General features: G+C 67.9%; 50 protein-coding genes (1 of these 50 only partly in view). 30 read left to right on the top strand and 20 right to left on the bottom strand.

Annotated features, from left to right (window positions below):
• The 5 genes from HWX36_RS32000 to HWX36_RS31980 form a co-directional block, all read left to right on the top strand.
• Positions 1 to 781 carry the 3' portion of a LysR family transcriptional regulator gene (locus HWX36_RS32000; protein WP_175957823.1) on the top strand. The gene continues 143 nt to the left of window position 1, outside the view, so the window shows 781 of its 924 coding nt (coding positions 144-924); the start codon falls outside the window, past its left edge; the stop codon is at positions 779 to 781.
• Between the two features lie 20 nt (positions 782 to 801).
• The gene (locus tag HWX36_RS31995) at positions 802 to 1,476 is read left to right on the top strand and encodes a response regulator transcription factor (RefSeq protein ID WP_175957822.1); all 675 of its coding nucleotides are present in this window, start codon (positions 802 to 804) and stop codon (positions 1,474 to 1,476) included.
• Positions 1,477 to 1,633: 157 nt separating this feature from the next.
• Positions 1,634 to 4,888 (top strand): efflux RND transporter permease subunit, encoded by a 3,255-nt coding sequence (locus HWX36_RS31990; protein ID WP_175957821.1) that lies wholly within the window; start codon positions 1,634 to 1,636, stop codon positions 4,886 to 4,888.
• Complete coding sequence (locus HWX36_RS31985) at positions 4,878 to 6,083, top strand: efflux RND transporter periplasmic adaptor subunit (RefSeq protein ID WP_175957820.1); 1,206 nt, start codon at positions 4,878 to 4,880, stop codon at positions 6,081 to 6,083. Before HWX36_RS31990 ends, HWX36_RS31985 begins: the two co-directional genes overlap by 11 nt.
• Complete coding sequence (locus HWX36_RS31980; protein ID WP_175957819.1) at positions 6,076 to 7,530, top strand: efflux transporter outer membrane subunit; 1,455 nt, start codon at positions 6,076 to 6,078, stop codon at positions 7,528 to 7,530. The genes HWX36_RS31985 and HWX36_RS31980 overlap by 8 nt, the downstream gene beginning before the upstream one ends.
• Before the next feature lie 85 nt (positions 7,531 to 7,615).
• On the opposite strand, the gene HWX36_RS31975 is transcribed toward HWX36_RS31980, so the two are convergent.
• Entirely contained in the window at positions 7,616 to 8,791 is a 1,176-nt protein-coding gene (locus HWX36_RS31975) for a porin (protein WP_175957818.1), read from the bottom strand.
• A 328-nt stretch (positions 8,792 to 9,119) separates the two neighbouring features.
• Here HWX36_RS31975 and HWX36_RS31970 point away from each other — a divergent pair, with 328 nt between their 5' ends.
• Both HWX36_RS31970 and HWX36_RS31965 read left to right on the top strand, forming a co-directional pair.
• Positions 9,120 to 9,392 (top strand): DUF4148 domain-containing protein, encoded by a 273-nt coding sequence (locus tag HWX36_RS31970; protein ID WP_175957817.1) that lies wholly within the window; start codon positions 9,120 to 9,122, stop codon positions 9,390 to 9,392.
• Between the two features lie 93 nt (positions 9,393 to 9,485).
• Entirely contained in the window at positions 9,486 to 9,641 is a 156-nt protein-coding gene (locus HWX36_RS31965; protein WP_175957816.1) for a hypothetical protein, read from the top strand.
• A 74-nt stretch (positions 9,642 to 9,715) separates the two neighbouring features.
• Here the strand turns inward: HWX36_RS31965 and HWX36_RS31960 are convergent, their stop codons facing one another.
• The 4 genes from HWX36_RS31960 to HWX36_RS31945 form a co-directional block, all read right to left on the bottom strand.
• Entirely contained in the window at positions 9,716 to 10,399 is a 684-nt protein-coding gene (locus HWX36_RS31960) for a response regulator transcription factor (protein WP_175957815.1), read from the bottom strand.
• Between the two features lie 58 nt (positions 10,400 to 10,457).
• The gene (locus tag HWX36_RS31955) at positions 10,458 to 11,789 is read right to left on the bottom strand and encodes a HAMP domain-containing sensor histidine kinase (protein ID WP_175957831.1); all 1,332 of its coding nucleotides are present in this window, start codon (positions 11,787 to 11,789) and stop codon (positions 10,458 to 10,460) included.
• 79 nt (positions 11,790 to 11,868) lie between these two features.
• Positions 11,869 to 12,546: a response regulator transcription factor gene (locus HWX36_RS31950; RefSeq protein ID WP_244136583.1), complete on the bottom strand. Its 678-nt coding sequence runs from the start codon at positions 12,544 to 12,546 to the stop codon at positions 11,869 to 11,871.
• 363 nt (positions 12,547 to 12,909) lie between these two features.
• A complete protein-coding gene (locus HWX36_RS31945) occupies positions 12,910 to 13,122 on the bottom strand; it encodes a hypothetical protein (RefSeq protein WP_175957813.1) in 213 nt (70 codons plus the stop codon).
• Positions 13,123 to 13,397: 275 nt separating this feature from the next.
• Here HWX36_RS31945 and HWX36_RS31940 point away from each other — a divergent pair, with 275 nt between their 5' ends.
• Positions 13,398 to 13,703, top strand: coding sequence for a DUF4148 domain-containing protein (locus HWX36_RS31940; RefSeq protein WP_175957812.1), 306 nt, complete (start codon positions 13,398 to 13,400; stop codon positions 13,701 to 13,703).
• A 307-nt stretch (positions 13,704 to 14,010) separates the two neighbouring features.
• Here the strand turns inward: HWX36_RS31940 and HWX36_RS31935 are convergent, their stop codons facing one another.
• Both HWX36_RS31935 and HWX36_RS31930 read right to left on the bottom strand, forming a co-directional pair.
• Positions 14,011 to 15,105, bottom strand: a complete 1,095-nt coding sequence (locus HWX36_RS31935) for a potassium channel protein (RefSeq protein WP_175957811.1) — start codon at positions 15,103 to 15,105, stop codon at positions 14,011 to 14,013.
• Between the two features lie 85 nt (positions 15,106 to 15,190).
• Positions 15,191 to 16,525 carry an FAD-binding oxidoreductase gene (locus HWX36_RS31930; protein WP_175957810.1) on the bottom strand — a complete coding sequence of 445 codons (1,335 nt, stop codon included), beginning with the start codon at positions 16,523 to 16,525 and terminating at the stop codon, positions 15,191 to 15,193.
• Positions 16,526 to 16,749: 224 nt separating this feature from the next.
• On the opposite strand from HWX36_RS31930, the gene HWX36_RS31925 reads away from it, so the two are divergent.
• Positions 16,750 to 17,604 carry a helix-turn-helix domain-containing protein gene (locus HWX36_RS31925; protein WP_175957809.1) on the top strand — a complete coding sequence of 285 codons (855 nt, stop codon included), beginning with the start codon at positions 16,750 to 16,752 and terminating at the stop codon, positions 17,602 to 17,604.
• Positions 17,605 to 17,730: 126 nt separating this feature from the next.
• A complete protein-coding gene (locus tag HWX36_RS31920; RefSeq protein ID WP_175957808.1) occupies positions 17,731 to 19,398 on the top strand; it encodes an ATP-dependent helicase in 1,668 nt (555 codons plus the stop codon).
• Between the two features lie 61 nt (positions 19,399 to 19,459).
• Here HWX36_RS31920 and HWX36_RS31915 read toward each other — a convergent pair whose 3' ends face one another.
• On the bottom strand, positions 19,460 to 21,019 hold the full coding sequence (locus tag HWX36_RS31915; RefSeq protein ID WP_175957807.1) for a methyl-accepting chemotaxis protein: 1,560 nt from the start codon (positions 21,017 to 21,019) through the stop codon (positions 19,460 to 19,462).
• Positions 21,020 to 21,250: 231 nt separating this feature from the next.
• Between HWX36_RS31915 and HWX36_RS31910 the strand changes: the two genes are divergently transcribed.
• A complete protein-coding gene (locus HWX36_RS31910; RefSeq protein WP_175957806.1) occupies positions 21,251 to 22,765 on the top strand; it encodes an MDR family MFS transporter in 1,515 nt (504 codons plus the stop codon).
• A gap of 97 nt (positions 22,766 to 22,862) precedes the next feature.
• On the opposite strand, the gene HWX36_RS31905 is transcribed toward HWX36_RS31910, so the two are convergent.
• The gene (locus HWX36_RS31905) at positions 22,863 to 23,861 is read right to left on the bottom strand and encodes a quinone oxidoreductase (protein WP_175957805.1); all 999 of its coding nucleotides are present in this window, start codon (positions 23,859 to 23,861) and stop codon (positions 22,863 to 22,865) included.
• A gap of 132 nt (positions 23,862 to 23,993) precedes the next feature.
• Here HWX36_RS31905 and HWX36_RS31900 point away from each other — a divergent pair, with 132 nt between their 5' ends.
• Complete coding sequence (locus HWX36_RS31900; protein WP_175957804.1) at positions 23,994 to 24,905, top strand: LysR family transcriptional regulator; 912 nt, start codon at positions 23,994 to 23,996, stop codon at positions 24,903 to 24,905.
• A 19-nt stretch (positions 24,906 to 24,924) separates the two neighbouring features.
• On the opposite strand, the gene HWX36_RS31895 is transcribed toward HWX36_RS31900, so the two are convergent.
• Together HWX36_RS31895 and HWX36_RS31890 are read right to left on the bottom strand one after the other, a co-directional pair.
• On the bottom strand, positions 24,925 to 26,040 hold the full coding sequence (locus tag HWX36_RS31895) for a porin (RefSeq protein WP_175957803.1): 1,116 nt from the start codon (positions 26,038 to 26,040) through the stop codon (positions 24,925 to 24,927).
• Positions 26,041 to 26,130: 90 nt separating this feature from the next.
• Positions 26,131 to 27,495 carry an MFS transporter gene (locus HWX36_RS31890; protein ID WP_175957802.1) on the bottom strand — a complete coding sequence of 455 codons (1,365 nt, stop codon included), beginning with the start codon at positions 27,493 to 27,495 and terminating at the stop codon, positions 26,131 to 26,133.
• Positions 27,496 to 27,917: 422 nt separating this feature from the next.
• On the opposite strand from HWX36_RS31890, the gene HWX36_RS31885 reads away from it, so the two are divergent.
• The 6 genes from HWX36_RS31885 to HWX36_RS31860 all read left to right on the top strand — a co-directional run bounded on the left by HWX36_RS31885 (position 27,918) and on the right by HWX36_RS31860 (position 32,783).
• The gene (locus HWX36_RS31885; protein ID WP_175957801.1) at positions 27,918 to 28,937 is read left to right on the top strand and encodes an AraC family transcriptional regulator; all 1,020 of its coding nucleotides are present in this window, start codon (positions 27,918 to 27,920) and stop codon (positions 28,935 to 28,937) included.
• Positions 28,938 to 29,034: 97 nt separating this feature from the next.
• Positions 29,035 to 29,598 (top strand): GNAT family N-acetyltransferase, encoded by a 564-nt coding sequence (locus tag HWX36_RS31880; RefSeq protein WP_175957800.1) that lies wholly within the window; start codon positions 29,035 to 29,037, stop codon positions 29,596 to 29,598.
• A 9-nt stretch (positions 29,599 to 29,607) separates the two neighbouring features.
• Positions 29,608 to 30,447, top strand: coding sequence for a MerR family transcriptional regulator (locus HWX36_RS31875; RefSeq protein WP_175957799.1), 840 nt, complete (start codon positions 29,608 to 29,610; stop codon positions 30,445 to 30,447).
• 123 nt (positions 30,448 to 30,570) lie between these two features.
• Positions 30,571 to 31,551, top strand: a complete 981-nt coding sequence (locus tag HWX36_RS31870; protein WP_175957798.1) for a sulfonate ABC transporter substrate-binding protein — start codon at positions 30,571 to 30,573, stop codon at positions 31,549 to 31,551.
• Between the two features lie 525 nt (positions 31,552 to 32,076).
• Entirely contained in the window at positions 32,077 to 32,280 is a 204-nt protein-coding gene (locus HWX36_RS31865; protein WP_034185637.1) for a cold-shock protein, read from the top strand.
• Positions 32,281 to 32,558: 278 nt separating this feature from the next.
• Positions 32,559 to 32,783 (top strand): hypothetical protein, encoded by a 225-nt coding sequence (locus HWX36_RS31860; RefSeq protein WP_175957830.1) that lies wholly within the window; start codon positions 32,559 to 32,561, stop codon positions 32,781 to 32,783.
• 360 nt (positions 32,784 to 33,143) lie between these two features.
• On the opposite strand, the gene HWX36_RS31855 is transcribed toward HWX36_RS31860, so the two are convergent.
• Positions 33,144 to 34,577 carry a CoA transferase gene (locus tag HWX36_RS31855; RefSeq protein WP_175957797.1) on the bottom strand — a complete coding sequence of 478 codons (1,434 nt, stop codon included), beginning with the start codon at positions 34,575 to 34,577 and terminating at the stop codon, positions 33,144 to 33,146.
• A 103-nt stretch (positions 34,578 to 34,680) separates the two neighbouring features.
• Here HWX36_RS31855 and HWX36_RS31850 point away from each other — a divergent pair, with 103 nt between their 5' ends.
• Entirely contained in the window at positions 34,681 to 35,970 is a 1,290-nt protein-coding gene (locus HWX36_RS31850; RefSeq protein ID WP_175957829.1) for a citrate synthase family protein, read from the top strand.
• Positions 35,971 to 36,204: 234 nt separating this feature from the next.
• On the opposite strand, the gene speB is transcribed toward HWX36_RS31850, so the two are convergent.
• Positions 36,205 to 37,173: an agmatinase gene (gene speB / locus HWX36_RS31845; protein WP_175957796.1), complete on the bottom strand. Its 969-nt coding sequence runs from the start codon at positions 37,171 to 37,173 to the stop codon at positions 36,205 to 36,207.
• Between the two features lie 365 nt (positions 37,174 to 37,538).
• Between speB and HWX36_RS31840 the strand changes: the two genes are divergently transcribed.
• From HWX36_RS31840 to HWX36_RS31820, 5 genes are all read left to right on the top strand, one after another.
• On the top strand, positions 37,539 to 38,210 hold the full coding sequence (locus HWX36_RS31840; protein ID WP_175957795.1) for a lysoplasmalogenase: 672 nt from the start codon (positions 37,539 to 37,541) through the stop codon (positions 38,208 to 38,210).
• A 246-nt stretch (positions 38,211 to 38,456) separates the two neighbouring features.
• On the top strand, positions 38,457 to 40,046 hold the full coding sequence (locus HWX36_RS31835; protein ID WP_175957794.1) for an NAD(P)/FAD-dependent oxidoreductase: 1,590 nt from the start codon (positions 38,457 to 38,459) through the stop codon (positions 40,044 to 40,046).
• Positions 40,047 to 40,067: 21 nt separating this feature from the next.
• Positions 40,068 to 41,000 carry an SDR family oxidoreductase gene (locus tag HWX36_RS31830; RefSeq protein WP_175957793.1) on the top strand — a complete coding sequence of 311 codons (933 nt, stop codon included), beginning with the start codon at positions 40,068 to 40,070 and terminating at the stop codon, positions 40,998 to 41,000.
• A complete protein-coding gene (locus HWX36_RS31825; RefSeq protein ID WP_175957792.1) occupies positions 40,997 to 41,902 on the top strand; it encodes a metal-dependent hydrolase in 906 nt (301 codons plus the stop codon). The genes HWX36_RS31830 and HWX36_RS31825 overlap by 4 nt, the downstream gene beginning before the upstream one ends.
• A 4-nt stretch (positions 41,903 to 41,906) precedes the next feature.
• The gene (locus HWX36_RS31820; protein WP_175957791.1) at positions 41,907 to 42,818 is read left to right on the top strand and encodes an alpha/beta fold hydrolase; all 912 of its coding nucleotides are present in this window, start codon (positions 41,907 to 41,909) and stop codon (positions 42,816 to 42,818) included.
• Here HWX36_RS31820 and HWX36_RS31815 read toward each other — a convergent pair.
• On the bottom strand, positions 42,773 to 43,333 hold the full coding sequence (locus tag HWX36_RS31815; protein ID WP_175957790.1) for a putative glycolipid-binding domain-containing protein: 561 nt from the start codon (positions 43,331 to 43,333) through the stop codon (positions 42,773 to 42,775). The genes HWX36_RS31820 and HWX36_RS31815 overlap by 46 nt on opposite strands.
• A 271-nt stretch (positions 43,334 to 43,604) precedes the next feature.
• Between HWX36_RS31815 and HWX36_RS31810 the strand changes: the two genes are divergently transcribed.
• The 5 genes from HWX36_RS31810 to HWX36_RS31790 all read left to right on the top strand — a co-directional run bounded on the left by HWX36_RS31810 (position 43,605) and on the right by HWX36_RS31790 (position 50,802).
• A complete protein-coding gene (locus HWX36_RS31810) occupies positions 43,605 to 44,498 on the top strand; it encodes an urea transporter (RefSeq protein WP_175957789.1) in 894 nt (297 codons plus the stop codon).
• Positions 44,473 to 45,249 carry a class II aldolase/adducin family protein gene (locus HWX36_RS31805; protein ID WP_175957788.1) on the top strand — a complete coding sequence of 259 codons (777 nt, stop codon included), beginning with the start codon at positions 44,473 to 44,475 and terminating at the stop codon, positions 45,247 to 45,249. The genes HWX36_RS31810 and HWX36_RS31805 overlap by 26 nt, the downstream gene beginning before the upstream one ends.
• Before the next feature lie 52 nt (positions 45,250 to 45,301).
• Positions 45,302 to 45,490, top strand: a complete 189-nt coding sequence (locus HWX36_RS31800; RefSeq protein WP_175957787.1) for a 4-oxalocrotonate tautomerase — start codon at positions 45,302 to 45,304, stop codon at positions 45,488 to 45,490.
• A 104-nt stretch (positions 45,491 to 45,594) separates the two neighbouring features.
• A complete protein-coding gene (locus HWX36_RS31795) occupies positions 45,595 to 45,816 on the top strand; it encodes a hypothetical protein (protein WP_175957786.1) in 222 nt (73 codons plus the stop codon).
• Between the two features lie 144 nt (positions 45,817 to 45,960).
• Positions 45,961 to 50,802, top strand: coding sequence for an NAD-glutamate dehydrogenase (locus tag HWX36_RS31790; protein WP_175957785.1), 4,842 nt, complete (start codon positions 45,961 to 45,963; stop codon positions 50,800 to 50,802).
• A gap of 85 nt (positions 50,803 to 50,887) precedes the next feature.
• Here HWX36_RS31790 and HWX36_RS31785 read toward each other — a convergent pair whose 3' ends face one another.
• The 6 genes from HWX36_RS31785 to HWX36_RS31760 all read right to left on the bottom strand — a co-directional run bounded on the left by HWX36_RS31785 (position 50,888) and on the right by HWX36_RS31760 (position 56,059).
• On the bottom strand, positions 50,888 to 51,748 hold the full coding sequence (locus HWX36_RS31785; protein ID WP_175957784.1) for a class I SAM-dependent methyltransferase: 861 nt from the start codon (positions 51,746 to 51,748) through the stop codon (positions 50,888 to 50,890).
• A gap of 7 nt (positions 51,749 to 51,755) precedes the next feature.
• The gene (locus tag HWX36_RS31780; protein ID WP_175957783.1) at positions 51,756 to 52,106 is read right to left on the bottom strand and encodes a VOC family protein; all 351 of its coding nucleotides are present in this window, start codon (positions 52,104 to 52,106) and stop codon (positions 51,756 to 51,758) included.
• A gap of 1 nt (position 52,107) precedes the next feature.
• Positions 52,108 to 52,284 carry a ribbon-helix-helix domain-containing protein gene (locus HWX36_RS31775; protein WP_175957782.1) on the bottom strand — a complete coding sequence of 59 codons (177 nt, stop codon included), beginning with the start codon at positions 52,282 to 52,284 and terminating at the stop codon, positions 52,108 to 52,110.
• 87 nt (positions 52,285 to 52,371) lie between these two features.
• Positions 52,372 to 53,202: an arylamine N-acetyltransferase gene (locus HWX36_RS31770; protein ID WP_175957781.1), complete on the bottom strand. Its 831-nt coding sequence runs from the start codon at positions 53,200 to 53,202 to the stop codon at positions 52,372 to 52,374.
• 121 nt (positions 53,203 to 53,323) lie between these two features.
• On the bottom strand, positions 53,324 to 54,010 hold the full coding sequence (locus HWX36_RS31765) for a hypothetical protein (RefSeq protein WP_175957780.1): 687 nt from the start codon (positions 54,008 to 54,010) through the stop codon (positions 53,324 to 53,326).
• A gap of 564 nt (positions 54,011 to 54,574) precedes the next feature.
• On the bottom strand, positions 54,575 to 56,059 hold the full coding sequence (locus tag HWX36_RS31760) for an amidase (protein ID WP_175957779.1): 1,485 nt from the start codon (positions 56,057 to 56,059) through the stop codon (positions 54,575 to 54,577).
• Between the two features lie 368 nt (positions 56,060 to 56,427).
• Here HWX36_RS31760 and HWX36_RS31755 point away from each other — a divergent pair, with 368 nt between their 5' ends.
• Positions 56,428 to 56,862, top strand: a complete 435-nt coding sequence (locus HWX36_RS31755) for a universal stress protein (protein ID WP_175957778.1) — start codon at positions 56,428 to 56,430, stop codon at positions 56,860 to 56,862.
• The last annotated feature ends 201 nt before the right edge of the window (positions 56,863 to 57,063 follow it).

Genomic DNA, 57,063 nt, shown 5'->3' with positions numbered 1-57,063 from the left:
GCTGAACCGGACGACCCGCAGCCTGTCCCTCACCGAAACCGGCCGCGAATACCTCGACGGTTGCCGCACGATCATCGAGAAGCTCGACGAGATCGAATCGAACCTCGTGCAGGCCACCCGCGACCCGCGCGGCACGCTGCGGATCGCGGCGTCGGCGACCTCCGTCGCGGCAGGCCTCGGCCTCCTGCTGTCGGCGTATCGCGCCGCCCATCCGCGTGTCCGGTTCGACGTGACGACGTTCGACACGCATGTCGACATGGTCGAGGGCGGCTACGACGTCTGCTTCTGCGACGATCGCCGCCTGATCAAGGCGACCTTCGTCTCGCGCATGCTGATGAGCGTGCGCGACGTGGTCGTCGCGTCGCCCGAGTACCTCGCGCGCCACGGCACGCCGAACGACCCCGGCGAACTGAACGAACACAGCCTGCTGACCGTGTCGAACGGCACGGCCCGCAGCTGGGAGTTCTCCGACGTCGACGGCGCCTACCGCGTCTATACCGGCAACGCGCTGGCGTCGTCCGGCAGCATGATGGTGCGGATCGCGGCGCTCAATCACATGGGCATCACGCAATTGCCGCATCCGCTCGTCGCCGACGATCTCGCGCGCGGCACGCTGCTGCCGCTGCTCGAACGTTACGAAGTCAACGGCGGCCCGCGCTGCGTGTCGATGCTTTACCCCAGCCGCAACTATCTGTCGACGAAAGTGCGCAGCTTCATCGACTACGTGGTCGACCACTATCGCGCGCTCGAACGCGACACCGTGCAGCTCTCCGCCGCCTGACGCCCCGGGCCGCTCCGTCGATGACACACATCCTGACGATCGAAGACGATCCGCTGATCGCGGATCACATCACGCGCGCGCTGCGAGCCGCCGGCCACCAGGTGGACGTCGCGCGCACCGGCCGCGACGGCATGGCCCGCGCGATGAGCGCCGACTACGACGTCGTCACGCTCGACCGCATGCTGCCGGATCTCGACGGCCTCACGATCCTCGCGACGATGCGCGGCGTCGGCCTCGACACGCCGGTGCTCGTGATGAGCGCGATGTCCGATGTCGACCAGCGCATCCAGGGGCTGCGCGCGGGCGGCGACGACTATCTCGTCAAGCCGTTCTCGCTCGACGAGATGTGCGCGCGCATCGACGTGCTGATCCGCCGGCGGCCGCGCGGCCCGCAGGTCGAGACGGTGCTGCGCGCCGGCGAGCTCGAACTCGACCTGGTGCGGCGTCGCGTCACGCTCGGCGGGCACGAGCTCGCGCTGCTGCCGACCGAATGGCGCGTGCTCGAATTCATGATGCGCCACGCGGGGCGCGTGCTCACGCGCACGATGATCTTCGAAGCGGTATGGGGCTGCCGCTTCGATCCGGGCACGAACCTGATCGACGTGCACGTCGGCCGCCTGCGCAAGAAGGTGAACCGGCCCGGCGCCGGGCCGTTGATACGCACGATCCGCGGCTCGGGCTACATGCTCGGCTGAATCGGGCCGCCGCCACCTAAAACTTGTTTCATCTTTTTAGCGACCGGCTGTTAGGGGCCGCTCCGCAGAATGCGGTCATCGGCTGCGCATCGGTGTTTTCCCGAGGCCGCGCGCATCCGGCTCTTCTTCACGACGCTTTTGAACGGAGCAGCACCCCATGCTGAAAATTGTCCGGCTCGCGCTTGTCCGGCCCTATACGTTCGTCGTGCTGGCGCTGCTGATCCTGATCGCAGGTCCGCTCGCGGCGGTGCGCACCCCCATCGACATCTTCCCGGACATCCGCATTCCGGTGATCAGTGTCGTCTGGAACTATTCCGGCCTGCAGCCGGACGACATGTCCGGCCGGATCGTCACGTACTACGAGCGCACGCTCGGCACCACGGTCAACGACATCCAGCACATCGAATCCCAGTCGTTCCGCAGCTTCGGCATCGTCAAGATCTTCTTCCAGCCGACCGTCGACATCCGCACGGCCACCGCGCAGGTCACGTCGATCTCGCAGACGGTGCTCAAGCAGATGCCGCCCGGCACCACGCCGCCGCAGATCCTCAACTACAACGCGTCGACCGTGCCGGTGCTGCAGATCGCGTTGAGCAGCAACACGCTCGACGAGCAGAAGCTGGAGGACTACGCGGAGAACTTCATTCGCCCGCAGCTGCTGTCGGTGCCCGGCGTCGCGATTCCGACGCCATATGGCGGCAAGGCGCGGGAGGTGCAGATCGACCTCGATCCGCAGGCGCTGCAGTCGAAGGGGCTGTCGGCGCAGGACGTCGCGCACGCGCTCGCGCAGCAGAACCAGATCATCCCGGCCGGCACGCAGAAGATCGGCCGCTTCGAATACAACATCAAGCTCAACAACAGCCCGCTCGCGCTCGACGCGCTGAACGACCTGCCGATCAAGTCGGTCGACGGCACGACCATCACGATCCGCGACGTGGCGCACGTGCGCGACGGCTTCCCGCCGCAGAGCAACATCGTGCGCGTCGACGGCCATCGCGCCGTGCTGATGAGCATCCTGAAGAACGGCTCGGCGTCGACGCTCGACATCATCGCGGGCGTGAAGGCCAAGCTGCCGCTGATCGAACAGACGCTGCCGCCGGGCCTGAAGCTCGTCACCATGGGCGACCAGTCGACCTTCGTGAAGGGCGCCGTCAGCGGCGTGGCACGGGAAGGCATCATCGCCGCCGCGCTGACCTCGCTGATGATCCTGCTGTTCCTCGGCTCGTGGCGCTCCACGCTGATCATCGCCGCGTCGATTCCGCTGGCCGTGCTCTCGGCGATCGCGCTGCTCGCGGCCACCGGCGAGACGCTCAACGTGATGACGCTCGGCGGCCTCGCGCTCGCGGTCGGGATCCTGGTCGACGACGCGACGGTGACGATCGAGAACGTGAACTGGCACCTCGAACAGGGCAAGGACACCCGTGCCGCGATCGTCGACGGCGCGAAGCAGATCGTGATGCCCGCACTGGTCTCGCTGCTGTGCATCTGCATCGTGTTCGTGCCGATGCTGATGCTCGACGGCATCTCGCGCTTCCTGTTCGTGCCGATGGCCAAGGCCGTGATCTTCTCGATGGTGTCGTCGTTCGTGCTGTCGCGCACCTTCGTGCCGATGCTCGCGCAATACCTGCTCAAGCCGCACGCATCGGCCGGCCATGCGTCGGGCGAAATGGCGGCGATCATGGATCCGCACGCGGGCCACGCGGGCGCGCACGACGTGCCGCCCTCGTCCAATCCGCTGGTGCGCTTCCAGCGCGCGTTCGAGCGCCGCTTCGAGGCCGTGCGCGCGTCGTACCGGATCCTGCTGGGCCTCGCGCTCACGCGCCGCAAGCCGTTCGTCATCGGGTTCCTGTGCGTGGTGGCCGCGTCCTTCCTGCTCGCGCCGTGGCTCGGCCGCAACTTCTTCCCGGCCATCGATTCGGGCGAGATCTCGCTGCACGTGCGCGCGCCGGTCGGCACGCGCGTCGAGGAAACCGCCGCCGAGTTCGACCACATCGAGAACACGATCCGCGGCGTGATTCCGCCGTCGCAGTTGCGCGCGATGATCGACAACATCGGCCTGCCGAAGAGCGGGATCAACCTGACCTACAACAACAGCGGCACGCTCGGGCCGCAGGACGGCGACATCCTGATCTCGCTGTCGAAGGATCACGCGCCGACCGCCGGCTACGTGCGCACGCTGCGCGAACTGCTGCCGCGCGCCTATCCGGGCACCACGTTCTCGTTCCTGCCCGCCGACATCGTCAGCCAGATCCTCAATTTCGGCTCGCCCGCCCCGGTCGACCTGCAGGTGGCCGGCCCCAACCAGCGCGCGAACCTCGAGTACGCACGCGAGCTGTACCGCAAGCTGCGCCTGATCGCAGGCATCGCCGACACGCGCATCCAGCAGGCCAGCACCTACCCGCAGTTCACGGTGGCGGTCGACCGCACGCGCGCCGACCAGCTCGGCATCACCGAGCAGGACGTGACGAACTCGGTGGTCGCGACGCTGGCCGGCACCAGCCAGGTCGCCCCGACCTACTGGCTCAATCCGCGCAACGGCGTGTCCTACCCGATCGTCGCGCAGACGCCGCAGTACCGGATGACCACGCTGTCGGCGCTGCAGAACCTGCCGGTCACCGGCGCCAGCGGCCAGTCGCAGCTACTCGGCGGCCTGGCCACGATCACGCGCGGCGTCGGCAACGCGGTGGTGTCGCACTACAACATCGAGCCGCTGTTCGACATCTACGCGACGACCCAGGGCCGCGACCTCGGCGCGGTCGCGGCCGACATCGACGGCATCGTCAAGGCCACCGCGAAGGATCTGCCGAAGGGCTCGACCGTCACGCTGCGCGGCCAGGTGCAGACCATGAACGGCGCGTTCGCCGGCCTGCTGCTCGGCCTCGTCGGCGCGATTGCGCTGATCTACCTGCTGATCGTCGTGAACTTCCACTCGTGGGCCGACGCGTTCGTGATCGTCTCGGCGCTGCCGGCCGCACTGGCCGGCATCGTCTGGATGCTGTTCACCACGCACACGCCGCTGTCGGTGCCGGCGCTGACCGGCGCGATCCTGTGCATGGGCGTGGCGACCGCGAACTCGATTCTCGTCGTCAGTTTCGCGCGCGAGCGCCTGGCCGAAACCGGCAACGCGCTGGCGTCCGCACTCGAGGCCGGCTTCACGCGGTTCCGCCCGGTGCTGATGACGGCGCTCGCGATGATCATCGGCATGGCGCCGATGGCGCTCGGCCTCGGCGACGGCGGCGAGCAGAACGCGCCGCTCGGCCGCGCGGTGATCGGCGGCCTCGCGTGCGCGACGATCGCGACGCTGTTCTTCGTTCCCGTCGTGTTCAGCCTCGTGCATCGGCGCGACGCGCTGAAGCACGACGCTTCCCGCGCTTCCTCCCCTTCCGCGTCCGGAGCTTCCCATGTCCACTGAGATCGATATCAAGTCGCCGAAACGGCTGCCCAACCTCAAGCTCGTCGCCACGATCACCGCGCTGATCGCGGTCGGCATCGTGACGACCGGCGTCGTCGGCCGCGCGCATGCGAAACAGGAAATGACGACCTGGTCCGCCGAGCAGGCCGTGCCGACCGTGGTCGCCTACACGCCGTCGACCGGCGCCGACGGCAGCACGCTGGTGCTGCCGGGCCATCTGTCCGCGTTCGAAAGCGCGCCGATCCACGCGCAGGTGTCGGGCTACCTGCATGCGTGGTACACCGACATCGGCGCGCACGTGAAGTCGGGCCAGCTGCTCGGGCTGATCGACACGCCCGAGCTCGACCAGCAGCTGCAGCAGGCGCGCGCCGACCTGCAGAGCTCGCTCGCCAACGAGAAGCTGGCCGCGTCCACGGCCGCGCGCTGGACCAGGATGCTTGCGCAGGATTCGGTGTCGCAGCAGGAAACCGACGAGAAGACCAGCGACCTCGCCGCCAAGCAGGCGATCGTCGCGGCCAACGAGGCCAACGTGCGGCGCCTCGACGCGCTCGAGGCGTTCAAGCGCATCGTCGCGCCGTTCGACGGCGTGGTCACCGCGCGCAAGACCGATATCGGCCAGTTGATCTCGGCCGGCGGCGGCGCGGGCCCCGAGCTGTTCGCCGTGTCCGACGTGCACCAGATGCGCGTCTACGTCAGCGTGCCGCAGAACGAGGCGGCCGCGATCCGCCCCGGCATGACGGCCACGCTGACCGTGCCCGAACATCCGGGCGAAACCTTCCATGCGACGCTCGCCGACACCGACGACTCGATCGCCGATTCGACCGGCACGCTGCTCGTGCAGTTGATGGTCGACAACCGCGACGGCAAGCTGATTCCGGGCGAATACACCGAAGTGCATTTCGCGCTGCCGGCCGGCAGCAGCCACGTGCTGACGATTCCGGCCAGCTCGCTGATCTTCCGGCAGGCAGGCCTGCAGGTCGCCGTGGTCGGCAAGGACAACCGCGCGGTATTCAAGCCCGTGACGGTCGCGACCGATCTCGGCACGCACGTGCAGATCGCGACCGGCCTCGCTCCGGACGATCGCGTGATCGACAACCCGCCGGACTCGCTGGCCGCGGGCGACCCGGTCAGGCTCGCGGCGCCGGCCCGCACCGTCGCGGCGGCCGCGTGCGACACGGAGCGTGCGAATGGCTAACCGGGTTCGGCTCTGCGCGATGCTCGCCGGCATCGCGTTCCTCTCCGCATGCTCGTTCGCGCCCGTCTATCACGCACCGCGGACGGCGTTGCCGGCCAGTTTCAAGGAAGCGGGCGGCTGGCAGACCGCGAAGCCGGCCGACCGCATCGCGCGCGACGGCTGGTGGAAGGCGTTCCGCGATCCGGTGCTCGACCGGCTCGAAGCGCAGGTGGCCGCGGCCAACCCCGACGTGGCCGCCGCCGTGGCCCGTCACGACGAAGCCGCCGCGCTGTTCGACCAGGCGCGCTCGGGGCTGTTTCCGACCATTGGCCTCGGCGCGCAGGTCTCGAGCAACCGGCAATCGGCCACGCGGCCGCTGCGCGGCTCGAACCAGCCGGACGTGTACGGCTCCAACACGCTCGACGCCGGCTTCGACTACGACCTCGACCTGTGGGGGAAAGTCCGCAACGAAGTCGCGGCCGGCCGCGCCGACGCGCAAGCCAGCGCCGACGATCTCGCGTCGGTGCGGCTGAGCCTGCAGGCCAGCCTCGCGAACGCGTACTTCAACCTGCGCGGGCTCGACCAGCAGCAGCAACTGCTGGCCGACACGATCGCGACCTACCGGCGCGCGCTGCAGTTGACGATGAGCCGGCACGAAGGCGGCATCGCGTCCGATCTCGACGTCTCGCGCGCACAAACGCAGCTCGATTCGGCCCGTGCATCGGCCGAGGACGTGCGCGCGCGGCGCGCGCTCTACGAGCACTCGATCGCGACGCTCACGGGCGTACCGGCGTCGTCGTTCTCGCTGACGCCGGACCTGGGCGTCGCGTACCTGCCGACGATCCCGGCCGGCATTCCCGCCACGCTGCTGCAGCGGCGTCCCGACGTCGCGGCCGCCGAGCGCCGCATGGCGGCCGCCAACGCGAAGATCGGCGTGGTGCGCGCGGCGTTCTTCCCCGACGTCACGCTCGGGCTGATCGGCGGGTACCAGAGTTCCGGGCTCGGCCACTGGCTCAGCGCGCCGAACGAGATCTGGTCGATCGGGCCCAGCCTCGCGCTGACGCTGTTCGACGGCGGCCGCCGCCAGGCGCTCACCGACCAGGCGCACGCGAAACTGGCCGAGAACGGCGCGCGGTATCGCGCGGTGGTGCTCGCCGCGTGCCAGCAGGTGGAGGACAACCTCGCGCTCACGCACCACCTCGGCGACGAAGCCGCTCGCGAGCAGGAAGCGCTCGACGCGGCCGAGCGCACGCTGCAGTTGTCGATGTCGCGCTATCGGGACGGCGTCGTCAGCTATCTCGACGTGGTGACGGCGCAAACCACCGAACTCAATACGAAGGTCGCGATGCTGGAGCTGGACACGCGCCGGCAACTGGCGGCGGTGGGGTTGATCGCCGCGCTGGGCGGCGGGTGGTCGACGGATGAAGCCGCACCCGGAGCGCAGGCGCCGGCCCGTTCCGCGACCTGACACCCTCGCGACACGCGGGAGGCGTGTCGCCTTTCAAGGCACCCGTCGCGATGACGGGTGCCGTTTTTTACATCGATCCGGCCGCTCAGAACTTGTGGCGGATACCGGCCGCGACCACGGCCTGCCGGTCGTTGCCCGACGCGGCAAGATTGAAGATCCCCGCGTTGCCGAGCACCGCGACGCCGTCCGCGCCCGTCACGCGCTGGTACACGCCTTCGAGATAGAGATCGGTGCGGCGCGACAGCGCATAGTCGGCCTGCAGCATGAACTGGTTCCACTTCGGCGCGACGCTGCGGCCCGCATCGTCGAAACGGCCCTGCGTGAACGTATACGAGCCGCCCAGCGAAAAGGCCGGCGTCAGGAAGTAGCGCCCGTTCAGTTCGTAGTTGCTGAAGGTCAGCAACTGGCCGTTCACGGCGCCGTACGCGCCGCCTTGCGACAGTTCGCGCGGATCGTTCAGGATCGTTCTCGTATAGACGAGGCCGATCGCCGCATGCTCGAACGCGTAATGCGCGCCGGCGCCGAACGTGCGCCAGCGGCCGCCGGCCAGCATCGCATCGCCGTCCGAACTGCTCAGCGATCCGCCCGTGTTCTGCGGCGCGTTCACGCCGCCCGGCTGGTTGGACTGCAGGTACGCGACCGCGAGGTCGACCGGGCCGTTCGCGTACTGCGCGCCGACGCTGTACGCGTTGTTGTTGCTGAACCCGCCGCCCTGGTTGCTGAAGCCGTACGCGCCGCCGAACGTGAAGCCGCCGTAGTCCGCGCTGCGGAATTTCACCGCGTTGTTCATCCGCGTGTCGTTGGCGAGGTTATCGTTGTCGTACGGGTGATCGGCGATGTTGCCGCCGAATCCCGAGCCTGTCGCCGACAGCGGCGCGACGAAGTCGACCAGGAAATCGTACTGGCGGCCGAGCGTCACCGTGCCCCACTGGCGGCTGGACAGACCGACCCACGCCTGGCGGCCGAACTCGTCGCCGCCGTTGCCGAACTTGCCGTTCGCGACGTTGAAGCCGTTCTCGAGGGTGAACACGGCAGCCAGGCCGCCGCCGAGATCCTCGTTGCCGCGCAGCCCCCAGCGCGACGTGCTGACGTTGCCGCTCTGGACGCCGTAGACCGGGCCCGCACCGGCCGACGATTTCTGGTTGCTGATGTAGTCCAGGCCCGCGTCGATCGTGCCGTACAGCGTGACGCTGCTCTGCGCGTGGGCCGTGCTCGCAAGCACGCACGCGATCGCCGCCGGGATTGCCAGATATTTCTTCATGATGGTTTCGCTAGAGTGGATCGGTCTTCTCGCATCGCCGGCCAGTGTGGGATGGCCGGTCCGTCCGCGATGCGATGGCGCACAATTTAGGCGGCGGGCATGACAGCGCCGTTATCAAAACGGCCCGAAAAATGAAACCTTCTTCATGTTCGCGATGCAACGGTTTCATGTCCGCCCAGACGCTGCGCCCGCGCATGAATTTCTTTTCACGTTGCGTATGCCGATCCGCTAGCCACCCTCCTCTATGCTTGACCTCAACCCGATGCGCAACAGCGACACATGCCGCGCCGGGGGATGAACCCAGTCAACCATCATGAGGACTCCGAACATGAAAACCGCCCATATCGTCGCCGCCGCCATGCTCGCCGCAATCGGCACGCTGTCCGTTCCCGCGTTTGCACAGACCGGCAGCCAGCCGATGCAGATGGCTTCCGCCGTCACCAAGGATGGGGCGACCGGTGCGCAGGCCGCCGGCCAGTGGGTGCCGCCGTACGGCCAGGCGATGCACGAGAAGACGCGCGCCGAGGTCTACGCCGAACTCGTGCATGCCGAACAGGACGGGCAGCTCAAGTACCTGAACTCCACGCTCTACTCGCATTGATGCGTACCGCCGTGCGGCCGGGCGCGGTGCCCGGCTCGTGCCGTCCGCGCCGTCCGCGGCGACGCCTCCCTTTCACCGAAACGTCCGCCATTCATGAAGCTTCGTCCGTTGTTCGCCCGTTCTGTCCGTCTCGCGATCGCCGCGGTCGCCGCCGGCGTCCTGCTGTCCGGCTGTGCCGCCGCGCAGCCCGACGGCCCCGGCGATTGCGTCGGCCCGCCCGATTTCTGCGTGCCGTTCTTCGGCTCGTAAACGCACGACGGGCGCGCTGCCGTCGGCAGGGCGCCCGTCGCGTCTTCCGCTCGATGCGGGCCACGCCCGCGCGCTCAGGCGTCCGGCAGCGTCACCTGGTAGCCGTAACGGCTCACGGTATCGATCCGCACGCCGGGCAGGTGCCGCGCAAGCTTGCGGCGCAGCCGCGACACCACGAGATTGACGCTCGACGGATCGACATCCTCCTTGTCCTGCCAGACGTAGCGGATCAGCTGATCGCGCGGCACCGGCGCGTTCGGACGGCGCATCAGGCATTCGAGCAGCAAGCATTCGCGCCGCGTCACGGCCAGGCGCAGCTTGCCGTCCTTGAGTTCACGCGCGAGCGTGTCGAACGGGGATGCCGCCGCGACCGGGCCTTCCGTGTCGCGCGGCCCGGCCAGCCGCTGCAGCGCCTGCAGGCGCTCGTGCAGCTCGATGAACGAGTATGGCGCGCAAAAGCAGGCGTCGGCGCCCGCACGCAGCACGCGGATGCGCTCGCGCGCCGACGCCTGGCCGATCAGCACCACCAGCGCCGCGCCGCCGCCGTCGGCGACGAAACGCGGCAGCATCGCGATCAGCGCGGCGTCGCCGCCGGGCTCGAAAGCCGTCGCGACGATTGCGTCGAACGCCTCCTGCGAGGCGAGGAACAGCCCGTCGCGCAGGTCGTCGGCGCGCTGCAGGCTGTGCCCGCTCTCCTGCAGCGCCTTGTGCAGCCACGCGGCTTCCGGGTGCGGCGAAGTCACGAGCAGGACGCGCATCGTCAACGGGCCTCGCAGCGGAAAACCGCACACACGAGCAATTGCATCCGGACAAACGTCATGCCAGCGACCTCGGCCAGCATTCGATCGTCACGCGCGTGCCGGGCTCGGCATTGCCGATGCGCAGCGTGAAGTCGTGCACGTTGACGACCGCCGACACGATGCTCAGGCCGAGCCCCGCCCCGGCGAGATGCCCGGTACGGCGGCTGCGGTAGCGATGCTGCAGCACGGCCTCGCGCTCGTTGGCCGCGATGCCCGGGCCGTTGTCGACCACGTCGATGCGCGGACCGCACGGCGTGTCATGCAGCTCCAGGCGCACGGTGTCGCCCGACGTCGTGTACTTGAGCGCGTTGTCGAGCAGGTTGGTGAGCGCCTCGAACAGCAGCGCGCGATCGCCATGGATCCGCGTGACGGGCCCGACGAGCACCACGAACTGGATCGAACGGCTGTCGGCGAGCGGCTCGAACAGTTGCCCGACGTCCGTGACGAGATCCTCCAGCGCCACCTCCGCGAACCCGCCGCGCCGCTGCAGCGAACCGATTTCGGCAATGCGCAGCATCGCGCGAAAGCGGCTGAGCAGCACGTCGGTCTCGTTGCGCGCCCGCGCGACGAGGCTCGCCAGCGCCGCATCGTCGAGCCCGTCCGCGCGCTCCGCCGCGTGCGCGAGCAGCGTGTGCACGTGCGCGAGCGGTGTCCGCAGGTCGTGCGCGATGCCGTCGCAGACGCCCTTCACTTCATTCATCAGGCGCTCGACTTCCTCGAGCATGTGATTGACGAGATGCGACAGCAGGTCGATCTCGTCGTGCCCGCCGATCGGCAGCCGCTGCCCGAGGTCGCCCTGCGCGATGCGCTGCGTGATGCGCCGAACTTCCTTCAGGCGCTGCATCTGCCGGACGCTGAGGATCAACCCGCCGACGACGCCCGCGGCAAGGCAGAACAACCCGCCGCCGACGAGCGCCTGGATGATCGCCGCGCGGATCCTCAGGATGTGCGTGAGGTCGCGCCCAAGCACCAGAATGTCGCCGTTGGCGCGCCGCTCCGCCATCGTGCGGACGACCGGCGGCACCTGGTCGCCCGCGATCGTCATCGTGTGATCGAGCGTCACGCCGTTGCGGTTCGGCTGGAGGCCGGCCGGCAGCGCCAGCACGTCGCCCGCGATGTGCTTGCCGTCCGCGGTGAAGAGCCCGTAATAGTTGGTGTGCATCCGCTCGCGCTCGATCCGGTGCTGAATGGCGGCAGGAAGCTGGTCCTCCTGGATCGAATCGAAGTAGATCATCTGCCAGTCGATCACCACATCGGTTTCGCGCTCCATGTCGTGCGTGATCACCGATGCGATGTAGCCGAGCAGCAACATCACCGAGATGGAAAACGTCACGGCGTAGACGGACACGAGCCGGAACGTGCTGGAGTACCAGCGCCGCTTGGGCGCCGGCTGGACGTGATGCGTGGAGGACGTCAAGGCAGCGGGCTCAACCAAGGATGTAACCGGCACCGCGTACCGTCTGGATCATCTGTTTCGCATCGGGCGGATCGATCTTCTTGCGCAGCCGGCCCATGTGCACTTCGATCAGGTTGGTGCCGGGATCGAAGTGATAGCCCCATACGGCCTCGAACAGCATCGTGCGCGTGATGGTCTGCCCGGCATTGCGCATCATGTATTCGAGCACGCGGTACTCGGTCGGCAACAGCGCGATTTCCTCGCCGTCGCGAAACACCTTGCGCGAGATCAGGTCGAGCCTGAGCGGCCCGACGGTCAGGCTCGTGTCGAACTGCTCCGGCGCCGTCTGGCTCCGGCGCAACAGCACTTCGAGGCGCGCGGCCATTTCCTCGGGATCGAACGGTTTGGTCAGGTAGTCGTCGCCGCCCGCGCGCAAGCCGCGAACGCGTTCGTCGACATCGCCGAGCGCACTCAGCATCAGCACCGGGGTGCGCACGCCGACGCTGCGCATCGTGGTCAGGATCGTGAGGCCGTCGACGACCGGCAGCATCCGGTCGAGCGTGATCACGTCGAATTCGTTGCCGAGCGCGCGGGCCATGCCGTCGCGCCCGTTCGCCACCCATTCGACCGTGAAACCGCGACCTGTCAGTTCTCTGACGATTTCATTCGCGGTGATTTCGTCATCTTCGATCGTGAGGACGTGCGCCACGGCCGCACCGTCGCGGGACAGCTTGTTGGGCAGGACCGGCTGGTTACCCGGGGAAACTGATAATGCCATATACGATTCTCGTCTTCATCGAAGGGACGCATGCGCTTCGACTCCCGATGGCCGAACGCGCTCGGATGGAGACTACACGCGCGCGCGTAAATCGTGCACGTCGACTTCATGAAGAAAATTTCATATACGGCGAGATCGCGGCCCGGCCGTTGCCGGCACCGGCCGGCCAGGCGCGCGATGACGCGGGACGCCGGGAACCGGCCGGCATCCGGAAAATTGCGACACCATGCCGCACCATCATTGGCGAGCGCGGGCCACCGGCGGTCGTGGCCGGGCGCGTCGCGATGCATGCAATCAGCCGCGCGGCGGCGACCCGTCCGGCTTGCCGGCCACCCGCTGCGATGCGACGGCATGCGCGGCGTCCTCCGCACGATGCAGGCGCTCGACCTTCGTCTGCGCGAGCGTCGCGTCGGCAATCGCGAGCCCCGTTCCCTGCACCTTCGCGAACGCCAGCACCGGCGAGCACACCAGCGCGACGAGCGCGGCCATCCTGACGGTCGTTTTCATGCCTTTCCTCCTGCGGGCCGCGCCGTGCGCAGCGTCGATTGATCACCGGCTCGACGATACGCACGAGCCGCTAACCGTTCGACAGCGCGCACATGAAGGTTTCTTTAACGTCCGACGCACGCGATGAAGGCGGCCTCGACACGCACCGCCCCGGATAAAACTTGTTTCATCTTCGCGCTGCCGTTTCGATAGTCCGCCGCCCCTAACCTTCGTCGGGCAGTCGACGTTGGCATCCCACCGTACGGCCTGTTCCCAACGCTTCCCAGGAGTCGAAGATGAATCATCCCGCCCGTTACCTCGCCTGTGCCGCGCTGCTCGTGCTGAGCGTCTCCGCGCACGCCGCGCCGAAGCTCACGTCGGCGCAATGCAACGACTATCCGTTCGTGCACACGAAAGGCCCGGTCTCCCATCGGCAACTGGTCAACGAGCTGAACGAGCTGGAGTCCGTCGGCTACAACCCGGCGTCGGGCGACGAAAGCAGCTATCCGGACGATATCGATACGGCGCAGGCGCGCCTGATGCAGAAATATCAGAAGGATTGCGCGGGCGCCGCCAACACGGTCGCGTCGAACGGCAACTGAAGCGCCAGCGGCAACCGATCTCCGAGTTTGCGCGCTTGCCTTACGGCTGCGCGCTTTTTTTCGTCATCCGAACGGATTCGCCATCATGCGCGCAGACGGCACGACGCTTCCGGAGAGACGCGGCCCGTTCGACATCACGCGCTCATGCGCGGCGACGAACGCGAAACGAGCGCCGATCGGAGATGGATCGACATGGCCTGATGCCGCCCGCCACGCCTGCATGGCGCCTGCACGATGAAAGCAGGTCGACGATGCGTCAACGACCCGCCGCGCGAATCATTTGCTTGTTCTATAAATTCGAACCCCGTCACACATCCGGATCCGGAATCCTTGCCGACTGGATCACGACCAGCGTATCCCCCGCCTCGATCCTGCACGGCGGATCCTCATAGAACGAAAAGATCTTCCCGCACCGGTCGAGCCCGACGACGATCGCGCCCGGCACGACGTTCGTCATGCAACCGATCTCGCTTGGCATCGCCTCGCGCTCCAGCAGCGTCGCGCGCCCGCGCGTCGACAGCATGTCGTTCACGAACGGCACGATATAGCGGCTGTGCACCGCATCCGCGAGCAGCAGCGCGCCGATCTTCGTCGACGACACGATCACGTCGGCGCCCGCCTGCCGCAGTTGCCGCTGGTACAGGTTCTCCTGGATCCGCACGACGATCTTCGTATCGGGCGCGATGCTGCGCACCGACAGCGTCAGCAGGATCGCGGTCGGATCGTCGGTCACCGAAATGATCACGGCCTTCGCTTCACGCACCTGCGCCTGCTGCAGCAGGTCCTCGTGCGCGGGATCGCCGAGCAATCCCGCCACGCCGAGCGACGTCGCGGCCTCGATCGCCTGCTGCTGCGAATCGATCACGATGAGCGTCGCCGGATCGACGCCGCTCTCGAGCAGCTCGCGCACGGCGATCGAACCCGACAGGCCATAACCGCAGACGACGATGTGATCGGACAATTGCTTCTGCAGGCGTTTCATGCGGAATTCCTCGACGACGCGCTGGATCACGAACTGATACGCCGTGCCCAGGAAAATGAACCAGATGACGATGCGGATCGGCACGATGAAGAACGCATCGATGAGACGCGCCCGTGCGGTGACGGGCACGATGTCGCCGTAGCCGACCGTCGCGACGGTCACCATCGTGAAGTACACGAGATCGGCGACGGTCATCGGCGTGCTCTTGGTCGAATCGCGCAGGCCGTCCCGATCGAGATACAGCACGAGGAACGCGAGCACGCACAACAGCACGACCGCACCGACACGAAACAGCAGCGTGCGCCGCGGCGACGTCGCGGGACGGGTGAACAGCATGCGTGCACGCGGCGCCTGCCACGGGTTGCGGGCGCGACGCAGGCGTGAGCGCAACGAACGGCGCTTGGCGGAAGGCGTTGCCAACGGGGGAATCTCCTGGAGGATGCGGGCTCGATTCTACGACGGGAAGACGGCGATCCGGCCCGACATCATTGCATCGATTCGACCGTTACAGCATGCTGCGCGGCCGCACCATCGTCCCGTCGACGAAACGCTGCGCACGAAACGCCGACAGGTCGAGCGACGGCGCGCCCGTGTCGATCCATTCGGCGAGCAGCCGGCCGACGATCGGCCCCATCGCGAAGCCGTGACCGCAGAACCCCGTCGCGATCGCGAGCCCCGACGGCGTGCCCGGCGCATCGATCACCGGAATGCCGTCGGGCAGCACGTCGATCAGGCCGGCCCACGACTCGACGATCTGCGCATCCTTCAGCGCGGGGAAGATCGCCTTGAGCTTCGCGAGCGCGCGCGGCGCATGCGCGCGATTCGGCCGTGGCTGCGGATCGCGCGGCTCGATCGGTCCGGTCGCACCGTTGATGCGGGCAAGCGCATCCCGCCAGGCAGCCCCGTTCACATGCAGCCGGAATTTGTCGCGCTGCGACCAGAATGCCGGCCAGAACAGGCTCAACCCGCGCAGGTGGCCGAGCGTCAGGTCGACGTCGACCTGCATGTCGTCGGCGAGATTGATCGCACCGTTCTTGCGCTGCCGGATGCCGAGGCCGTGGCCCCACACCGTCGACGCAGACACCGGCGGCACCACATTGGTGCGCATGCACGTGCCGCGTACCGCCTGTTGCGGCAGCCGGATGCCGACGCCGTCGAGCAACCTGAAGCTGGTCGCGCCGGCCGCGCAGATCACGCGCCGCGTGCGGATCGTGCCGCGCTCGGTCACGACGCCGGCCACCGCACCGCCGGCTGTCTCGATGGCGCTCACGCCGCAGCCTTCGAAGAAGCGCGCGCCCGCGTCGACGGCACGCGCGGCGAACGCGGCGGCCACGCGGCGCGGCTCGGCTTGCCCGTCGGTCGCGGTGTACAGCCCGCCGAGCGTGCGCGCCTGCGGCGAAAGGCCGCTGACGCGCTCGTCGATCTGCGCGCGCGTCAGCGTGCGCGTGTCGAGCCCGTGCTCGCGCGCGACGGCGAGCCACGCGTTGAACGACGCCCAGTCCGTTTCGTTGTCCGCAATATAGAGACAGCCGCCCTGCCGCCATTCGAGATCGAAACCGAGGGTTTCCTCTAACCCTTCCCAGATCCGCATGCCGGCCATCATCAGCGGCACCTCGGCCGCTTCGCGCCCCTGCTGCCGCACGAAGCCCCACGCGCGCGTCGACTGCTGTCCGGCGATGCGCGACTTGTCGAGCACGACGGCCTTCAGGCCGCGCAGGCCCAGGTAATACGCGGCTGCGCAGCCCATGATGCCGGCGCCGGCGATCACGATATCGGCGTCGGTCGGGAATGGTGTGCCGGCGAGGGTCAGTGCATCGTGCAGCGGATAGGTTGTCGTCATTGCTTCCTGTCAGGCGTTAATACGTCCGGATACGGACGTTGGTGGTAACGTCGTGACACACCTTTCACACAAACGCACCTTTCACGACGCTGAATAACGACCATTTTGCGGTAAAGTTATCTTTTCCGCGCGTGGCCGGTCGGCTCGCCCCTGGACGTCATGAAGACTGTCCGTCGAGACTGCCGCAAGGCGTCGTTCTGAACGTCACGATCCGTTCCCGTAGCATGACCACTGAAGCAATCACCACGGATTCCCTCGCGGTTGCCGAGCGCGTGCGCGAGCTGATGACCCGCAACGGCATCGGCAAGCGCCAGCAGACCACCGAGCTGTGCCGCATCCTCGACCTGAGTTTCTCGCAAGGCCACCGCAAACTGCGCGGCAGCAGCCCCTGGACGCTCGCGCAAATCAAGAAAGTCGCCGAAGCGTACGGCGAACCCGCCGCTCAGCTGTTCGGCGCCCAAACGCTCGACCCCGGCATGGTCGGCGCCTATTCGCAGGAAGCCTTACTTTACGCGGGCGTCGCCGAAATTCCGTGCACCGCATGGATCGGCGCGCCGCTCGAAGCCGGCGCGCGCCCCGAATTCGTCGCGTATGAACAAAACGGCCGCTGGCGCGTGCTGCGCCACACCGGCGTGCTGTACCAGAACGCGTACGACGTGCACAAGATCGAGATCTATCCGCGCCGCGCGGAGAGCGACAAGCTCGTCGTCGCGGTGATCGACCCCGATCGCGTCAGCGCGACCGAGCTGTGCCGCTATCTCGAACGGCAGGGTTTCGCGACGGCCTCGTTCGACGGCCTCGCGCCGTTCGTCGACGCGCTGCAGGGCCAGGCCTTCGATGCGGTGCTCACCGAATGGCTGTTCGACGACGGCACGGCCGCGACCGCGATCAAGGCCGTGCGCACGTCCGACAACCCGGGCGCGCCGATTTTCGTGCTGACGGGCGACCTGCTCACCGGCCGCGCGAGCGAAGCCGACATCAGCGAAGTGATCCGCGCGTTCGACGTCGTCTGCTACGAAAAGCCGGCGCGCATGGCGATCCTCAGCGCGGATCTCGCGAAACGGCTCGCACGCGGGTAACCCCCCCGGCCCGCTCCTCCTCCGGACGGCCGACGCCCGCGCGGCACGGCGGTCGTGAACAGGTGCATAGCTCAGTACAATAGCCGCACCCGTTCACGCCCACGCCGGCATCCGCCGCTCGACGCCATGGCCCGCCTCATTCCCGACGAGTGGAAAAGCCTCGCCGCGACCGGCGCGGCCGAACGCGAGCGCGAAACGCTCGCCGCGCTCGAACACGCGCTGCCCGACAGCTACACCGTGTATCACGGCGTGCACTGGACGCGCGCCGACCAGGCGTTCTCGGTATTCGGCGAGGCCGCGTTCGTCGTCGTGAGCCCGGCCGGCCGCGCGCTGCTGATCGAGCAGAAAGCCGGCTTCCTGCGCGAAACGCCGAAGGGCCTCGTGAAGGTCTACCTGCAGAAGGAACGCAATGTTCCGATCCAGCTTGCGCGCACGCAAGAGACGCTGCACCGGCGCCTGACGGCCGCGCTCGGCGCAGGCGTCTACGGCGTCGAGGCGCTGCTGTACTGCCCCGACTACTCGATCCGCGACGCGTCGATCGCCGGCGTCGCGGCCGACCGCATCGTCGATGCATCGCGCAAGGCGCAGCTCGCGCAGGTGATCCTGCGGATCCTGCCCGAGGACGACGAACACTTCCCGAACGCGCCGAAGCTCCATCATTTCCTCGCGGACGAGCTCGCGCTCACGCCCGACACGAGCGCGCTCGTCGGGCAGGCCGGCACGCTCGTCACGCGGCTGTCGGGCGGGCTCGCCACGTGGGCGCGCCAGCTCGAATTCGCGCCGTTCCGGCTGCGCGTCACCGGCACGGCCGGCTCGGGCAAGACGCAGCTCGCGGTGCAGGCGATGCGCGATGCGGTCGCGGCCGGCAAGCGCGTGCTCTACGTGTGCTTCAACCGGCCGCTCGCCGACTACATCGCGCGCATCGCGCCGCCCGGCGCGAAGATCGCGAACTACCACCAGCTGTGCGACTGGGTCGCGCGCGACGGCGGCTATACGCCCGACTTCCAGGTACCCGGCGAATTCGAGCGGCTCGAGGCGCGCTTCGCGGAAACGCCCATTCCCGAGCACTGGCGTTTCGACGTGCTGGTCGTCGACGAAGGCCAGGATTTCCATACGCCGTGGGCGGCCGCCCTGGAGCGCTTGCTGGCGCCGGATGGCGCATGGTGGTGGCTGGAAGATCCGCTGCAGAACCTGTACATGCGCGAGCCCGTCGCCCTGCCGGGCTGGGTCACGCTGAAGGCGCTCACGAACTACCGGAGCCCGCGCGACCTGCTCGAATTCGTGCGCGACATCGTCGGCCGGGTCGAGCCGCTTGCGGCCGAGCTGCGCTCGGGCAGCCCGTTCGACGGTTCGGATCCGTCGGTGTCGTCGTACGGGGAAGAAGGCGCGTCGGCAGACGCGTTGGCCGACGCCTGCATCGATGCGACCAAGCGGGCGATCACGCACGCGCTGTCGCTCGGCTTCCGCAAGCAGGACATCGCGGTGCTGTCGTATCGCGGCCGTGAAGGCTCGGTGCTCGCGCCGCTCGACCAGCTCGGCCCGCACCGGCTCAAGAGCTTCACCGGCAAGTACGACCTGTTCGGCAACCCGGAGTATCGCGAAGGCGACGTGCTGCTCGATTCGATCTACCGCTTCAAGGGCCAGTCGGCGCCGTGCGTGATCCTCACCGAGGTCGACTTCGACACGCTCGACGCGCGTGCCGCGCGCAAGCTGTTCGTCGGCGCGACGCGTGCGACGATGAAGCTGCTGATCGTCGCGTCGTCGCGCGCGGCCGCGCAACTCGCGGCCGTCTGATGTAACGGGCGGGCGGACGGCAGGCGGGCAAGCGCCCGCCCCGCCGCCGCACGCGGGTCGATCAGGCTACGCGGAACGCGCCTACCGCGCGACGCAGCCCGTCAGCCTGCTCTTCCAGTGATGCGGCAGCCGCCGCGGCCTGCTCGACGAGCGCCGCGTTCTGCTGCGACACCTGGTCCATCTGCGACACCGCGCGGTTCACCTGCTCGATCCCGTCGCGCTGCTCGTTCGACGCAGCCGCGATCTCCGTCATGATGCCCGTCACGCGACCGATCGCCTGCTGGATGTCCTGCATCGTCGCGCCGGCCACGCCGACGAGCCGCGAACCGTTCGCGACGCGCTCGACCGATTCGCCGATCAGCGTGCGGATTTCCTTCGCCGCCGACGCCGAGCGTTGCGCGAGCGTGCGCACCTCGCCCGCGACCACCGCGAAGCCGCGGCCCTGCTCGCCCGCGCGCGCGGCTTCGACTGCCGCATTCAGCGCGAGGATGTTGGTCTGGAACGCGATGCCTTCGATCGTGCCGATGATGTCGGCGACCTTCTGCGAGCTCTGGTCGATCTCGTTCATCGTGCCGATCACCTCGCCGACAACCGTCGCGCCACGCGTGGCGATCTCGCTCGCGGTATCCGCGCAGGCCTGCGCCTCCACCGCATTGTCCGCGTTCTGCTTCACGGTCGCGGTGAGCTGCTCCATGCTCGCGGCCGTCTCCTGCAGCGCGGACGCCTGTTCCTCGGTGCGCTGCGACAGGTCGGTGTTGCCGGCCGCGATCTGGTGCGTCGCCGTCGAGATCGCTTCGGAACCCTGGCTGACCTGGCGCACGGTGTCCGCGAGACTGCGCTGCATGCCGGTCACGCCCTTGACCAGCTCGGCCATCTCGTCACGCGACGACCAGCGCACTTCCGACGTCAGGTCGCCTTCCGACAGGCGGCGGAAGTGCGACAGCAGGCGATTCACCGGCTGGGTGATCGCGTAATGCAGGCCGATCGCGCAGCCAAGGCACGCGGCCAGGCCGAACGCGATACCGGCAATCGCGCCCGCGCGCATCCAGCCGTAATAGGTCTGCGCGGTGTCGTACACGTCCTTGCCGCGCGCGACCTGGTACGCATCGAGCGCATCGGTCGCCTGCGTGAGCGCGACCGACAGCGGCGGCGCTACCGACATCAGCAGCCGGTCGGCCTCGTCGCGACGGCCGTCGCGGACCGCGTCGATCATCGGCTTCAGCGCCTGCCCGATCAGCGCCTGGCGCGCGGCGTCGAGGCGGCTCGCGAGCGGGCCTTCGTCGCCGTCGTGCGGCATCGACGCGTAGCCGCGCCAGGCGGTGTCGGCCTTCGCGAGATAGTTCTCGGCCTTCTTGACGAGATCGGGCACTTCCGGCGCTTCCGGATGCAGCAGCGCGCGATCGAGCGTCGTGCGCACGATCGTGAGGTTCAGGCTGGCCGCCGACAACGCGGTCTTCGCGGCCAGTTGCTGCGTATAAGCCTCGTCGAGCGCGCGGTTCGAGCTCTGCATGCCGGCGAGGCCGATCAGCCCCGACACGACGAGCAGCACGGCGACGAGACCGAGCGTGGAGAAGATCCGCGTACGGATCGAGAAACGGGAAAACAGGGCGTTCAGGTTCATGACGGGACGTGAGCGGTGAAAAGTGCCGCGGCAATCGCTCCGCAGCACTCTGGATTACGGTTTGCCTGCAAAAAACTTGAGTCCGGCCCCGCTTCTCGCCTGATCCCGGTCAATTTTTCGCGCCGGCAATCTTCCGTTACGGCTGCAACAGATCGAGGCTGAGCAGAAATTGACTAGTCAATCATCCATGGCTATAGTTCGACACAATTCCCTGCCATGGCAGATATCTCGATGACAACCGACACCCTCCTCACTCCGCCGGCCACCGAGACGGCCCGTCGCGACGCGCCGACCGGGCTGATCGTCGCCGCGCTGCTGCTCGTCATGCTGCTGTCCGCACTCGACCAGACGATCGTGTCGACCGCGCTGCCGACGATCGTCGGCGAGCTCGGCGGGCTCGACCAGTTGTCGTGGGTCGTCACCGCGTACCTGCTCTCCTCCACCGTCGTGCTGCCGCTGTACGGCAAGCTCGGCGACCTGTATGGCCGCAAGATCGTGCTGCAGGCCGCGATCGTGCTGTTCCTCGCGGGCTCCGCGCTGTGCGGCGTCGCGCAGGACATGACGCAGCTGATCGTGCTGCGCGCGCTGCAGGGGCTGGGTGGCGGCGGCCTGATGGTCGTCACGATGGCCGCGATCGGCGATCTGGTGCCGCCCGATCGCCGCGCGCGCTACCAGGGGATGTTCGGCGGCGTGTACGGCCTCGCGACGATCATCGGCCCGCTGCTCGGCGGCTTCCTGGTCGAGCACCTGTCGTGGCGCTGGATCTTCACGATCAACCTGCCGCTCGGCTTTCTCGCGCTCGCGGTGATCGGCGCCGCATTCCGGCCGCACACCGCGCACGTGAAGCACCGGATCGACTACATGGGCGCCGCGTTCCTCGCCACCGCCCTCACCTGCGTGATCCTGTTCACGAGCGAAGGCGGCTCGCTGCTGCCGTGGACGTCGCCGCAGCTGTGGATGACGCTCGTGCTCGGCGTCGTCGCGATCGGCGGCTTCATATATGAAGAGCGGCTCGCGGCCGAGCCGATCATGCCGCTCGACCTGTTCCGCCATCGCACTTTCGTGCTGGTCAGCCTGATCGGCTTCGTCGTCGGCATCGCGCTGTTCGGCTCGGTCACGTTCATCCCGCTCTACCTGCAGGTCGTGAAGGGCTCGACGCCGTCGCAAGCCGGGATGCAGCTGCTGCCGATGATGGGCGGCATGCTCGTGACGTCGATCGTCAGCGGCCGGCTGATCTCGCGGCTCGGCTCGTACCGGATGTTCCCGATCCTGGGCACGCTGACCGGCGGCATCGCGATGGCGCTGCTGTCGACGCTGACGCTCGACACGCCGCTGCACACGATGTACGCGTACATGGCGCTGCTCGGGATCGGGCTCGGCATGGTGATGCCCGTGCTCACGCTCGCCGTGCAGAACACGGTCGAATTCCGGCACATGGGCGTCGCAACGTCGGGCGCGACGCTGTTCCGCTCGATCGGCGGCTCGCTCGGCGTCGCGGCGTTCGGCGCGCTGTTTTCGCACGGGCTGCAGTCGCGGGTGATGGATGCGCTGCCGGCCGGCACGGAGCTGCCGTCCGCGCTCGGCCCGGCCGCCGTGCACCAGTTGCCGGATGCCGTGCGCGACGCGTACCTGCATGCGTTCGCCGGCTCGCTGCATGTCGTGTATCTCGCGGCGGCGACCGTCATCGCGATCGCGTTCGTGCTCGCGTGGTTCGTCGAGGATGCGCCGCTGCGCAAGCACAACTGATCGGGATGCGCGTCGCGCGGCGCCCGGCACCGGAAACGTGCTACGCCGCAGCCTTTGGGCCTTTGACGCGCCGTACCCCATCCGCAGCGGCCCGCCGTCACGGCACCAGCACGACCGCCCCCGTCGTCGCACGCGACTCCAGCAGCCGGTGCGCATCGGCCGCCTGTTCGAGCGGCAGCCGCGCGCCGATCTCCACGTGCATCCCGCCCGCCAGCCGCTCGAGCGTCGCGCGCGCGGCGTCGCGATACCCCGCGACGTCGCGCGCGATGAAGCCGAGCACACTCGGCCGCGCCAGCGCGATCGAGCGGGCCGGGCCGAGTTCGTCGAGATCGATCGTCTGCCGCGCGCCGATCGCGGCCACCTGCCCGATGCTCGCGACCATCCCGAACGGACGGACCGCGCCGAGCGTACGCGTCAGCACGTCGCCGCCGATCCCTTCGATCGCGTAGTCGACCCCCGCGCCACCGCCGAACGCGCGTGCCGCCACGACGAAATCCTCTTCGCGGTAATCGACGACCGCCTCGGCGCCGTGCTGGCGGGCGAGCGCGGCCTTCGCGGCCGACCCGGCCGTGCCGATCACCCGCGCGCCGAGCGCACGCGCCCATTGCGTCGCCAGCAGCCCGACGCCGCCGGCCGCCGCATGCACGAGCACCGTGTCGCCGGCGCCGACCTGACGGACGCGATGCAGCAGCATATAAACGGTGATCCCCTTCAGCAGCCCGGCCGCGGCGGCTTCGTCGCTCACCCCTTCGGGGATCGGCAACACGCGCTCGGCCGGCATCGTGCGCAGGCTCGCATAGCTGCCGGTCGGCATGCCCGCATACGCGACACGCTGGCCGAGGACGAGATCCGTCACGCCCGGCCCGACCGCGTCGATCACGCCGGCCGCTTCGACGCCAAGCGCGTCCGGTAGCGCGCGCAACGCATGTGCGCCCGTCCGGAAATAGATGTCGACGAAATTCACGCCGACCGCGGTCTGGCGAATCCGCACTTCGCCGGCACCGGGCGGCGCGACGGGCGCATCGACGCGGCGCAGCACGCCGGCGTCGCCGTAGCGGTCGATCCCGATCCGGATGGCGGTGGCAGTTTGGGTCATGACGTTCCTCGCAATCGAATTGAAGTGAAACCATCATCCCATCGTGCATAATCGATCGGAATTCCCGTTTCTCGCCCATTTACTGTGCAAAATTCGACCGATCGGGATCGCGTTCCCACGCCGGCGCTACCGATGAGCTGGGACGACATCCGTTATTTCCTCGCGGTGATGCGCGGCGGCAGCCTGTCGGCCGCCGCGCGGGCGCTGCAGGTCCAGCATTCGACGGTCGCGCGGCGCATCGACGCGCTGGAGTCCGCGCTCGGCATCCGGCTGTTCGACCGGCTGCCACGCGGCTGGCCGCCGACCGACGAAGGGTTGCACCTTGCCGAGCACGCGGCACGCCTCGAAACCGACGCGCATGCGTTCGCGCGCGCCGCCCAGGGCGCGGCGGCGCTCGACGGCGTGGTGCGCGTATCGGCGTCGCCGGTGTTCGCCAGCCACTTCCTCGCGCCGCGTCTCGCCCGCGCGCAGCGCGCGTGGCCGGCGCTGCGCATCGACCTGCTGGGCGAGATGCACGCGGCGAACCTGTACGCGCGCGAGGCCGATCTCGCGGTGCGGCTGTCGCGGCCGACCGAGCCGGGGCTCGCCGCGCGCCGGCTCGGCACGATGCGCTTCGCGCTGTGCGCGGCGCCGGAATGGGCGGACGCGCCGCCCGACACCTGGCCGTTCGTCGGCTATGACGACGCGCTCGCGCAAACGCCGCAGCAGCAATGGCTCGAACGCTTCGCGGCCGGGCGCCGCTTCGCGTTCGTCACCAACGACCTCGCCGCGCAGCATCGCGCGTGCGCGGCCGGTGCCGGCGTCGCGCTGCTGCCGAGGTTTCTCGTCGACGATTCGCTCGCCACGGGCGGTGCGGCTGGCACGGCGGGCGCGGCACCATCGCCCGCCCCGGCGCCGCTCGTCGAGCTGACGTCCGCGCCACGCTGTGACATCGAGCGCGAGATCTGGCTCGTCGTTCATCCGGACGTGCGCCGCTCGCCGCGCGTGCAGCGTGTCGCGGATGCGATCGCCGACGCGGTGCGCGCGGCGGACGGCCGGCTTTGACGCCACCGGCCCGCTCGCGTCAGAACCGCTGCTGCAGCCCGGCCATGATCCCCAACTGGTTACGCCCCGTATCGACCGTGCCGCCGGCGGCGACCGCCTTGGCGGCCGTCGCGCCGTTCAGCATGTAGCCAACCGACGTGTAGACGCGCGTCCGCTTGGACAGAAGATGGTTGGCACGCCCGACCAGCAGGGTCGCGTTCGCGCCGCGCGCAGGCCCGCGTTGCAGATAGCGCGTGCCTTGCGCGTCGAACGACAGCGCGGGGGTCGGCATATAGGTGACGCCGGCGAAGACGATGTCGGTCTGCCAATGAGCGGCCGCCGCGACGTGGTTCCGGATCCATCCCGCGCCGAGCTTCGCGCGCCCCATCACCGCGTAACCGGAGACGACGCCGTGCGCGCTCGCATGGGCGCTGCTGTCGAGCGGTGCCGCCGCGCCCGCTCCGCCGCGCTTCACGTCGTAGGACGCCGCGACGCCGAAGCGCGCCGCGTCGTAGGCAACCAGCGCCGTATATTGCCGGCACGCGAGCGGATTGCCCGGCACCTGCCCCGCGCAGCCGGTAGCCGAAGGCCCGGCCGGCCCGGCGGCGTCGCGGCCGAAACTGTAGGTGCCGCCGATCGTGAACCCGCGGAACTTGCCCAGGTAGCCGATCGCATTGTCGCTGCGCGCATTCGGCAGATAGGCGTCGAAGCCGCTCGGCGAATGAATCGACGGCCCGATCACGTCGGCGTTGGCAAGCGCGTAGGCCGTCATGTTCATTTGCCTGCCGAGCGTGAGCGTCCCCGCCTCTCCGCTCAACCCCACGTTCGCCTGCCGGCCGAACAGCCGCCCGCCGTGATTGAATCCGCCCGTACCGGGCTGGAAGCCGCTTTCCAGCACGAAGAACGCGCGATAGCCGCCGCCCAGGTCTTCGTCGCCCTTCACGCCCCATCTCGACGGCACTTCGCCGGTCAGGTGCGGGATGCCCGTCGCGGCTCCGCCCTTCGCCGCATGGTTGTAGTACGAAATACCGGTATCGACGATGCCGTACAGCGTCACGCCGCCTTGCGCATGCGCGACGGCCGATGTCGCCGCCAGCGCCGCCGTGAGTACGCTTGCCTTCACCCTCGCGTTCCACGCCCCAGAATCGATATGCATGACTGAATTTCCCGAAAAAACGACGCGCGCTGCGGTGCCGCGCGCGATCGGCCGCCGGCCTCGCGCCGGCGGGCTCCGCCAATGTGCCGCTCAGGATTGCCGGACGGCCGACGCCTGCCGTTCGCCGGCCGCAGCCGCCAGGCCGTGTTGCGAAGCCGAGCGCCGATGGTCGATCAGGCCGACCGCGGCGGCGGCCGCCAGCGCGGGCAGCCCGATCGCCATGAAGTTCTGTTCCAGCGGCAGATCGATGCCGACCAGCAGACCGATGACGATCGGCGCGAGGATCGCGCCGCAGCGGCCCACGCCCAGCGTCCAGCCGATGCCGGTGGAGCGGATCGCCATCGGATAGAACTGCCCCGCATACGCGCAATTGACGATCTGGGTGCCGATGGTCGACGCGCCCGCGAGGGCGACCAGCACGAACAGCAGCGCGGGCGGCATCGGATAGCCGAGCAGCGTGATCGATACCGCGGCGAGCAGATACATCGATACGAGCACCGTCTTGATCGGAAACCGATCGGCCAGCCAGCCGCCGCCGATCGCACCGGCCATCGCGCCGGCGTTCAGCACCAGCACGAAGGTCAATGCCGAGCCAAGGCTGTGGCCGGCGCTCGCCATCAGCCGGGTGAGCCATGAGCTGAGCGCATAGACCATGAACAGGCACATGAAGCAGGCGATCCAGAACATGATCGTGCTGAATCCGCGACCGTCGTCGAACAGCTGGCGAACCGGCGCGCCGCCCGCCTTGTCCTCGCGCGGGACGACATAACAGTCGCCCGGTTGCGGCCGGTACGCCGGATCGAGCCGGCGCGCGATGCGCGCGAGCTCGTCGGTCCTGCCGCGCCGGATCAGGAACGGCAGCGATTCCGGCATCCACTTCACGAGCAGCGGAACGAGCAGCACCGGCGCCCCCGCGGCGACGAACACGGACTGCCATCCGTACGCGTCGATCATCCCCTTGCCCATCACGGCCGCGAGCATGCCGCCGACCGAATAGCCGCTGAACATCAGCGTCACCAGCGTGCTGCGCATGCGGCGCGGCGCGTACTCGGTCATCTGGGCGATCACGTTCGGCATCACGCCGCCGATGCCGATGCCCGCCAGGAAGCGGGCCGCGCCGAACAGCGCGGGCGTCTGCGCCAGCCCGGCCGCCGCGGTAAAGACGCTGAACAGCGTCAGGCAGGCCGCGATGGCCCAGCGTCGCCCGATCCGGTCGGCTACCGTGCCGAACACGATGTTGCCGAACATCATGCCGAACAGCGCCGAGCTGACCATGAAGCCGGCCTGCGCCGGATTGACGCCCATCTCCTTCATGATCGCCGGCAGCGCGATGCCAGCCACGGCGAGGTCATAGCCGTCGAACACGATGATCAGCGCGCACCAGAACAGCACGACGCCGTGCAGCTTGCCCAGCCGCGCATCGTCGGAGAGCGCCTGCAGGTTGATTTGACGCATGGACTTCCTTCCTTTTTCCAGTGGGGATTCGGGCCTGGCGGAAGTGTTCACGTCACACGCATTCGAACCAATACGATCTCTGAGACAATCGATTTAGTAGATGTCCGAAATATTGTCGTGCAATGCGCCACTTTCCGTCCGGATGCCGGCGCAGTGTAGGAAGCCACAATGATTCTCACTATCCGGAATTTGCAGGCGGCCATGCGAACTCGATCCGCCTTTTTCCGCGCGCCGGGCGCTATCCGGATCTTTCCCCGCGACGAACGGGACTATCCGATTCTTGCAAAACTTTCGACAAGCCTGACAAAGATCAATATCATCGTTTCAGGATATCTCGCTCACAAGAGAAACCGATGTGGCACGACGCGCGTCCGCAACCAGCCGGGTGCGCCGCACGAAAACCGCCACACAGGAGACGCCCCATGCCCCTCGCCCCGAATGCGGAAGTGCTGTCCGCGCTGTATCGGAATTGCGTGTTCCGATCCGGATTGCGCATGGATGCGCACGAGCAGGTTTCCATGGAACTGGCCGAGCATGCGCTGCGCTGGAAACAGGGCGAGCCCGACGCAGCACTGTTCAAGGGGCAACTGAATCAGCTGACCGTCTACGCGCTGCAGTACGGCGCCGAAGTCGAGGTCGCCCCGCGCCCGTTCGACGGCTTTTCGCTCGTCCACACGTCGCTCGCGGGCGGCGCCGAAATCGAGTGCGACGGGCACGTGATGGGCGTATCCGCGGGGCGCACCGCCGTGCTGGCGCCGACGTCGCGGGTTCGCCTGCGCTGGCGGTCCGGCACGCGGCAACTGATCGTCAAGGTGCCGGATTCGCTGATGCGCGCGGTCTGCGGCCGCCGGCCCGACGACGCGGCGCCCGGCCTCGCGCCCGGCTTCCTGCTGCCGACGGCGCTGGCGTCGCAATGGGATCTGATCGCGCAGTCGCTGCTCAACGTGCTCGCCGTTGCCGACGACGGCGGCATCCGGGCCGAATGGCGCGACCACTTCGAACGAAGCCTCGCGCTCTTCCTGCTCGTGCATTGCCCGCCGTCGCCCGCCGCCGCGCAGGCCGGCGCGGCGCCGCCGGCGCGCGGTGCGCCGACGGAATCCGGATCGCGCGGCGGCATCCGGCAGATGGATGCGCTGCACGCATTCATCCATGCGCGGCTTTGCGCGCCGATCTCGCTCGAAGATCTCGCGCGGGCGGCCGGCGTCAGCCTGCGGACCCTGAACGTGCTGTGCCGGCGCTACCACGGCGCGACCCCGATGGAGCTGCTGCGCAACATCCGGCTGGACGCCGCGCGCGTGCAGTTGCTCAGCGACCCGACGGCCAGCATCACCGATACGGCGCTGACGTTCGGCTTCGGGCACCTCGGCCGCTTTTCCGCGTACTACTTCGCCCGCTTCGACGAGTTGCCGCGCGACACGCAGAAGCAGCGGCAGCCGAACTGAACGCCGCGCGCCGGGCGCACGGCCGCCGCTTTACGCGTCAGGCGATCGCCCGCATAGTATCGGCTTGCCCATACACTGCCCCTGCCGCACCGTCACCATGTCCGCCACGCCAGCCGCCTGCGTCGTTCGCGACGCGACCGACGCCGACCTCGATGCGATCCGCGCGATCTATGCGCACCACGTGCGCCACAGCGTCGCGTCGTTCGAGGAAACGCCGCCCGACGTCACCGAACTGCGCGCGCGGCGCGACGCCGTGCTGCGCCACGGGCTGCCGTACCTCGTCGCCGAATGCGACGGCCGCGTGGCCGGCTACGCGTACGCAACGCCGTACCGTGCACGCAGCGCGTACCGCTTCACGGTCGAGGATTCGATCTACATCGACGACACACAGCGCGGGCGCGGAATCGGCCGCGCGCTGCTCGCCGCGCTGATCGAACGCTGCGAGGCCGGCCCGTGGCGGCAGATGATCGCCGTGATCGCCGACGGCGGCACCGGCGGCTCGACGTCGCTGCATCGCGCGTTCGGCTTCGAGCCGGCCGGCATGCTGAAGGGGGTGGGTTTCAAGCACGGCCGCTGGATCGATACGGCGCTGCTGCAGCGCCCGCTCGGCGACGGCGCGAACACGCTCCCCGTCTCGCCCGAGCCTGTCACGTCGCGCTAGAATGATCGCATGTCAAAACAGACTCATTCCACCCCCGACGAGGCGGCGCCGGACGCCCGCAACGAGTACACGGTCGACGAACTCGCGCGCGTGTCCGACACGACCGTGCGCAACGTCCGCGCGTACCAGGATCGCGGCTTGCTCGCGCCGCCGGAAAAGCGCGGCCGCGTCGGCATCTACGACGACACGCACGTCGCGCGCCTGAAGCTGATCAACCACCTGCTCGCGCGCGGCTACACGCTGTCGAACATCCAGGACCTGATCAAGGCGATCGACGAAGGCCACGACCTGCGCTCGATCCTCGGCCTCGAAAACGCGATCGGCGGCCGCTGGTCGCACGAACTGCCGAAGACCTATTCGCTCGCCGCGCTCGCGCAGATGTTCGGCCCGCAGGCGACCACGCAACTGTCGCGCGTGACCGAACTCGGCCTGCTCGAACGGCGCGGACTGTCGTTCGTCGCAAAGAGCCCCGCCCTGCTCGAAGCAGCGGCCGCAATGACGAAGGAAGGCATCCCGCCGCGCGAGCTGCTCGACGTGATCAGCCTCGCGCGGCCGCATTTCGACGCGATCGCGCGGCTGCTCGTCGATCTCGTCGTGAAGCGGCTCGACCGCTACGACGCCGGCACGCTGCCGCCCGCCACCGACGTGCCCGAGCTGGTCGACGCGATCTGGCGCCTGCGTCCGCTCGCGGCCGTGTTCGTCGAAGGCGAGACGAACCGTGCGCTGGAAACCGCGGCGAGCGCGTATCTCGGCGGCCGGGTTGCGACGATCCTCGACAAGAAGCTCAGCGACGAGGCCGCGCGACAGTCCGGCACACCGGCCTCGAAAGACGACAGCGACGAAGCATAGGCGCGCCGCCGTCATATTGATATCGGCAATGCTTCGTTTGCGGGCGCGATCGCCCATGCGACGATTCTTCCAGCCGAGCGTCACCGCCGCTCGCCCGAAGACGTTTTGCATGGAGTCCGTTCGATGATTCGTTTCACCCGCTGGATCGCCCGCACCGCCGCCGTGACGCTCGTCACGCTGTCCGCCGCGTCGGCCTTCGCACAGGGCGGCGCCGACAAGGTCGTGCGCATCGGCTACCAGAAGGCCGGCCTGCTGTCGGCCATCAAGGCGCAAGGTTCGCTCGAAGCGCGGCTCAAGCCGCTCGGCTATGGCGTGCAGTGGTTCGAATTCCCGGCCGGCCCGCAACTGCTCGAGGCGCTGAACGCGAACAGCATCGACTTCGGCTATACCGGTGCACCGCCGCCCGTGTTCGCGCAGGCGGCCGGCGTGCAGTTCGTCTATGTCGGCGCGGAACCGCCGGCGCCGCACAACGAAGCCGTGGTCGTGAAGGCCGATTCGCCGATCCGTTCGGTCGCCGGCCTGCGCGGCAAGAAGGTCGCGCTGCAGAAGGGTTCGAGCGCGAACTACCTGCTGCTCGAAGCGCTGAAGAAGGCCGGCGTACGCTATGACGAAATCCGCCCCGTCTACCTTGCGCCGGCCGACGCGCGCGCCGCGTTCGAGAGCGGCAACGTCGATGCATGGGTCGTCTGGGATCCGTACTACGCGGCCGCGCAAGACACGCTGAAGGTGCGCACGCTGTCCGACTACACGGGCCTCGCGGCGACCCACAACTTCTACGAAGCAACACGGGATTTCGCGCAGCAGCATCCCGATGTGGTTGGCGCGATCCTGAAGCAGGCGCGCGAGACGGGTCTGTGGGTCAACACGCATCCGGCCGACACCGCCGCGCTGATCGCACCGAAGGTCGGCCTGCCGCAACCGCTCGTCGAGACGTGGATCAAGCGCGTCCCGTTTGGCGCGGTGCCGCTCGACGAAAAGATCGTCGCGGCACAGCAGGGTGTCGCCGATGCGTTTTACGCGGCGAAGCTGATTCCGCAGAGGCTGAGCGTGGCCGACAACGCATGGGTCGATAAAAGCGTGCAGAGTGCGCTCGCGGCGAAGTAGCGGGAACGCAGTGCGCAATTACCAAAAGGCCGACGGGCGCACGACTCGTCGGGCTTTTTTGTTCCTGCCGAATTTTCGGGAAACGCGGGACGAACTGTCGGCGTTCAGCCAAAGCGCGGGTAACGCTTTGACGTTTATCACGGACGACCGCGACGCGATTCCTGGCCGCAAGGTGGTTCGTGACTCAAATGGTTGTGTCGGATCTGGTTATGTGGCCACTGCGGGTCGTTCAGCGCCCCCTACCCCATCAGACCCTACTCAACCTGCGCGTCATGCCGGGTAGCACGCGCAGCCAGGCAAGGCCGCATCGCTTCATCCGCAAATCCGACCACCCGAAGAAACAGTTACAAAGTAACGATTGACGCCGGCACCGCCCAGCGGTTAATGTGTCGCCAGAAGTTCAAGAAGTCCGATTGCTGTTCATCAATTCATCGCTCCTCAGCGGTATTCGTTGTCCTCTCTCTCCTTGACGCTTCACGTGCTCTTTACTGAGCAAATCTCCTCATTTTTTCTCAAGGATTCTTCATGGATACCGGTATCGTCAAGTGGTTCAACGACAGCAAAGGCTTTGGCTTCATCACGCCCGACAACGGCGGCGACGACCTGTTCGCTCACTTCTCCGAAATTCGCGCCGACGGCTTCAAGACGCTGGCTGAAAATCAGAAGGTAAGCTTCGAAACGAAGCAAGGCCCGAAGGGTCTGCAAGCGGCCAACATCCAGCCGCTGTAAAGTTTGAAGAACCCGGCTTCCCGTCACGGACGCCGGGTTGCAGCGACACCCTCGCGGAGATTGCTCTCCCAAAGTTGGCGCGACTGCTCTTAGCTGCATCTGTTCATTCAGCAGCTCGCCGAGCGCCACACGCCTCGTTGCACTTCATTCCCCCTCTGGCTGCAAAGCCCTTTTTTCGCTTTACGACTGCTTCAGATTCGGCTCGCAATGGCTTTGAATCGGCGTACTCGTGCACCTTTCGCACGGCACGCGAGCACTCGAACATTATTAAAATTAAAATGCAAAACATCCGAATTCAACAGTACAACGGCTATGCCGTTCAATCCTCGGCGCATCGTTTGCCCGACGGTAGTTTTTCATCCAACCTGCTGCTTGAACGCGCCGATAGCACACGCGCCGAAGGCCGCTACCAGTTCTATTCGCTCGACTACTTCACGAGCGAGGAGCAGGCGTTGCAGCATTCGGCCCGCTGGGCACGCAACTGGGTCGACACGCGCGGTTAAAGGCAGCGCCTGGCCATCGATCCGGCGACGCGCGCAAGGTATAGCCTGCGCGCGCCCATTTGCTTCACTGGCCCGCCACCTTCTCCGCCGGCCGCGTTGACCACGATATCGAGGGTCTCGAACCGCTATATCCCGAACACGTTCCACCGGATCTCAGGCACGCCAAGGTCGGCAGCCAGGGCGCGGTGGGACGCGCATCGGGAAACACGCCGCCGATCGCTTCGGCGGCGCGTTCCAGCTTGTTCGCGCGCGGTCCGACGATGACGACATCCGCATCGTACTGAGCCAAATGCGTGGCCGTGGTCGGGTCGGCTCCCGCCCGCCGTCACGCACCGACACCAGCCGATTCATCGCACCGCTTCAAAGATCGCCGTTCGAAGACAACCACTCGGGTTCATACGCACCCAGTGCGCGCGCCGGATAAAACCAACGGAGCGGTGCACCGTCGATCCGCACGGGCGGAAGGAGCCGGGATGCCGGCCCCCACGACGTCGGTTCGACGTGTTCCGCGTGATCGCGTTGTCCTTCAGCGGCCAGTTCGATCACCTCGCTCATGGGCTCCGAGCGCAACTGCAAATCGGCCGCCGTACGCGCCAGCGACGCGCGGACCTCGATACCGACGCCCCCTTTCATGCGCGTCGTCAGCCCGCGAATGGCGGCCGTCGCCATCAGGTAACCCGTCGCATGGTCGATGGCCTGAACGGGCAGGTTCACCGGCGCATCGTTGCCCGTCACACGCATGCCAGCCTCGGCGATTCCCGTGCTCATTTGAATGAGGCTGTCGAAGCCACGCCGGCAGCGCCATTCACCGGTCCAGCCATAAGCGTCGAGCGACACGTCGATGAGCGCGGGATTCAGTTCGCGCCGATGCGCAGCATCGAGTCCGAGACGCGCCAGCGCATCGGCCCGATAGCCGTGCACGACGATATCGGCACTGCCGAGCAACTGCTTGAGCGTATCGAGATCCGCGGCATCCTTCAGGTTCAGCCGCGCACACCGCTTGCCGAGGACGACTTCCGGCACCGTGCCCGGTTCTTCCCAGCCGTACGGATCGATGCGCAGCACGTCGGCGCCCAGGCCCGCAAGAAACCGTGTCGCCACGGGGCCGGCGAGAATGCGCGTCAGGTCGAGCACGCGAATGCCTCGCAACGGCCGGTCTTTCGAAGGCCGCCAGTCATGCGCGACGGCATCGGTCGCGGCATGAACATGCAGCAGCGGTTCGGTTGCGACCGCCTTGCCCTGCGGATGCCCGGCCCACTCCTGCGCCGAGTACATCGCCGCCGCACACCCGCCGCGCTCGACGATCGCATCTTCAAGCGCACCGGCATCCCAGCGATTCACCGCCTGCGCGACCGACCGTGCATCGGCGGCGCACTCGAGCACCGACAAGGCAGCCAGGCGATGATGCGGCGCGTTGGTGTGCAACCGGATCCAGCGATCGCGCGCCCGATAGTTGCCGGCCACCGGATCCCATTGAGGCGGCATCGTCCAGCCCTGCGGACGCAGCGACGTGCCGAACCACAGCGACGCCATGCGCCGGTCGACCCGAACCGACGGCAACGTTCCGGTCGATGCATGCAGCAATTCGGCAACGGACATCCCTGCCGCGCCGATCGCCGCCGTGGCCATGTCGGTTACGCGAAATGCCGAGACCAGTTCTCCCGCGCCGCCGAAGCTGCACGACTCGAGGAACGCCTGGGCCCCACCCGCCGCCAGCCAGAACGCCCGTAGATGACGCGACACCCGATCCTCATCGGCCGCGGCCGGTTCCTTCGAGATTTGATCGACACGCATGTTCGCCTCGCATGAATTGGGTGAGGCAAAGATCGTCTCGCTCGCATTTGTTGTCAACGTTGATTATCCTGATCAACCTGTCGAACGATTCCCCCTGCGCACGATGTCGAACTACCTGAATTCGACCGAAGCCGCGGCAAGGCTCGGTGTCTCGCGGCAAACCCTCTATGCGTACGTCAGCCGCGGCCTGCTTCGCGCGGAGCCGGGCGGCAGTCACCGTGAAAGCCGCTACCTCGCGGCCGATGTCGACCGGCTCGCGGATCAACGCGCACGCGGCCGCAAGCCGAAGGAGGTGGCGAAGGCCGCGCTGAACTGGGGGTCGCCCGTGCTCGAATCGAGCATCACGTTGATCGACGGCGGCCGGCTTTTCTATCGCGGTGTGGATGCACTCGATCTCGCTACCCGCGCGAGTCTCGAGGAAGTCGCGGCGCTGCTATGGCGATGCGACGAGCAGACCGCTTTCGGCCGCCACGTCCCCACGACGCCGCCGGTACTGCGAACCCTCTTCAGGCACTACGCCGAGCAACGCGCCGAGCAGGCCCTGCTGCCGCTCTTCACCGTCGCAAGCGAGGACGCACCAACGGCGGTCTGGCATCAGCAGGCCGATCGCCAGGCGCAGGGCTGCGGCGATCTCGTGCGGATTCTGGCGGCATGCCTGCTGCGCACCCGGATCGATACGGCACCCATCCATGTGCAATGCGCACGGGCCTGGGGTGTCGGGCCTGCGGGCGCCGATCTGATCAGGATGGCGCTCGTGCTGTGCGCGGATCACGAACTGAATGCGTCGAGCTTCACGGGGCGATGCATTGCGTCGACGAACGCGAGCTTGCGGGCCGTCGTGGTCGGCGGCCTGGCCGGCCTGTCGGGCGAGCGGCACGGCGCCACCACCGCGCGCGGCGAAGCACTGTGGGACGAACTGGGCAACAAGGACGTCGAGCAAAAAATGGCCGCGCGTCTCGCCCGGGGAGACGGCTTGCCGGGCTTCGGACATGCGCTCTATCCCGGCGGCGACGTGCGCGCGACGTTCCTGTTGTCGCGGATCCTGCCGCGTCATCCTCAATGGAACAGGATGATCAATGCGGGGAGCACCCTCGTCGGCCAGAAACCTTCGCTCGATCTCGCGCTGGTGGCACTGCGCAGGCATTTGCGGCTTCCCGTCGGCGCCGCATTCGGCCTGTTCGCGCTTGGCCGCTCGATCGGCTGGATCGCGCATGGGCTGGAGCAGCGCGAGCAATCCGATCTCATCAGGCCGCGCGCGGTTTACACGGGGACGTGGCCTGATGGCGCCGGGGCGGATCATGCCCGATCCCGCGGACGGTCGGGAAAGCGGCAGACCACGCAACCCGCAGCGCCGAAAGACGACATGCTTGCCGCTTTCTTCAGGACTCGATAGCTTTTCGCCCGATGACGTCGCGGCCCGTCATCAGCGACACGCCAACGCGTCGCCGGCATAGGGACGCAGCCATCCGCCGACGTTTCGCGGATGTCGCCAACGAATCGGCTGGGCGCCTCTACGCAAATCCGCGAAGACGTCTCTCCGGATCATCGAAATACAAACAGCACACCGCCCAATGATCCGGCGATGCGCGCACCGCGCCGGCGGCGCACGCACGCCCGGCATGCCGACTTACTTCAGCGTCCCCGCCACCTTCTTCTGCCTCCACAGGCACAGCAAGTCGCACGCAACATGCGCAGCCGCAATCGCCGTGATGTCCGCGTGGTCGTACGCGGGCGCGACCTCGACCACATCCGCGCCGACCAGGTTCACAGCGCCGAGCGCGCGCACGATCGCGAGCGCCTGCGCCGACGACAGCCCACCCGCGACCGGCGTGCCCGTGCCGGGCGCGAACGCCGGATCGAGGCAGTCGATGTCGAAAGTCAGGTACGCCGGCCGAGCGCCCACGATATCGACGATCCGCTCGACCGCCGCGCGCGGGCCATGGTCATGCACCCACGCGGCATCGAGCCGCTCGATCCCGAGAAAATCGTCGTTCCATGTGCGAATCCCGACCTGCACCGACGTCGCCGGGTCGATCAGCCCTTCCTTCACGGCCTTGTAGAACATCGTGCCGTGATTGAGGCTGTCCGGATCGTCGTCGGCCCACGTGTCGCAGTGCGCGTCGAAATGGATCAGCGACAGCGGCTTGCCGTAGCGCTCCGCATGCGCGACCAGCAGCGGATACGTGATGTAGTGGTCGCCGCCGAGCGTCAGCATCTTCGCGCCGGAGCCGAGGATCGTGCGCGCATGCTCGACGATCGCGGGCTTGATCGACAGCGGGTTGTGCGCGTCGAACCAGCAATCGCCGTAGTCGACGGCCGCGAGCGCGTCGAACGGGTTGAAGCCCCACGGATACGGATGAAGCTCCGCGAGCTGGACGCTCGCCGCGCGGATCGCAGCCGGGCCGAGCCGCGCGCCGGAACGGTAGGTCGTCGCGAGGTCGAGCGGCACGCCGGAGATCGCGACGTCGACGCCGTCGAGCTCGCGCGAATAGTTGCGGCGCATGAACGACAGCACGCCCGCATAGGTGTTTTCGATCGACGAGCCGTACGGCGTCGTGCGACGGATCGCGCCGTCGCCGTGGAGAAGTTCGGTCATGGTCGGACCTGTTTTCGTGGGGAGGCCAGCCCGCCCCGCGTCGCACGAGCGCACGGGCCGGGCACGGCATGGATTCATCGGGCACGCACCGGCTTGCGCATCCAGCCGCGCGGCCGAGCGAAACAACGACAGCAACAACCACATCGATAACGGCAATACCGCGGCGATCATAGCAAGCCGAATCGAAGTCGTTGCCCCGGTTCAACCGGGGCAACGCGCCGAAACTTTCCGCCACCGGCCGCGCCTTCGATTCCTAGAAGGATTCGCCGGTTTTCGCACGCCCTTTCTTCCGGATAATGGCCGGCAGCCGCGCCCTCGACGGCGCGCCGTCCACCGCAGACAACAACAAACCGGAGACACCCGCCTTGATCGCCACGCTTCCCGCCACCTACCGCCGGCTCTGGCCGCTCGCCGTCGTCGCCGCGCTGCTGTACGGGCTGTCGCTCGCCGCCGCGCCCTATCCGGGCCAGGCCGCGGCGAAAGCCGCGATGGGGATCCTGCTGCTCGCGGCGGGCAGCACTTGCGCCGCGCCGCGCGAACGCGCGTGGCTGTGCGCGGCGCTCGTGACGGCCGCGCTCGGCGACGTGCTGCTCGCGCTGCCCGGCTGGCCGCTGTCGTTCGTCCTCGGGCTCGGCGCATTCCTGCTCACGCACCTGTGCTATTGCGCGATCTTCATGCGCTGGCGCGCGCGGCCGCACGGGTGGCGCATCGTCGCGCTCGCCGGGCTGTGGATCGCCGCGCCGGCGTTCTACGTGGCGTTCTTTCCGCACCTCGGCGAGTTGATGGCGCCGGTCGCCGTCTACATGCTCGTGCTGTGCGCGATGGCGAGCTTCGCGCTCATCGCCCGCACGCGCGGCCCGCTGGTAGCCGCCGGCAGCCTGATCTTCGTCGGCTCCGATACGCTGATCGGCGTCGGCCGCTTCCTCGGCGGCTTTCCGGGCATCGATTACCTGATCTGGGGTCTCTACGCGCTCGCGCAGGTCACGATCGTGGCCGGGGTTTTCCATGAGACGGCCGCCCGACCGATCCGTCCCTGATACTGTTTCAAACAGGCCGCCGCGCGCCGGCGGCCTCGCCGGCTTCCTCTCTCGCCCTATCGACGGCCCTTTCCGCGCCTCCCGCCATGCGGAAACCGGCCCGTTCCAAACCCCGCTCAGCCTTTTCCCGCCTGGCTTCCGGCCCTTAGAGCGCCGCTTCTAGCCTCTTGCGGTTTCCGGGTTCACCCACTATCGTTACATCAAACAATGTAACATTCAAAAATGAGCCAAATCGGAGACACCCGGATGAATGCTCGCACGTTGCCTTTCGGTCCGCCCGGCCATGATGGCCTGGACGAAACCATCGACATCGCCATCATCGGCACCGGCTTCGCCGGCCTCGGGATGGCGATCCGCCTGCGTCAGACAGGCGTGACCGACTTCGTCGTCCTCGAGAAGGCCGCGTCGGTTGGCGGCACGTGGCGCGACAATCATTACCCCGGGTGTGCATGCGACGTGCAATCGCATGTCTATTCGTTCTCGTTCGCGCCGAACCCGCGCTGGACGCGCATGTTCGCGCCGCAGCCGGAAATCCGCGCGTATCTGGAAGACTGCATGCAGCGCTTCGGGATCGGCGCGCACCTGCGCATGAACCACGAGCTGCAGCGCGCCGAGTACGACGAAGCCGCGCAACGCTGGCGCCTCACGTTCGCGAACGGCAAGCGGCTGTCCGCGCGCGTGCTGGTGTCGGGGATGGGCGGGCTGTCGCGGGCCGCGCTGCCGTCGATTCCCGGCGTCGAGAACTTCAAGGGCCGCGCGTTCCACTCGCAGCAGTGGGATCACGACTATGCGCTCGAAGGCAAGCGTGTTGCGGTGATCGGCACCGGGGCGAGCGCGATCCAGTTCGTGCCGCAGATCGCGCCGCGCGTGAAGGAACTCGCACTGTTCCAGCGCACGCCGCCGTGGATCATGCCGAAGCCCGACCGCAACCTGACCGGGTTCGAGAAATGGCTGTTCCGCACGCTGCCGTTCACGCAGAAGATCGTGCGCAGCGGCATCTACTGGATGCTCGAATCGCGCGTGCTCGGCTTCGCGATCCATCCGTCGCTGATGAAGAACGTGCAGAAGCTCGCGCTGCGCCACATCCGCAAGCAGATTCCCGATCCGGAGCTGCGCAAGATCGTCACGCCGAACTACACGCTCGGCTGCAAGCGCGTGCTGATCTCGAACGACTACTACCCGGCGCTGTCGCGCAAGAACGTCGACGTGATCACGGCCGGCATCGACCATATCGAAGCCGATGCGGTCGTGACGACCGACGGCAAGCGCCATGAAGTCGACTGCCTGATCTACGGCACCGGCTTCCAGGTGGCCGATCCGTATCCGCGCGGCGCGATCATCGGCCGCGGCGGGCTCGACATCGTCGACGCATGGCGCGACGGCGCGCACGCGTATCTCGGCTCGACACTGCCCGGCTACCCGAACTTCTTCATGATCGTCGGCCCGAACACCGGCCTCGGCCACAACTCGATGGTGTTCATGATCGAGTCGCAGATCGAGTACATCCTCGGCGCACTGCAGGCGATGCGTCGCGAACGTGCGGATGCGATCGAGGTGCGCCCGCTCGTCGAGGCGCAATTCAACAGCGACCTGCAAGGCAAGCTGAAGAAGGCGATCTGGTCGACGGGCGGCTGCAAGAGCTGGTACCTCGATCCGCGCACCGGCAAGAACACGACGCTGTGGCCAGGCTTCACGTGGCGTTTCCGCCAGGCGACCGCGCACTTCTCGATCGCCGACTACCACGCGTATCGCGCGCCGCAACACGACGCGACCGCGCGGCCCGCCGCCGCGCCCGCCGCTTCCGCTTCGACTTCCACGTCCGCCGAAGCGGCCTGAGCCAGACAAGGAGCAACCGACATGAAAGATTTCGCCAACAAGGTCGCCGCGATCACGGGCGCCGGCTCGGGCATGGGCCGCGCGCTCGCGATCCAGCTCGCGCAGGCCGGCTGCCAGGTATCGCTCGCCGACAAGAACGGCGTCGGCCTCGCCGAAACCGAACGGATCGTCCGCACGATCGCGCCGAACGTGCGCGTGTCGACGCGCGTGCTCGACGTCGGCGACCGCGACGCGATGTTCGCGTGGGCCGACGACACCGCGAAGGAGCACGGCAAGGTCAACCTGATCTTCAACAACGCGGGCGTCGCGCTGTCGAGCACGATCGAAGGGATGGAATACAGCGACCTCGAGTGGATCGTCAACATCAACTTCTGGGGCGTCGTGCACGGCACGAAGGCGTTCCTGCCGCACCTGAAGGCCTCGGGCGACGGCCACGTGATCAACACGTCGAGCATCTTCGGGATCTTCGCGCAGCCGGGCATGAGCGGCTACAACGCGACCAAGTTCGCGGTACGCGGCTTCACCGAATCGCTGCGCCAGGAACTCGACATGATGAAGTGCGGCGTGTCGGCGACCTGCGTGCATCCGGGCGGCATCCGCACGAACATCGCGCAGTCGAGCCGCGTCGCGAAGAACATGGTCGGCTTCATCGTCGAGAGCGAACAGCAAGGCAAGGACAGCTTCGAGAAGTTCTTCATCACGACCGCCGACGACGCCGCGCGCACGATCCTCGCCGGCGTGCGCAAGAACAAGCGCCGCGTGCTGATCGGCCGCGACGCGAAGGGTGCGGACTGGATGGCGCGCATCCTGCCGTCCGCGTACCAGGCGCTCGTCGTGCTCGCGACGCGCCGCGAGGCCGCGAAGGCCCGCCGCGCCGCGCGCGGCGCGCCAGCGGCCGCGCCGCTGCATGCCACCTACAACAACGCAGGCAACCAGGGAGGAGAACAATCATGACGACCCCGAACATGATGCCCGTACGGCGCGACATCCGCTTCGCGCTGCCGCCCGAACGCGCGAAGGACTGGCACGTGCAGGGCGTGCCGGTCACGCATTTCATGAACGCGCTGTCGCTGCTGTTCCCGGCCGGCGAACGCTTCTTCATGGATTCGGTGCGCAACTACCGCGACCGGATCGAGGATCCCGAACTGAAGAAGCAGGTGCTCGGCTTCATCGGCCAGGAAGCGATGCATACGCGCGAGCACATCGAATACAACGACCTGCTGCAGTCGTCCGGCCTGCCCGCGCACAAGCTCGACAAGCGCCTGTGGACGATCCTCGGCTGGTTCAAGAAGGTGCTGCCGCATTCGATGCAGCTCGCGATCACGATCGCGCTCGAGCACTACACGGCGATCCTCGCGAACCAGCTGCTGTCGGGACACGAGCACCGCATCGACGGCTCGGTCGAAGGCTACCAGCAGATGTGGATGTGGCATGCGATGGAGGAAACCGAGCACAAGGCGGTGTCGTACGACGTATGGACCACCGTGATGAAGCCGGGCCTCGGCAGCTACCTGCTGCGCACGGGCACGATGCTGACGACGACCGTGTTCTTCTGGGCCATCGTGTTCGACTTCCACGTGCGCCTGATGCGCGCGCACCGTCGCGAACACGGCAAGTTCGGCGGCATGTGGCGCCTCGTGAAGTACCTGTACAGCCCGAAACACGGCGTGTTCCCGAGCATTGCGCGCGAATGGCTCGACTACTTCCGTCCGGGCTTCCACCCGTGGGACCACGACAACCACCAGTACCTGCAGGGGCTCGACACGCTGCTCGAGAACATCGACGCGACCAACGCGCGCTACGCGGCGCAAGCCGCCCCGCGCCGCGTGCCGCTGCACCCGGTTCCGCAGGCATGACGCCATGGCGCGCGCCCACGAGATGCTGACCGTCCAGTCCGGCGACGTGAAACTCGCCGTGTATGTAAGCGGCTCGCGTCGCGCGCCGCCGCTGATCCTCGTGCACGGCTACCCCGATTCGGCGGCCGTATGGGCGCCGATCCGCGCACGGCTCGCGAAGCGCTACCGCGTGATCGCGTACGACGTGCGCGGCGCCGGCGCCTCCGATGCGCCCCGCCGCCGTGCCGACTACACGCTCGAACGGCTCGCCGCCGACCTGAAGGCGGTGGCCGACGCGACCTGCGGCGGCCGGCCGTTCCATCTCGTCGGCCATGACTGGGGCTCGATCCAGTGCTGGGAGGCCGTGACCGACCCCGCGTTCCGCGGCCGGATCGCGTCGTACACGTCGATCTCGGGCCCGTGCCTCGATCACGTGTTCCGCGCGAAGATGCGGCTCAAGCAGAGCCTGAAGTCGTGGTACATCGCGTTCTTCCACCTGCCGCTCGTGCCGTCGCTGGTGTGGCGGCTCGGCGGCGCGGCATTGTGGCCGCGCTGGCTGCAGCTCACCGAACGCGTGCGGGCGGAGCGCGACCCCGTGCAACTGAAGAACGCGCTGAACGGGCTGCAGCTGTACCGCGCGAATTTCATCGCACGGGCACGCAAGCCGCGTGAGCGGTACGCGCAGGCGCCCGTGCAGATCCTGGTGCCGGTGCGCGACCGCTACGTGACACCCGAGATGTCGGTCGACCTCGACCGCTGGCTCGGCGACCACGTGCGCGAGGAAATCGACGGCACGCACTGGATCGTGCTGCGCCATCCCGACATGATCGCGTCGCGGATCGACCGCTTCGCGTCCGCGCAGGAGCGGCCGGCGGTCACGAACGCCGCGGTTCAGCGCACCGCCGGCGCCGGCAGGCGCCTGAACAGCGTCTCGTAGTCGACGACGAGCCCGTCGTCGTCGATCTCCATCTCGGCCGTGAAATTCCGGAAGATGCCTTCGTAGCGGTAGCGCCGGCCCGGCTCGAGGCATGCATAGGCCTGCTTGACCGGCGTGACCTTCAGGTCCGGCGTCGAGATGTACGCGACGTCGATCGGCCGCCGCTCGCCGCGCGCGAGCCCGAGGCGGCCGATCGGCAGCGAATTCGTGAACGGCGTCGCCGCGATGTCGATGTCGATGCAGCCGTCGAGCTCGGGCAACGCGCGGCCCGCGCCGTCGTGCCAGTGGCCGGCGCCGTCGCCGCGCAGTTCCAGCGTGCCGCCGCCCATCACCTTCAGCACTGCATAGGTCACGCGCCAGTGCGCATCGCACTCGACGCGATACGCGAGCCCGTATGCGCGGCCGTACCGCTGGCCGACTACCGCGCTTTCGACGACGATCCCGCCGCCGCTCCGGTCGAACGTCAGATGTTCGACCCCGTCGCCCTCGAGCGACGCCCAACGCACTTCGCGCATCGTTCCGCCTCCCGGTTTCCTTGATGCGTGGCATCGTCGCACAAATTCCCGAACGAAGACGCCAACAAATGCGTACTTGATCCGAAAGGCTGGCGATCGCTCAAATTCGCCGCGGAAACTGACACATTGCCAAAAACGTCAGCGCAGGCCGGCGGGCATCACCCCGCCCCAATTCGGGGCACCGCCCACAAATCCTGACTATCCATGATTCCCTATTCCGGTGCACAGGATTGTGTCCTATGCTCGCGGCTCGTCCTGTTACGCCGCCGACATGCCTACCGCCCGTTCCGCCTCGCCGTCGATCGACCTGCGCATTTTGCTGCGCGGCATCGGGCAGATCGTCCTGCAGGCAAATGCGTTCACCGGCGCGATGCTGCTCGCCGCGCTGGCGCTGACCGACGTGCGGCTCGCCTGCGCGGCGCTGGTCGGTTCGGCCGCCGCCAGCATGACCGCCGTGCTGACGGGCGCCGAGCGCCGCGACGTCGAACAGGGGCTGCACGGCTTCAACGGCGCGCTCGCCGCGCTGATCGCCGTGCTGTTCGTGCCCCATCCGCTCGCCGCGCTCGCGCTGGTGCCGCTGGTCGCAATCGGCGCGGCGCTCGTGCAGCGCGCGATGCGCGCGCCGCTCGCTCGCTGGCGCCAGTGCCCGTATTCGAGCCCGTGCCTCGCCGTCACCGCGCTGTGGCTGCCGTTTGTCGCGTTGCAGCAAACGAACGGCGCCCCGGTCGGCGCGACACTGGCGCTGCCTTCCATCGCCGACGCGCTGCTCGCGGGCGTCGCGCAGACTACCTTCGCGCAAGGTGCGTGGGCCGGCGCGCTGATCGTCGCCGGCATCGCCGCCGCGTCGCGGCGCGCGGCCGCGTTCGCGCTCGGCGGCGCCATCGTGTCGACCGTGCTGCTGCTCGCGCTCGGCGCGAGCGGCACGTCGTTGGCCGACGGCCTGCTCGGCTTCAACGGCGCGCTCGCCGCGCTCGCGTTGATGTCGCGCGGCCCGCGCGCGGCGTTCGCGGCCGCCGCGCTCGCCGCGCTGGTCCAGTGGCTCGCGACGCGCGCGGGCATCCCCGCGTTCACGGCCCCGTTCGCGCTCGCGTCATGGATCACGGTGGCCGTCGCGCGCCGCTTCACCCTCGGAGAAACCGATGTCGTCATTCGCACACCGTCCTGACGCCGTGAAACCCGGCGGCCCGATCTCCGACGCCGAACGCCGGCTGCGCGTCGACCTCGCCGCCGCGTATCGGCTCGTCGCGCTCAACGGCTGGGACGACCTGATCTACACGCACCTTTCCGCGACCGTGCCCGGCGAGCCCGGCCACTTCCTGATCAACCCGTTCGGCCTCACGTTCGACGAGGTCCGCGCATCGAACCTCGTGAAGATCGACCTGGCCGGCAACCGGATCGGCGACGGCGAGCATGCGGTCAACGTGACCGGCTTCGCGCTGCATGCGGCCGTGCACGCGGCGCGCGCCGACGCCGTGTGCGTGATGCATCTGCACAATACGGCCGGCATCGCCGTGTCGATCCAGCGCGACGGGCTGTTGCCCGCGTCACAGCACGCGCTGCGCTTTCACGGCGACCTCGCGTATCACGACTACGAGGCACTCACGTTCTCGCCGGCCGAAGGCGCGCGGCTGACTTCCAGCCTCGGCACGAAATCCGCGATGCTGTTGCGCAATCACGGCACGCTGACGGTCGGCCGCACCGTCGGCGAAGCCTATGTGCTGATGGATACGCTGATCAAGGCGTGCGACATCCAGGTGCGCGCGCAGGCGGGCGGCGGACCGCTCGTGCTGCCCGACCCGGCCGTCGCCGACCGCACCGCCGAACAGCTGCGCGACGGCGGCGCGATCGAAGGCGAACTGGAATGGCCGGCGCTGCTGCGCCGGCTCGACCGGATCGATCCGACGTATCGCGACTGACGTTGCCGGCGTCCCACCGAATTTCCACCCCAAACCATCGGAGCCCCCAGTCATGCCGACTTTCAATATCCAGTTGTTCGAAGGCCGCACGGTCGAACAGAAGCGCGCATTCGTCGAAGCGATCACGCGCGTCACGTGCGAGACGCTCGGCTGCGAGCCGGGCTCGGTCGATATCATCCTGACCGACGTGAAGAAGGAGAACTGGGCGACGGCCGGGAAGCTGTGGAGCGACGAGCGCTGACAGGCATCGCGTCGGCGCCGGCAGAACCTTCCGGGCGGTATGCGCTCGAACCGCGGTGACACCGGAACCGCCGTGCCGCACACACGGCACTCGATGGAGAATGCATGATCGAAGACAAACACATCGCCACGACACTGAACGAAATGATCCTGTCGATGGGCATGAAACTGGATCAATCGCTCCATCGGGTCAAAGAGACGCGCCCGGCGCACGAATTCGTCGCCTATCGTGAATTCGTGTCGCAAGTTTTGACCACGATGCCGGTCGACCTCATGAACCCGCGCTACATACGGCATCCCGACCTGAAGCCGCCGGAACTGGCATGACCCGCCTCTGCAGCGCCCCGCCACAGGCGCTGCAGACTCCCGCTTCACGCTCCCTCCCGTTGTGCGCCCGCACATCGCTTTGTCACGCAATCGGCGCATAATGCCGGACAGACGCAGCAGCCAATGGCCACCCGGGAGACCGCCATGGAAGCGAAGAACGAGGAAGTCGTCGCACACCTGCTCTCCGACGTCGTCGAATTCGCGCGCGGGCGCCTGCCCGAAGCCACGTTCCGGATCGTCGAACCCTTCCTGCGTCATTACTACGATTTCGTCGATGCCGACGATCTGCAGAGCCGCAGCATCGCCGATCTCTACGGCGCCGCGATGGCGCACTGGCAGACCGCCCAGAAATTCGTGCCCGGCAGCGAACGGCTGCGCGTGTACAACCCGATCCTCGAACAGCACGGCTGGCATTCCGACCACACGGTCATCGAGATCGTCAACGACGACATGCCGTTCCTCGTCGATTCGGTGACGATGGCCGTCAACCGCCTCGGGCTCGCGCTGCATTCGGCGCTGCACCCGGTGTTCCGCATCTGGCGCGGCCGCGATGGCGGCATCGAGCGCGTCGATGCGGGCGGCGCGACGCCCGGCGACGGCCAGTCGCAACTCGCGTCGTTCATCCATTTCGAAGTCGATCGCTGCGGCGATGCCGCGCTGCTCGACACGTTGCGCAACGACATCGCGCACGTGCTCGGCGACGTGCGGGCGTCGGTGGAAGACTGGCCGAAGATCGTCGACATCGCGCGCGCGACGATCAAGGACATGAAGGCGCGCGAATCGACCGCGGAAGACATCGAGGCGCGCGCGTTCCTCGAATGGATGGCCGCCGATCACTTCACGTTCCTCGGCCAGCGCGACTACGCGCTCGTGTCGGACGGCACCGGCTTCGGCCTGCGCGGCATCGAGGGTACCGGCCTCGGCATCCTGCGCGAATCGCTGCGCACGTCGGGCGCGCCCGACGTGACGCCGCTGCCGCCGGCCGCCGCCGACATCATCACCGGCGCCTGGCCGATCTTCCTGACCAAGGCGAACTCGCGCGCGACCGTGCACCGGCCCGGCTATCTCGACTACGTGGGCGTGAAACTCGTCGGCGCCGACGGCAAGGTCACCGGCGAGCGCCGCTTCATCGGGCTCTACACGTCGACGGCGTATTTCGGTTCGTATGCCGACATTCCGATCGTGCGCCGCAAGTGCGCGAACATCGTGCGGCGTGCAGGCTTCCTGCCGAAGGGGCATCTCGGCAAGTCGCTCGTGACGGTGCTCGAAACCTATCCGCGCGACGAACTGTTCCAGGCCGACGAGGACCAGCTCTACGACATCGCGCTCGGCGTCCTGCGGCTGCAGGAACATCAGCGCACGCGGCTGTTCGTGCGCCGCGACCGCTTCGACCGCTTCGTGTCGTGCCTCGCGTACGTGCCGCGCGACAAGTACAACACCGACCTGCGCCGGCGCATCGCGAAGCTGCTCGTCGATGCCTACAACGGCGTGAACGTCGAATTCACGCCGCTGCTGTCGGAATCGGCGATCGCCCGCATTCATTTCGTCGTGCACGCGGAACCGGGCACGATGCCCGACGTCGACACGCGCGAACTCGAGACGCGGCTCGTGCAGGTGGCGCGCCGCTGGCAGGACGATCTCGCCGACGCGCTGCTCGACGCATTCGGCGAAGAACAAGGCAACCGCCTGCTGCAGCGCTATGCCGATTCGTTCCCGGCCGGCTATCGCGACGACTATCCGGCGCGCACGGCCGTGCGCGACATCGAGCTGATCGAACGCGTGAAGGAGTCGGGCCAGCTCGCGATGAACCTGTACCGGCCGATCGAGGCCGACGCGCGCGCGTTCCGCTTCAAGGTCTATCGCGCGGGCGACCCGATCGCGCTGTCGCGCAGCCTGCCGATGCTCGAGCATCTCGGCGTGCGCGTCGACGAGGAGCGGCCGTACCGGATCCAGACGCAGGACGGCTCGCACGCGTGGGTGCACGACTTCGGGCTCGAACTCGCCGACGATACCGAGTTCGACATCGAGCGCGTGAAAGGCCTGTTCGAGGATGCGTTCGACCGGATCTGGAGCGGCCGGATCGAGAACGACGACTTCAACCGCCTCGTGCTGCGCGCGCACCTGAGCGCACGCGAAGTGACGATCCTGCGCGCGTATGCGAAATACCTGCGGCAAGTCGGCTCGACGTTCAGCGACGCCTACATCGAGCGCGCGCTGACCGGCAATCCGGCGATCGCGCGGCAGTTCGTCGAGCTGTTCCTGCTGCGTTTCGACCCGGCCACCGGCGACACGCGCGACGTGCAGGCCGAGCGGCTGCTGAAGGCGATCGAAGGCGCGCTCGACCAGGTGCCGAACCTCGACGAGGACCGCATCCTGCGCCAGTTCCTCGGCGTGATCAACGCGACCGAGCGCACGAACTACTTCCTGCGCGACGCGAACGGCGAATCGAAACCGTACCTGTCGTTCAAGTTCAATCCGGCGAAAGTGCCGGGCCTGCCCGAACCGAAGCCGATGTTCGAGATCTGGGTGTATTCGCCGCGTGTCGAGGGCGTGCACCTGCGCGGCGGGCGCGTCGCGCGCGGCGGCCTGCGCTGGTCGGATCGCCGCGAGGATTTCCGCACCGAAGTGCTCGGGCTGATGAAGGCGCAGATGGTGAAGAACGTCGTGATCGTGCCGGTCGGCTCGAAAGGCGGCTTTGTCGTGAAGAACCCGCCGCCGCCGAGCGATCGCGAAGCGTGGATGCGCGAAGGCATCGCGTGCTACCAGACCTTCCTGCGCGGCCTGCTCGACCTGACCGACAACCGGGTCGGCAACGCGATCGTGCCGCCGCCCGACGTCGTGCGCCACGATCCGGATGACCCGTACCTGGTCGTCGCCGCCGACAAGGGCACGGCCACCTTCTCCGACTACGCGAACGCGATCTCGCACGAATACGGCTTCTGGCTCGACGACGCGTTCGCGTCCGGCGGCTCGGTCGGCTATGACCACAAGAAGATGGCGATCACCGCGCGCGGCGCGTGGGAATCGGTGAAGCGGCACTTCCGCGAAATGGGCATCGATACGCAGACGACCGATTTCACGGTGGTCGGCGTCGGCGACATGTCGGGCGACGTGTTCGGCAACGGGATGCTGCTGTCGCCGCATATCCGGCTCGTCGCCGCGTTCGATCACCGGCACGTGTTCCTCGACCCGAACCCCGATCCGGCGATCAGCTTCGCGGAGCGCCAGCGCATGTTCGCGCTCGAACGGTCGAGCTGGGCCGACTACGATCCGGCCGCGATTTCGGCGGGCGGCGGCGTATATCCGCGCACCGCGAAGACGATCCCGCTGTCGCCGGCCGTGCAGGCCGCGCTCGGCATCGACGCACATGCGCTGCCGCCGGCCGAGCTGATCCGCGCGATCCTGCAGGCGCCGGTCGACCTGCTGTACAACGGCGGCATCGGCACCTACGTGAAGGCCGCGCGCGAAACCCACCTGCAGGTCGGCGACCGCGCGAACGACGCGGTGCGCGTGAACGGCGCGGAGCTGCGCTGCAAGGTGGTCGGCGAAGGCGGTAACCTCGGCTGCACACAGTTCGGCCGCATCGAGTTCGCGCAACGCGGCGGCCGCATCAACACCGATGCGATCGACAACTCCGCCGGCGTCGATTGTTCGGATCACGAAGTCAACATCAAGATCCTGCTCGGGCTCGTCGTGTCCGACGGCGAGATGACCGAGAAGCAGCGCAACGCGCTGCTCGCGGAGATGACCGACGAAGTCGGGCTGCTCGTGCTGCGCGACAACTACTACCAGACGCAGGCGCTGTCGATCGCCGGCCGCTATGCGGTCGAGCTGCTCGACGCCGAGGCGCGCCTGATGCGCTGGCTCGAACGCGCGGGCCGCCTGAATCGCGTGATCGAATTCCTGCCGACCGACGATGAAGTCGCGGAACGGCAGGCCGCGAAGCTCGGCCTCACGTCGCCGGAACGCGCGGTGCTGCTCGCGTACAGCAAGATGTGGCTGTACGACGCGCTGCTCGAATCCGACGTGCCCGAGGATCCGCTGGTGGCCGCGATGCTCGTCGACTACTTCCCGAAGCCGCTGCAGCAGCGCTTCAGCGAACCGATGCGCCGCCATCCGCTGCGCCGCGAGATCCTCGCGACGCACCTGACCAACGCGCTCGTGAACCGCGTCGGCTGCGCGTTCGTGCACCGGCTGATGGAGGAAACCGACGCGAAGCCCGGCGACATCGTGCGTGCCTGCATCATGGCGCGCGACGTGTTCGACCTCGATGCGGTGTGGCGCGATATCGACGCGCTCGACAACCGCGTCGCCGACGACGTGCAGGCGCGCATGTTCGTCGACGTCGCGCGGCTGCTGGAGCGCGCGGCGCTGTGGTTCCTGCGGCACCTGCAATCCGGCGCGGTGGCCGACGGCGGCGTCGCCGAGCTGATCGCGCGCTGCCGCGACGCGGCGCAGCGGCTTGCGCCGCAACTGCCGTCGCTGCTGCCGGCCGACGATCTCGAAGCGCTGTCCGAGCGGCAGCGCGTGCTGGTCGAAGCCGGCGTCGACAGCGCGCTTGCGGTGCGCGTCGCGAGCGGCGACATCTCGGCCGCGCTGCTCGACATCGCCGAAGTAGCCGCGACCAGCAACCGCAGCCTCGAACTCGTCGCGGGGGTCTATTTTTCGCTCGGCACGCTGCTCAATTACAGCTGGATCGGCGAACGGGCGGCAACGCTGCCGACGCCGACGCACTGGGACATGCTGGCGCGCGCGGCCGCGCTCGCGGAAGTGGCGCGCCTCAAGCGCACGCTCGCGACGAGCGCACTCGCGGAATCGCCGGATTCGACCACGCCGGAGACGATCGTCGGCGCGTGGCGCGCGCGCCGCGAAGCCGCACTTGCGCGCTACGAGCACCTGCTCGCGGACCTGCGCGCATCGGGTGGCGCGAGCCTCGCGGTACTGCTCGTGATCGTGCGGGAAATGGCCGTGCTCGAACGGGCGTGATGGTCGCGATGGCCGCGATGGTCGCGATGGTCGCGATGGTCGCGATGGTCGCGATGGTCGCGATGGTCGCGATGGTCGCGACGGCTCAGACCGTCGCGACCAGCAGCTCTTCCGCGTGGTTCGGCGGCCACAGGCCGTCGGTGCGATCGGCGAAGTAACGGCGCGTCAGATCGGCGGCCGATACGTGCGCGGCGTGCGCGAAGCCTGCCTCGCGCGCGAGCGCCTGGATCTGCGCCGGCATGAAGAAGCTGATGAACGGCGTGCCGCTTGCCCGCGCGCCCTTCGCGGCCATTTCCAGCCCGGGGCGCACATCCGGATCCGCATGCTCCAGCGGCAGCAGGAACGTCATCGCGAGCGTCGAGCCCGGCGCGAGCGATGCGGCTTCGCGCAACGCGGCCGCATTCGCTTCGTGCGTCAGGTACATGCTGACGCCGGTGGACACCACGACCGCCGGCTTGCCGGCGTCGAAGCCCGCATCGACGAGCGCAGCGCGCCACGACTGTTTCGCCTCGAAATCGACCGGCACGAAACGCAGCCAGTCGGGCACGCCGAAACCGAGCTCGACCAGGCGGCGGTGCTTCCAGGCCTGCGGCGCGGGCGGGTCGACCTCGAAGACGGTCACGCGCGACGCCATGTCGGGCCGGCGCTGCACGAAGCTGTCGAGGCCCGCGCCGAGGATCACGTACTGGCTCACGCCGCGCGCGGCCTGCTCGACCACCAGATCCTCGATGAAACGCGCCCGCGCGACGATCGACGCACGGAACGGCCGCGTGAACTGCGGATCCATGTCGCCGCGCTGCTGCCAGCCGGGTTCCGGCGCGAGCAGTTGCAGCCCGACTTCGTCGGCGAGCACCGGCGGCGGCGCGTCGAGTTCGACGTGCAATGCGCGCCACAGCGCGACACGCGCGGCCGTGCTGTCGGGGGCGCTTTCGCGGGGTTCGGTCATCGCCGCCTCACGCGCCCTGCTTGCCCGGCGCCTGCAGGCGCCATACGCGGCCGTCCGGATCGCGCACGGTCATGTCGCGCGTGCCCCAGTGGGTGTCCTCGAACGGCGTGACGACGTCGACGATCGGCTGCGGCTGCACTGCCTGTTCATCCGGCACCTTGAGCACGACCTGCAGGTCCGGCGTCTCGCCCGGCGGCACTTCCGCGATGAACAGAAAGGGGCCGTCGCCGCTGCGCAGCTGGCCCGAGTTGTGATCGGTTTCGAACTCCAGCGTGAAGCCCAGCGCCTGGAAGAACTTCGCCGACTTGCCCCAGTTGTGCGTCGTCAGGTACACGGCTTCGATTCGCTCGGTTGACATGTCACTCCTCCTTGGTGGACAGCCCCGCGCCCGGCGGCGGCGCGGCCAGGTACGCGCGCAATGCGTCGGCCACCAGCGCGGACAGCGATTGCTCCGTTTCGATGGCGCGATGCTTGACCCGCCGGATCAGGCTGAGCGGCAGGTAAACGTTGAACTGCTTGACTTCTTCGTCGGTCATGACGGCTAGTATGCTAGCAATCTAGCAAAAGTCAACCGCAAGCGCGGCCCGTCTGTGCGGGCCGCCCTGGGCTGTCGTGAATCCGGGTTACGTCGCGACGCGCGCCGCGAGCCGCGCAAATAACGCGTCGAGATCGAATCCCGTCGTGTCGACGCCGATCGTGTCGCGCAGGCACGCACCCCAAGCGGCCGCATCGTCGAACGTGACGGCGCGCCCGACGCCCGCCGCGTCGCGAATCGTCAGCGTGGTGTTGCGCAGCGCGGCACGGCCGTCAGGCAGCACGCGGCAGGCGATCAGGTTATGCAGGAAGATCGATTCGGGATACGTCGACGTGAACCAGTTCGCGGCGTCGTAATCGATCCACTCGACCCGCTTCGGCTGGAAGCGATAGGTGGTCTGCCAGCCGTCGGGCGTCTCGATCTGCATGTCGAATTCACCGTCGACCGGCGCGGCGACCACACGGAACACGCCGTGCGGCGTCGGCTGCCGCTCGTCCGGCACGAAACGCAGCGGCGCGGTGAGCGTCGCGCTGCCGAAGCCGATGTCCGCGAGCCAGGCCGCGCCATCGAGATCGATGCGCAGCAGCATGTGCGTATGCGCGGTGGCGGCTTCCGGCGGCTGCATCCAGCGCACGCGCGCGATCATCGGCGTCACGCGAAAGCCGATCGTCGTGAGCGCCGTGTAGAACAGCTTGTTGAGTTCGAAGCAGTAGCCGCCGCGGCGATGTGCGAGCACCTTGTCGACGATCGACGGCAGGTCGAGCGCGACGCGCGCACCGGTCAGCGGATTGAGGTTTTCGAACGGAATCGCCTGCGGGTGCAGCAGATGCAGCCGGCGCAGCACGTCGAGGGTCGGCTCGACCGGGCCGTCGTAGCCGATGCGGGAGAAATAGCGCGAGAGGTCAAACGAGTCTGTCATGAACCTGCACCGAAAAAAAGGACACGCCACGATAGCATCGTGCGAAATCCCCATGTTGTGCGGGGCCATCTTTGCATCGCGCGCAATGCCGGCACCGCATCGCGCGTGGCCCCGCGCAACGTTACGGCAGCAGTTTCAGCGCCGACGAGGCAGCCGTCGGCACCGAAATGCCCTGGTTCGTCGCGAACTGCACGGCCTGGCTGAGCGTCGTCGCGAGCGACTGCAACTGGCCCGGCGCGGTTTGCGCGATATACGACGCAGCCTGCATGTTCTGCGGATTCAGGCCCGACTGCAACAGCGATGCCGCGCTCGTCGAGCCGAGATTGCCAAGCCCCGACTGCAACTGCGAATACTGCGTGAGCCCCTGCCCGAGCGATGCGAGGCCGTTGCTGAACGCCTGCTTGTCGACCGGCCCGTGCGTCGCACCGCCGCTCGCGAATGCCTGGCCGAGCGCCTGCGACACCGATTGCTGCGCGCCGCCCATCTGCGACAACGCAGCCGGCGTCAGCGCATCTCCGCCGGCCAGCTGACTCGCGGCCTGCTGCGCCTGCCCGGCCGCGCCGGTAAGCCCCATCGCCGACGCCAGCGAAGACTGGCCGGTCAGCACCTGCTGGTTCGCGCCGACATAGGCCTGCAGCAGTTGTGCGACGCCACCCTGCGCGGGCGACGCCTGCTGCTGCCCGCCGCCGAGCAGCGATGCGCCGATCGACTGCAGGTCGAGCTGGGCATGCGCGGCACCGCTTGCCAGGATGCCGAGCGCGATGCCTGCCGAGGCCAGGTGCCGGCCCGTCGCGCGAATCTGCTTCATGTGTTTTCCTCGTGCCGAAACTGTTGAGGCCGATATTGTCGAAGCGCGCCGCGCGCAGCCGCAACGACTGAAACACATCGAAACGAAATCACGCCGCGCAACCGCTTGCAATTCCGCGGCCGCAGTACGTGCTCAAGGAGATTCGTCCGCGTTTGCCGGGCGATTTCCTGGCGTATGCCGAAATTCGTTCTCGCACCGCATCAATCAATGACGACGGTTGTCGGCTTTCGCAAGCGATGCTGGATGCGGCTGGCCAGCCGTCCCGCGCGCCGCACTGCACATCGCACGCTCCGTCGACCGAACCAGCGGCGACGCTGAACGTGCTGTCCAGCGTCAATGACATGACGCCATGCCGTCGCACAACGCGCCCGTGCGCGGCGTGGCGCGCGCCTACGAACCACACGTTCGAGCATCGCGGCAAAACGGGCGGCTTTCCGCCGCCCGCTTCTCCATCTGCCATGCGCGATCCGCAACCGGCTTCGGCTTCGGCTTCGGCTTCGGCTTCGGCTTCGGCTTCGGCTTCGGCTTCCGGCTTCCGGCTTCCGAGTATCGACCCACTCCGCGTTACGCCGCCATCCACGCCGGCAACCGCCCACCGACCCAATCAGCCGCCTGCTCGTAGCCGCGCGCGAGCTGCAACACGGCGAGATCGGCACGCGGACGCCCGATCAGCTGCATCCCCATCGGCAGCCCCGCGTCGTTGAAGCCGACCGGCACGCTGATCACCGGGCAGCCGGCCAGCGTCCACGGCACGACCGTTTCCATCCAGCGGTGATAGGTATCCATCGCACGGCCCGCGATCTCCTTCGGCCAGCGCTGCTCGACGTCGAACGGGAACACTTGCGCGGTCGGCGCCGCGATGAAATCGTAGCGGTCGAAGAAGTTCAGCACGGCCTGATGCCACGCGGTGCGCTCGACGCTCGCGTCGAACACGGCCGCGCCCTGCATCGCGAGCAGCCCTTCGACCTCGTAGATCGCCTCGGGCTTGAGCAGCGCGCGCCGCGCCGGATCGCGATAGTGCGCAAGCAGCCCGCCGCCGGACAGCAGGTGCCGGTGCGTGAGCCACAGGCGCCAGATCCGGTCGGGCGCGAACGCCGGCAGCGCGGCATCGACGTCGCAGCCGATCTCGCGCAGCGTCGCCAGCCCCCGCTCGCACAGCGCGAGCACGCCGGCCTCGGTCGCGAGATAGCCGTTCCAGTCGCCGACCCACGCGATGCGCTTGCCGCGCAGGTCGGCGTCGAGCGGCTGCGCGAACACGGCCGGATCTTCCGCGAGCGACAGCGGATCGTTGCGGTCGTAGCCGGCCTGGATCGAGAGCAGCTGTGCGACGTCGCCGACCGTACGGCCCATCGGCCCTTCGATGCCGAGCTGCTGCACGAACACGTCGACGCCCGGCCAGCGCGGCACGCGGCCCTGCGACGGGCGGAAGCCGTAGATGTTGCAGAACGCGGCCGGATTGCGCAGCGAGCCGCCGAAATCGCTGCCGTCCGCCACCGGCAGCATCCGCGACGCAAGCGCCGCCGCCGTGCCGCCGCTGCTGCCGCCCGCACTCTTCGTCAGGTCGTACGGGTTGCGCGTCGCGCCGTAGACCTCGTTGAACGTGTGCGAGCCGAGCCCGAATTCAGGCGTGTTGGTCTTGCCGATGAAGATCGCGCCGGCCGCGCGCATCCGTGCGACGCCCACGGAATCGGCCTGCGGCACGTTCTCGCGGAAGATCGGCGAACCGTAGGTCGTCCGCAGCCCCTTCGTCATCGCCAGATCCTTCGGCGCCTGCGGCATCCCGTGCATCCAGCCGTGGTACTCGCCGCGCGCCAGCGCGGCATCCTTTTCCGCGGCTTCGGCGAGCAGCGCGTCGCGATCGCGCAGCGCGACGATCGCGTTGACCGCGCCGTTCACGCGCTCGACGTGATCGAGATACGCGCGCATCGTCTCGACGCACGACACGGCCTTGCCGCGGATCGCCGACGCGAGCTCGCCCGCCGACAGGCGCACGATCGGGTCGACGGGGATGGAAGCGGGAGCGAGAAGCTGCGGGGCGCCGTGCGGCATGCGAAGTCTCCTGGAATCGGAAGGGAATGGCGGGCCGCATGGCGGCGGTCGCTCCCGAATCGGCCGGGAGCGGCCGCGCCGCGGCCGATGCACTACTCTACGCGACGCCGGATCGGCGACCCCCGATATTTTCTGCCGCGATTCATTGCGGTTCCGACTAAATCGGGGCGGCGGGCCACGCTTCGCGCGCGCCGCCCCGGCCGATGAAATCGTTTATGCGCATAAACTTAAATTTCTTATATTTCTATTAGGTGCGGCACGAGGCGGCACGCGTTAACGACATTTTTACGCGGTCGCCCGTTCTCTTTAGATCGTTCGGCCCAGCGGCGCGCTACGCTGGAATCATCTCGTTTCCCTGGACAACGTTCATGCTCAAGCTGCTGGTTCCGGTCGGCCACTCTCCCCGCTCGCTTCAGGCGGTTCGCCATGCGACCTTCCTGTATCGCGAACGGTGCGCATCGGAGATCGTGCTGATCAACGTTCAGGCGCCGCTCGAATCGACGCGGCTCGAGGCCTTCCATCCGCTGTCGCGGCTGCGTTCGATCGAGGAGAAGTTCGCGTCCGACGATCTGGCCATGGCGGAACGGATCCTGCAGGAAGCCGGCGTCAAGTACAGCGTCGTGATGAAGGTGGGCCCGGTGGCCGATACGATCGCGTCCGTCGCGGCAGAAACAGGATGTGACGAGATCGTGGTCGTCGCCCCCAGGCACGATCCGCTGCATGCACTGATGTCGGTGTTCCGCCGCAGCGTGATGAGCCGGCTGGTGCGGATTTCGAATGTGCCGGTCACGGCCGTGCAATGACGGGGATGGCGCGCGGCGGCGCGTCGAGGGCGCGTTCGGCGACGGGCCCCGGGTTTGCAACGCGCGATGCGCGTGGGCGCGTTGCCGCCCGCACGGGCACCGGCGTTGACGCAGCGCTTACTTGATGACCTTGCGCCAGAACACGAAATAGGCGGCTGCCGAAGACGCAACGAGCAGGATGGCCCACATCGGGGCGAGGCT

The organism is Burkholderia sp. BCC0405 (assembly GCF_902833075.1).
Lineage (GTDB): Bacteria > Pseudomonadota > Gammaproteobacteria > Burkholderiales > Burkholderiaceae > Burkholderia.
The sequence above is the reverse complement of the archived record's forward strand: the minus strand, read 5'-3'. Positions and strand labels throughout refer to the sequence as shown.

Excerpts from the sequence above, each read along its gene's own strand:
- HWX36_RS31995 (WP_175957822.1), top strand. The coding sequence starts at position 802 with ATGACACACATCCTGACGATCGAAGACGATCCGCTGATCGCGGATCAC.
- HWX36_RS31990 (WP_175957821.1), top strand. The coding sequence starts at position 1,634 with ATGCTGAAAATTGTCCGGCTCGCGCTTGTCCGGCCCTATACGTTCGTC.
- HWX36_RS31985 (WP_175957820.1), top strand. The coding sequence starts at position 4,878 with ATGTCCACTGAGATCGATATCAAGTCGCCGAAACGGCTGCCCAACCTC.
- HWX36_RS31980 (WP_175957819.1), top strand. The coding sequence starts at position 6,076 with ATGGCTAACCGGGTTCGGCTCTGCGCGATGCTCGCCGGCATCGCGTTC.
- HWX36_RS31975 (WP_175957818.1), bottom strand. The coding sequence starts at position 8,791 with ATGAAGAAATATCTGGCAATCCCGGCGGCGATCGCGTGCGTGCTTGCG.
- HWX36_RS31970 (WP_175957817.1), top strand. The coding sequence starts at position 9,120 with ATGAAAACCGCCCATATCGTCGCCGCCGCCATGCTCGCCGCAATCGGC.
- HWX36_RS31965 (WP_175957816.1), top strand. The coding sequence starts at position 9,486 with ATGAAGCTTCGTCCGTTGTTCGCCCGTTCTGTCCGTCTCGCGATCGCC.
- HWX36_RS31960 (WP_175957815.1), bottom strand. The coding sequence starts at position 10,399 with ATGCGCGTCCTGCTCGTGACTTCGCCGCACCCGGAAGCCGCGTGGCTG.
- HWX36_RS31945 (WP_175957813.1), bottom strand. The coding sequence starts at position 13,122 with ATGAAAACGACCGTCAGGATGGCCGCGCTCGTCGCGCTGGTGTGCTCG.
- HWX36_RS31940 (WP_175957812.1), top strand. The coding sequence starts at position 13,398 with ATGAATCATCCCGCCCGTTACCTCGCCTGTGCCGCGCTGCTCGTGCTG.
- HWX36_RS31930 (WP_175957810.1), bottom strand. The coding sequence starts at position 16,525 with ATGACGACAACCTATCCGCTGCACGATGCACTGACCCTCGCCGGCACA.
- HWX36_RS31925 (WP_175957809.1), top strand. The coding sequence starts at position 16,750 with ATGACCACTGAAGCAATCACCACGGATTCCCTCGCGGTTGCCGAGCGC.
- HWX36_RS31920 (WP_175957808.1), top strand. The coding sequence starts at position 17,731 with ATGGCCCGCCTCATTCCCGACGAGTGGAAAAGCCTCGCCGCGACCGGC.
- HWX36_RS31915 (WP_175957807.1), bottom strand. The coding sequence starts at position 21,019 with ATGAACCTGAACGCCCTGTTTTCCCGTTTCTCGATCCGTACGCGGATC.
- HWX36_RS31910 (WP_175957806.1), top strand. The coding sequence starts at position 21,251 with ATGACAACCGACACCCTCCTCACTCCGCCGGCCACCGAGACGGCCCGT.
- HWX36_RS31905 (WP_175957805.1), bottom strand. The coding sequence starts at position 23,861 with ATGACCCAAACTGCCACCGCCATCCGGATCGGGATCGACCGCTACGGC.
- HWX36_RS31900 (WP_175957804.1), top strand. The coding sequence starts at position 23,994 with ATGAGCTGGGACGACATCCGTTATTTCCTCGCGGTGATGCGCGGCGGC.
- HWX36_RS31895 (WP_175957803.1), bottom strand. The coding sequence starts at position 26,040 with ATGCATATCGATTCTGGGGCGTGGAACGCGAGGGTGAAGGCAAGCGTA.
- HWX36_RS31890 (WP_175957802.1), bottom strand. The coding sequence starts at position 27,495 with ATGCGTCAAATCAACCTGCAGGCGCTCTCCGACGATGCGCGGCTGGGC.
- HWX36_RS31885 (WP_175957801.1), top strand. The coding sequence starts at position 27,918 with ATGCCCCTCGCCCCGAATGCGGAAGTGCTGTCCGCGCTGTATCGGAAT.
- HWX36_RS31880 (WP_175957800.1), top strand. The coding sequence starts at position 29,035 with ATGTCCGCCACGCCAGCCGCCTGCGTCGTTCGCGACGCGACCGACGCC.
- HWX36_RS31875 (WP_175957799.1), top strand. The coding sequence starts at position 29,608 with ATGTCAAAACAGACTCATTCCACCCCCGACGAGGCGGCGCCGGACGCC.
- HWX36_RS31870 (WP_175957798.1), top strand. The coding sequence starts at position 30,571 with ATGATTCGTTTCACCCGCTGGATCGCCCGCACCGCCGCCGTGACGCTC.
- HWX36_RS31865 (WP_034185637.1), top strand. The coding sequence starts at position 32,077 with ATGGATACCGGTATCGTCAAGTGGTTCAACGACAGCAAAGGCTTTGGC.
- HWX36_RS31860 (WP_175957830.1), top strand. The coding sequence starts at position 32,559 with ATGCAAAACATCCGAATTCAACAGTACAACGGCTATGCCGTTCAATCC.
- HWX36_RS31855 (WP_175957797.1), bottom strand. The coding sequence starts at position 34,577 with ATGCGTGTCGATCAAATCTCGAAGGAACCGGCCGCGGCCGATGAGGAT.
- HWX36_RS31850 (WP_175957829.1), top strand. The coding sequence starts at position 34,681 with ATGTCGAACTACCTGAATTCGACCGAAGCCGCGGCAAGGCTCGGTGTC.
- speB (WP_175957796.1), bottom strand. The coding sequence starts at position 37,173 with ATGACCGAACTTCTCCACGGCGACGGCGCGATCCGTCGCACGACGCCG.
- HWX36_RS31835 (WP_175957794.1), top strand. The coding sequence starts at position 38,457 with ATGAATGCTCGCACGTTGCCTTTCGGTCCGCCCGGCCATGATGGCCTG.
- HWX36_RS31830 (WP_175957793.1), top strand. The coding sequence starts at position 40,068 with ATGAAAGATTTCGCCAACAAGGTCGCCGCGATCACGGGCGCCGGCTCG.
- HWX36_RS31825 (WP_175957792.1), top strand. The coding sequence starts at position 40,997 with ATGACGACCCCGAACATGATGCCCGTACGGCGCGACATCCGCTTCGCG.
- HWX36_RS31820 (WP_175957791.1), top strand. The coding sequence starts at position 41,907 with ATGGCGCGCGCCCACGAGATGCTGACCGTCCAGTCCGGCGACGTGAAA.
- HWX36_RS31815 (WP_175957790.1), bottom strand. The coding sequence starts at position 43,333 with ATGCGCGAAGTGCGTTGGGCGTCGCTCGAGGGCGACGGGGTCGAACAT.
- HWX36_RS31810 (WP_175957789.1), top strand. The coding sequence starts at position 43,605 with ATGCCTACCGCCCGTTCCGCCTCGCCGTCGATCGACCTGCGCATTTTG.
- HWX36_RS31805 (WP_175957788.1), top strand. The coding sequence starts at position 44,473 with ATGTCGTCATTCGCACACCGTCCTGACGCCGTGAAACCCGGCGGCCCG.
- HWX36_RS31800 (WP_175957787.1), top strand. The coding sequence starts at position 45,302 with ATGCCGACTTTCAATATCCAGTTGTTCGAAGGCCGCACGGTCGAACAG.
- HWX36_RS31795 (WP_175957786.1), top strand. The coding sequence starts at position 45,595 with ATGATCGAAGACAAACACATCGCCACGACACTGAACGAAATGATCCTG.
- HWX36_RS31790 (WP_175957785.1), top strand. The coding sequence starts at position 45,961 with ATGGAAGCGAAGAACGAGGAAGTCGTCGCACACCTGCTCTCCGACGTC.
- HWX36_RS31785 (WP_175957784.1), bottom strand. The coding sequence starts at position 51,748 with ATGACCGAACCCCGCGAAAGCGCCCCCGACAGCACGGCCGCGCGTGTC.
- HWX36_RS31780 (WP_175957783.1), bottom strand. The coding sequence starts at position 52,106 with ATGTCAACCGAGCGAATCGAAGCCGTGTACCTGACGACGCACAACTGG.
- HWX36_RS31775 (WP_175957782.1), bottom strand. The coding sequence starts at position 52,284 with ATGACCGACGAAGAAGTCAAGCAGTTCAACGTTTACCTGCCGCTCAGC.
- HWX36_RS31770 (WP_175957781.1), bottom strand. The coding sequence starts at position 53,202 with ATGACAGACTCGTTTGACCTCTCGCGCTATTTCTCCCGCATCGGCTAC.
- HWX36_RS31765 (WP_175957780.1), bottom strand. The coding sequence starts at position 54,010 with ATGAAGCAGATTCGCGCGACGGGCCGGCACCTGGCCTCGGCAGGCATC.
- HWX36_RS31760 (WP_175957779.1), bottom strand. The coding sequence starts at position 56,059 with ATGCCGCACGGCGCCCCGCAGCTTCTCGCTCCCGCTTCCATCCCCGTC.
- HWX36_RS31755 (WP_175957778.1), top strand. The coding sequence starts at position 56,428 with ATGCTCAAGCTGCTGGTTCCGGTCGGCCACTCTCCCCGCTCGCTTCAG.